Annotated in this window: 54 protein-coding genes (1 of these 54 cut by a window edge); 7 read left to right on the plus strand and 47 right to left on the minus strand. The window is 71.4% G+C overall.

The genetic code is table 11. The annotated features are described in order from the left end of the window. From carB to pyrR, 6 genes are all read right to left on the minus strand, one after another. Positions 1-1,682, minus strand: a 1,682-nt coding sequence (gene carB, locus AB0A69_RS30625; protein ID WP_361428787.1) for a carbamoyl-phosphate synthase large subunit, incomplete at its 3' end; no start/stop codon positions are given. Further along, on the minus strand, positions 1,675-2,817 hold the full coding sequence (gene carA / locus AB0A69_RS30630; RefSeq protein ID WP_361428789.1) for a glutamine-hydrolyzing carbamoyl-phosphate synthase small subunit: 1,143 nt from the start codon (positions 2,815-2,817) through the stop codon (positions 1,675-1,677). The genes carB and carA, both read right to left, overlap by 8 nt. Further along, positions 2,814-3,428, minus strand: coding sequence for a hypothetical protein (locus AB0A69_RS30635; protein ID WP_361428791.1), 615 nt, complete (start codon positions 3,426-3,428; stop codon positions 2,814-2,816). The genes carA and AB0A69_RS30635 overlap by 4 nt, the downstream gene beginning before the upstream one ends. Next, positions 3,425-4,711 (minus strand): dihydroorotase, encoded by a 1,287-nt coding sequence (locus tag AB0A69_RS30640; protein WP_361428793.1) that lies wholly within the window; start codon positions 4,709-4,711, stop codon positions 3,425-3,427. The genes AB0A69_RS30635 and AB0A69_RS30640 overlap by 4 nt, the downstream gene beginning before the upstream one ends. 5 nt (positions 4,712-4,716) lie before the next feature. Further along, a complete protein-coding gene (locus tag AB0A69_RS30645) occupies positions 4,717-5,697 on the minus strand; it encodes an aspartate carbamoyltransferase catalytic subunit (RefSeq protein ID WP_361428795.1) in 981 nt (326 codons plus the stop codon). 126 nt (positions 5,698-5,823) lie between these two features. After that, positions 5,824-6,405 carry a bifunctional pyr operon transcriptional regulator/uracil phosphoribosyltransferase PyrR gene (pyrR, locus tag AB0A69_RS30650; RefSeq protein WP_361428797.1) on the minus strand — a complete coding sequence of 194 codons (582 nt, stop codon included), beginning with the start codon at positions 6,403-6,405 and terminating at the stop codon, positions 5,824-5,826. Between the two features lie 198 nt (positions 6,406-6,603). Between pyrR and bldD the strand changes: the two genes are divergently transcribed. After that, the gene (bldD, locus tag AB0A69_RS30655) at positions 6,604-7,104 is read left to right on the plus strand and encodes a transcriptional regulator BldD (RefSeq protein ID WP_064068023.1); all 501 of its coding nucleotides are present in this window, start codon (positions 6,604-6,606) and stop codon (positions 7,102-7,104) included. Positions 7,105-7,325: 221 nt separating this feature from the next. Here the strand turns inward: bldD and nusB are convergent, their stop codons facing one another. The 15 genes from nusB to AB0A69_RS30730 form a co-directional block, all read right to left on the minus strand. Then, the gene (nusB, locus tag AB0A69_RS30660; protein WP_361428799.1) at positions 7,326-7,757 is read right to left on the minus strand and encodes a transcription antitermination factor NusB; all 432 of its coding nucleotides are present in this window, start codon (positions 7,755-7,757) and stop codon (positions 7,326-7,328) included. Positions 7,758-7,759: 2 nt separating this feature from the next. After that, entirely contained in the window at positions 7,760-8,326 is a 567-nt protein-coding gene (gene efp / locus AB0A69_RS30665) for an elongation factor P (protein ID WP_361428801.1), read from the minus strand. A 78-nt stretch (positions 8,327-8,404) separates the two neighbouring features. Further along, positions 8,405-9,511: an aminopeptidase P family protein gene (locus AB0A69_RS30670; protein ID WP_361428804.1), complete on the minus strand. Its 1,107-nt coding sequence runs from the start codon at positions 9,509-9,511 to the stop codon at positions 8,405-8,407. Between the two features lie 109 nt (positions 9,512-9,620). Next, positions 9,621-10,514: a Pro-rich N-terminal domain-containing protein gene (locus AB0A69_RS30675; RefSeq protein WP_361428806.1), complete on the minus strand. Its 894-nt coding sequence runs from the start codon at positions 10,512-10,514 to the stop codon at positions 9,621-9,623. A 117-nt stretch (positions 10,515-10,631) separates the two neighbouring features. Next, entirely contained in the window at positions 10,632-11,075 is a 444-nt protein-coding gene (gene aroQ, locus AB0A69_RS30680; RefSeq protein ID WP_361428808.1) for a type II 3-dehydroquinate dehydratase, read from the minus strand. Next, positions 11,072-12,166: a 3-dehydroquinate synthase gene (gene aroB, locus AB0A69_RS30685; protein ID WP_361428810.1), complete on the minus strand. Its 1,095-nt coding sequence runs from the start codon at positions 12,164-12,166 to the stop codon at positions 11,072-11,074. The genes aroQ and aroB overlap by 4 nt, the downstream gene beginning before the upstream one ends. Then, the gene (locus AB0A69_RS30690; protein ID WP_361428812.1) at positions 12,163-12,678 is read right to left on the minus strand and encodes a shikimate kinase; all 516 of its coding nucleotides are present in this window, start codon (positions 12,676-12,678) and stop codon (positions 12,163-12,165) included. The genes aroB and AB0A69_RS30690 overlap by 4 nt, the downstream gene beginning before the upstream one ends. Next, a complete protein-coding gene (aroC, locus tag AB0A69_RS30695) occupies positions 12,675-13,859 on the minus strand; it encodes a chorismate synthase (protein WP_361428813.1) in 1,185 nt (394 codons plus the stop codon). Before aroC ends, AB0A69_RS30690 begins: the two co-directional genes overlap by 4 nt. Positions 13,860-13,997: 138 nt before the next feature. Next, positions 13,998-14,159 carry a hypothetical protein gene (locus AB0A69_RS30700; RefSeq protein WP_361428815.1) on the minus strand — a complete coding sequence of 54 codons (162 nt, stop codon included), beginning with the start codon at positions 14,157-14,159 and terminating at the stop codon, positions 13,998-14,000. Positions 14,160-14,167: 8 nt separating this feature from the next. Further along, on the minus strand, positions 14,168-15,010 hold the full coding sequence (locus tag AB0A69_RS30705; protein WP_361428817.1) for a shikimate dehydrogenase: 843 nt from the start codon (positions 15,008-15,010) through the stop codon (positions 14,168-14,170). Then, complete coding sequence (mltG, locus tag AB0A69_RS30710; RefSeq protein WP_361428819.1) at positions 14,988-16,712, minus strand: endolytic transglycosylase MltG; 1,725 nt, start codon at positions 16,710-16,712, stop codon at positions 14,988-14,990. Before mltG ends, AB0A69_RS30705 begins: the two co-directional genes overlap by 23 nt. Positions 16,713-16,811: 99 nt before the next feature. Then, positions 16,812-17,276 carry a Holliday junction resolvase RuvX gene (ruvX, locus tag AB0A69_RS30715; RefSeq protein ID WP_361428821.1) on the minus strand — a complete coding sequence of 155 codons (465 nt, stop codon included), beginning with the start codon at positions 17,274-17,276 and terminating at the stop codon, positions 16,812-16,814. Continuing rightward, on the minus strand, positions 17,276-19,942 hold the full coding sequence (gene alaS / locus AB0A69_RS30720; RefSeq protein ID WP_361428823.1) for an alanine--tRNA ligase: 2,667 nt from the start codon (positions 19,940-19,942) through the stop codon (positions 17,276-17,278). The genes ruvX and alaS overlap by 1 nt, the downstream gene beginning before the upstream one ends. Beyond that, entirely contained in the window at positions 19,942-20,307 is a 366-nt protein-coding gene (locus AB0A69_RS30725) for a DUF6167 family protein (RefSeq protein ID WP_361428825.1), read from the minus strand. Before AB0A69_RS30725 ends, alaS begins: the two co-directional genes overlap by 1 nt. 7 nt (positions 20,308-20,314) lie before the next feature. Beyond that, positions 20,315-20,752, minus strand: coding sequence for a DUF948 domain-containing protein (locus tag AB0A69_RS30730; protein WP_361428827.1), 438 nt, complete (start codon positions 20,750-20,752; stop codon positions 20,315-20,317). A gap of 174 nt (positions 20,753-20,926) precedes the next feature. On the opposite strand from AB0A69_RS30730, the gene AB0A69_RS30735 reads away from it, so the two are divergent. Further along, positions 20,927-23,050 (plus strand): AAA family ATPase, encoded by a 2,124-nt coding sequence (locus AB0A69_RS30735; protein ID WP_361428829.1) that lies wholly within the window; start codon positions 20,927-20,929, stop codon positions 23,048-23,050. 131 nt (positions 23,051-23,181) lie between these two features. Here the strand turns inward: AB0A69_RS30735 and rpsD are convergent, their stop codons facing one another. Next, positions 23,182-23,796 carry a 30S ribosomal protein S4 gene (gene rpsD, locus AB0A69_RS30740; RefSeq protein WP_361428831.1) on the minus strand — a complete coding sequence of 205 codons (615 nt, stop codon included), beginning with the start codon at positions 23,794-23,796 and terminating at the stop codon, positions 23,182-23,184. 194 nt (positions 23,797-23,990) lie between these two features. On the opposite strand from rpsD, the gene AB0A69_RS30745 reads away from it, so the two are divergent. Continuing rightward, entirely contained in the window at positions 23,991-24,698 is a 708-nt protein-coding gene (locus AB0A69_RS30745) for a DUF2470 domain-containing protein (protein ID WP_361428833.1), read from the plus strand. Between the two features lie 14 nt (positions 24,699-24,712). Here the strand turns inward: AB0A69_RS30745 and AB0A69_RS30750 are convergent, their stop codons facing one another. The 4 genes from AB0A69_RS30750 to AB0A69_RS30765 form a co-directional block, all read right to left on the minus strand. Beyond that, a complete protein-coding gene (locus AB0A69_RS30750) occupies positions 24,713-26,071 on the minus strand; it encodes a replication-associated recombination protein A (protein ID WP_361428835.1) in 1,359 nt (452 codons plus the stop codon). A 55-nt stretch (positions 26,072-26,126) separates the two neighbouring features. Further along, positions 26,127-26,753, minus strand: a complete 627-nt coding sequence (locus AB0A69_RS30755; RefSeq protein ID WP_361428837.1) for a vitamin K epoxide reductase family protein — start codon at positions 26,751-26,753, stop codon at positions 26,127-26,129. 139 nt (positions 26,754-26,892) lie between these two features. Then, positions 26,893-28,155: a histidine--tRNA ligase gene (hisS, locus tag AB0A69_RS30760; RefSeq protein WP_361428839.1), complete on the minus strand. Its 1,263-nt coding sequence runs from the start codon at positions 28,153-28,155 to the stop codon at positions 26,893-26,895. 13 nt (positions 28,156-28,168) lie between these two features. Beyond that, positions 28,169-28,876, minus strand: coding sequence for an MBL fold metallo-hydrolase (locus AB0A69_RS30765; protein WP_361428841.1), 708 nt, complete (start codon positions 28,874-28,876; stop codon positions 28,169-28,171). A 156-nt stretch (positions 28,877-29,032) separates the two neighbouring features. Between AB0A69_RS30765 and AB0A69_RS30770 the strand changes: the two genes are divergently transcribed. Beyond that, positions 29,033-29,809: a peptidylprolyl isomerase gene (locus tag AB0A69_RS30770; protein ID WP_361428843.1), complete on the plus strand. Its 777-nt coding sequence runs from the start codon at positions 29,033-29,035 to the stop codon at positions 29,807-29,809. A gap of 212 nt (positions 29,810-30,021) precedes the next feature. Continuing rightward, positions 30,022-31,251: a DUF349 domain-containing protein gene (locus AB0A69_RS30775; RefSeq protein ID WP_361428845.1), complete on the plus strand. Its 1,230-nt coding sequence runs from the start codon at positions 30,022-30,024 to the stop codon at positions 31,249-31,251. 63 nt (positions 31,252-31,314) lie between these two features. On the opposite strand, the gene AB0A69_RS30780 is transcribed toward AB0A69_RS30775, so the two are convergent. From AB0A69_RS30780 to pgsA, 18 genes are all read right to left on the minus strand, one after another. Further along, positions 31,315-33,795 (minus strand): RelA/SpoT family protein, encoded by a 2,481-nt coding sequence (locus AB0A69_RS30780; RefSeq protein WP_361428848.1) that lies wholly within the window; start codon positions 33,793-33,795, stop codon positions 31,315-31,317. Positions 33,796-34,023: 228 nt separating this feature from the next. Continuing rightward, the gene (locus AB0A69_RS30785; RefSeq protein ID WP_361428850.1) at positions 34,024-34,569 is read right to left on the minus strand and encodes an adenine phosphoribosyltransferase; all 546 of its coding nucleotides are present in this window, start codon (positions 34,567-34,569) and stop codon (positions 34,024-34,026) included. Beyond that, positions 34,566-35,681 carry a protein translocase subunit SecF gene (gene secF / locus AB0A69_RS30790; protein WP_361428852.1) on the minus strand — a complete coding sequence of 372 codons (1,116 nt, stop codon included), beginning with the start codon at positions 35,679-35,681 and terminating at the stop codon, positions 34,566-34,568. The genes AB0A69_RS30785 and secF overlap by 4 nt, the downstream gene beginning before the upstream one ends. A 1-nt stretch (position 35,682) precedes the next feature. Continuing rightward, positions 35,683-37,443, minus strand: coding sequence for a protein translocase subunit SecD (gene secD / locus AB0A69_RS30795; RefSeq protein WP_361428854.1), 1,761 nt, complete (start codon positions 37,441-37,443; stop codon positions 35,683-35,685). Positions 37,444-37,595: 152 nt separating this feature from the next. Further along, the gene (gene yajC, locus AB0A69_RS30800) at positions 37,596-38,081 is read right to left on the minus strand and encodes a preprotein translocase subunit YajC (protein WP_361428856.1); all 486 of its coding nucleotides are present in this window, start codon (positions 38,079-38,081) and stop codon (positions 37,596-37,598) included. A gap of 176 nt (positions 38,082-38,257) precedes the next feature. After that, positions 38,258-39,346, minus strand: a complete 1,089-nt coding sequence (ruvB, locus tag AB0A69_RS30805) for a Holliday junction branch migration DNA helicase RuvB (RefSeq protein ID WP_361428858.1) — start codon at positions 39,344-39,346, stop codon at positions 38,258-38,260. A 20-nt stretch (positions 39,347-39,366) separates the two neighbouring features. Beyond that, complete coding sequence (ruvA, locus tag AB0A69_RS30810; protein ID WP_361428860.1) at positions 39,367-39,978, minus strand: Holliday junction branch migration protein RuvA; 612 nt, start codon at positions 39,976-39,978, stop codon at positions 39,367-39,369. After that, positions 39,975-40,514, minus strand: coding sequence for a crossover junction endodeoxyribonuclease RuvC (gene ruvC / locus AB0A69_RS30815; RefSeq protein WP_361428862.1), 540 nt, complete (start codon positions 40,512-40,514; stop codon positions 39,975-39,977). Before ruvC ends, ruvA begins: the two co-directional genes overlap by 4 nt. A gap of 109 nt (positions 40,515-40,623) precedes the next feature. Beyond that, on the minus strand, positions 40,624-41,376 hold the full coding sequence (locus AB0A69_RS30820; RefSeq protein ID WP_351823323.1) for a YebC/PmpR family DNA-binding transcriptional regulator: 753 nt from the start codon (positions 41,374-41,376) through the stop codon (positions 40,624-40,626). A gap of 62 nt (positions 41,377-41,438) precedes the next feature. Beyond that, a complete protein-coding gene (pdxT, locus tag AB0A69_RS30825; protein WP_361428864.1) occupies positions 41,439-42,032 on the minus strand; it encodes a pyridoxal 5'-phosphate synthase glutaminase subunit PdxT in 594 nt (197 codons plus the stop codon). A 13-nt stretch (positions 42,033-42,045) separates the two neighbouring features. After that, positions 42,046-42,960, minus strand: coding sequence for a pyridoxal 5'-phosphate synthase lyase subunit PdxS (pdxS, locus tag AB0A69_RS30830; protein ID WP_355365623.1), 915 nt, complete (start codon positions 42,958-42,960; stop codon positions 42,046-42,048). Positions 42,961-43,078: 118 nt separating this feature from the next. Further along, entirely contained in the window at positions 43,079-43,618 is a 540-nt protein-coding gene (locus AB0A69_RS30835; protein ID WP_361428867.1) for a hypothetical protein, read from the minus strand. Between the two features lie 11 nt (positions 43,619-43,629). Beyond that, positions 43,630-44,343 (minus strand): N-acyl homoserine lactonase family protein, encoded by a 714-nt coding sequence (locus AB0A69_RS30840; protein WP_361428869.1) that lies wholly within the window; start codon positions 44,341-44,343, stop codon positions 43,630-43,632. Between the two features lie 13 nt (positions 44,344-44,356). Next, positions 44,357-45,124, minus strand: coding sequence for a class I SAM-dependent methyltransferase (locus tag AB0A69_RS30845; RefSeq protein WP_361428871.1), 768 nt, complete (start codon positions 45,122-45,124; stop codon positions 44,357-44,359). A 241-nt stretch (positions 45,125-45,365) separates the two neighbouring features. After that, complete coding sequence (locus AB0A69_RS30850) at positions 45,366-46,079, minus strand: methyltransferase domain-containing protein (RefSeq protein ID WP_361428873.1); 714 nt, start codon at positions 46,077-46,079, stop codon at positions 45,366-45,368. Between the two features lie 58 nt (positions 46,080-46,137). After that, positions 46,138-47,301 (minus strand): glycosyltransferase family 4 protein, encoded by a 1,164-nt coding sequence (locus AB0A69_RS30855; protein WP_361428875.1) that lies wholly within the window; start codon positions 47,299-47,301, stop codon positions 46,138-46,140. Next, positions 47,298-48,239, minus strand: coding sequence for a phosphatidylinositol mannoside acyltransferase (locus tag AB0A69_RS30860; protein ID WP_361428877.1), 942 nt, complete (start codon positions 48,237-48,239; stop codon positions 47,298-47,300). Before AB0A69_RS30860 ends, AB0A69_RS30855 begins: the two co-directional genes overlap by 4 nt. Beyond that, entirely contained in the window at positions 48,236-48,895 is a 660-nt protein-coding gene (pgsA, locus tag AB0A69_RS30865; RefSeq protein WP_361428879.1) for a phosphatidylinositol phosphate synthase, read from the minus strand. Before pgsA ends, AB0A69_RS30860 begins: the two co-directional genes overlap by 4 nt. Positions 48,896-49,193: 298 nt before the next feature. Between pgsA and AB0A69_RS30870 the strand changes: the two genes are divergently transcribed. Together AB0A69_RS30870 and AB0A69_RS30875 are read left to right on the plus strand one after the other, a co-directional pair. Then, a complete protein-coding gene (locus AB0A69_RS30870) occupies positions 49,194-51,395 on the plus strand; it encodes an elongation factor G-like protein EF-G2 (RefSeq protein ID WP_361428881.1) in 2,202 nt (733 codons plus the stop codon). A 224-nt stretch (positions 51,396-51,619) separates the two neighbouring features. Continuing rightward, a complete protein-coding gene (locus AB0A69_RS30875; RefSeq protein WP_361428883.1) occupies positions 51,620-53,266 on the plus strand; it encodes a hypothetical protein in 1,647 nt (548 codons plus the stop codon). Here AB0A69_RS30875 and AB0A69_RS30880 read toward each other — a convergent pair whose 3' ends face one another. The 3 genes from AB0A69_RS30880 to AB0A69_RS30890 all read right to left on the minus strand — a co-directional run. Continuing rightward, positions 53,267-53,833, minus strand: a complete 567-nt coding sequence (locus tag AB0A69_RS30880) for an HIT domain-containing protein (RefSeq protein WP_361428885.1) — start codon at positions 53,831-53,833, stop codon at positions 53,267-53,269. Positions 53,834-53,904: 71 nt separating this feature from the next. Further along, the gene (thrS, locus tag AB0A69_RS30885; RefSeq protein ID WP_361428887.1) at positions 53,905-55,887 is read right to left on the minus strand and encodes a threonine--tRNA ligase; all 1,983 of its coding nucleotides are present in this window, start codon (positions 55,885-55,887) and stop codon (positions 53,905-53,907) included. Between the two features lie 113 nt (positions 55,888-56,000). Continuing rightward, positions 56,001-56,563: the 3' portion of a hypothetical protein gene (locus tag AB0A69_RS30890; RefSeq protein WP_361428922.1), read on the minus strand. Its footprint extends 700 nt past the window's final position; only the last 563 of its 1,263 coding nucleotides appear in the window; its start codon lies off the right edge, out of view — the gene reads right to left on this strand; the stop codon is at positions 56,001-56,003.

Here is a 56,563-nt window from a genome sequence, read left to right on the forward strand (position 1 = left end):
ACCGCCGGCTTCTCACGCGGCGCGACCTCACTCTCCTCGTCGTACGAGGAGTAGAAGTACGGCGTCTTCGCCGCGAACTCCGCCGCACACGTGTCAACCGTCTTGTAGACCGGGCGCACGCCAAGGGCCTGGCGGACCTCGCGGACGACGTCCTCCCGCAGCCCGCGGATCTCGGCGATCTGGACGTCGGAGAAGCCGTGGCGCTTGGCCTCGGCGAGGAGGTCGGCGTCCAGGCGGTCGGCGGCGGCCAGCTCGTCGGCGATCTCCTTGATCAGGAAGAGCTGGTCGACGAACCACGGGTCGATCTTCGTCGCCTCGAAGACCTCCTCCGGAGTCGCACCCGCCCGGATCGCCTGCATGACGGTGTTGATCCGGCCGTCCGTCGGGCGGACCGCCTCACGCAGCAGCTCGGCCTTGTCCCCGACCGGGCCGGTGAAGGTGAACTGGCTGCCCTTCTTCTCCAGCGAGCGCAGCGCCTTCTGCAGCGCCTCGGTGAAGTTACGGCCGATCGCCATCGCCTCACCGACCGACTTCATCGTCGTGGTCAGCGTGGAGTCGGCCGAGGGGAACTTCTCGAACGCGAAGCGCGGCGCCTTGACGACGACATAGTCGAGCGTCGGCTCGAAGGACGCGGGCGTCTTCTCCGTGATGTCGTTCGGGATCTCGTCCAGCGTGTAGCCCACCGCCAGCTTCGCCGCGATCTTCGCGATCGGGAAGCCGGTCGCCTTCGAGGCGAGCGCGGAGGAGCGCGAGACGCGCGGGTTCATCTCGATGACGATGACCCGGCCGTCGACGGGGTTGACCGCGAACTGGATGTTGCAGCCGCCGGTGTCCACGCCGACCTCGCGGATGATCGCGATACCGACATCACGCAGGATCTGGTATTCGCGGTCGGTCAGCGTCATCGCCGGGGCGACCGTGATCGAGTCACCGGTGTGCACACCCATCGGGTCGAAGTTCTCGATGGAGCAGACGACCACGACGTTGTCGTGCTTGTCGCGCATCAGCTCCAGCTCGTACTCCTTCCAGCCGAGGATCGACTCCTCCAGGAGCACCTCGGTGGTCGGCGACAGCGTCAGGCCCTGACCCGCGATGCGGCGCAGCTCCTCCTCGTCGTGGGCGAAGCCGGAACCGGCGCCGCCCATGGTGAAGGAGGGACGGACGACGACGGGGTAGCCGCCGAGCGTCTCGACGCCCTTGAGGACGTCGTCCATGGAGTGGCAGATCACCGAACGGGCGGACTCACCGTGGCCGATCTTGGCGCGGACGGCCTCGACAACGCCCTTGAACAGGTCGCGGTCCTCGCCCTTGTGGATGGCCTCCACGTTGGCGCCGATGAGCTCGACGCCGTACTTCTCCAGCACACCCTGCTCGTGCATGGAGATGGCGGTGTTGAGCGCGGTCTGGCCGCCGAGGGTGGGCAGGAGCGCGTCGGGACGTTCCTTGGCGATGATCTTTTCGACGAACTCGGGGGTGATCGGCTCGACGTACGTGGCGTCGGCGATCTCCGGGTCGGTCATGATCGTCGCCGGGTTGGAGTTCACCAGGATGACCCGCAGGCCCTCGGACTTCAGGACACGGCACGCCTGGGTGCCGGAGTAGTCGAACTCGGCGGCCTGGCCGATGACGATCGGGCCGGAGCCGATGACCAGGACGGACTGGATATCGGTGCGCTTAGGCACGCTCGGCCTCCATCAGGGATACGAAGCGGTCGAAGAGGTACGCGGCGTCGTGCGGGCCGGCGGCCGCCTCGGGGTGGTACTGGACGCTGAAGGCCGGCTGGTCGAGCAGCTGCAGGCCCTCCACCACGTTGTCGTTCAGACACACGTGGGAGACCTCGGCCCGGCCGAAGGGGGTGTCGGACGGCTTGTCGAGCGGCGCGTCCACGGCGAAGCCGTGGTTGTGCGCGGTCACCTCGACCTTGCCGGTCGTACGGTCCTGCACGGGCTGGTTGATGCCGCGGTGGCCGTACTTCAGCTTGTACGTGCCGAAACCGAGCGCGCGGCCCAGGATCTGGTTGCCGAAGCAGATGCCGAACAGCGGCGTCCGGCGCTCCAGGACGGCCTGCATGAGGGCGACGGGGTGGTCGGCGGTGGCCGGGTCGCCGGGGCCGTTGGAGAAGAACACGCCGTCGGGGGCGACCGCGTACACGTCCTCGGCGGTGGCGGTCGCGGGCAGCACATGCACCTCGATGCCACGCTCGGCCATCCGGTGCGGAGTCATGCCCTTGATGCCCAGGTCGATCGCGGCCACCGTGAACTTCTTCTCACCGATCGCCGGGACGACATACGGCTCGCTGGTGGCGACCTCCGCCGACAGGTTCGCGCCCTTCATCTGCGGCTGCGCCTGCACCCTGGCCAGCATCTCCGCGTCGCCGCCGATCGCGTCACCGGAGAAGATCCCGACGCGCATCGCGCCGCGCTCACGCAGGTGGCGCGTCAGGGCGCGGGTGTCGATGCCGCTGATACCGACGACGCCCTGGGCGGCCAGCTCCTCGTCCAGCGTGCGCGTGGCGCGCCAGCTCGACGGAATACGGGCAGGGTCGCGGACCACGTAGCCGGAGACCCAGATCTTCTTCGACTCGGGGTCCTCGTCATTCACACCGGTGTTGCCGACGTGCGGCGCGGTCATCACCACGACCTGCCGGTGATACGACGGGTCGGTCAAGGTCTCCTGGTAACCGGTCATGCCGGTGGAGAAGACGGCCTCGCCGAAAGTCTCCCCCACGGCCCCATAGGCACGGCCGCGGAACGTGCGGCCGTCCTCCAGGACGAGTACGGCGGGAGTCTTGGCAGCTCCCCTGGTGGAGGTGGTCATCGTGCGGTGCCTTCCGTCGTGGTGATCATGGAGTTCAGGGTGTCGACCCAGGTGATGTGCTCAGCCGCGCGGTCCGAGCGGAAGCCGGAGTCGATCAGCTTCTCGCCGTGCGCCCAGGTGACGATCAGCAGGCCGCCCTCGGCGAGGACCTTGCCCGCGATGCCCTTGTCGAGCCGGGCCTCGCGCAGCTGCTCCGCCGGGACGAAGAAGTCGCGCGCCCCGGGGCGTACGACCTCCAGGCCTGCGTCGGTGAGCGTCAGCTCGACGCGGCTCCGGGTGCCCAGGCCGTGGGCGACGATGCGGTCGAGCCACTGCCCCGCGGTGGTGGAGCCGTGGTAGCGGCCGCTGAGTGTGAGCAGGGGCGGCTTGCCGCCTCCGTTGAGGGTGGTGGTGGGAGACGGGTGGGTCAGTGTCGCGGTGCCGGGGGTTTCCGGCATTCCCGGCAGGTCCGGGAGGTCCGACTGGAGGGCGCCGCGCCACTTCCAGCCCTGGCGCATCAGCCAGTAGACGAAGGCCACGAAGAGGAGCAGTCCGGCGACCCAGCCGAGCCGGGCGGCCCAGTCGGTCACTTCTGCGGATTTCTGCTCCGCGGCCAGTTCGAAGAGTGTCACGCCAGCTTCCCGTCCATGAGCGTCGCCCGGCCCCGCAGGAAGGTGTGGGTGACACGGCCCGGCAGCTCGCGGCCCTCGTAGGGCGTGTTGCGGCTGCGGGAGGCGAAGCCCGCGGGGTCCACGGCTCCACGGTATGCCGGATCGACCAGCGTGAGGTTGGCGGGCTCACCAGCCGAGACGGGGCGGCCGTGGCCGGTGGCGCGACCGATCCGCGCGGGCTTGAAGGACATGCGGTCGGCGACGCCGGCCCAGTCGAGCAGCCCGGTCTCGACCATCGTGTGCTGGACGACGGAGAGCGCGGTCTCCAGGCCGACCATGCCCATGGCGGCCGCGGCCCACTCGCAGTCCTTGTCCTCGTGCGGGTGCGGGGCGTGGTCGGTGGCGACGATGTCGATCGTGCCGTCGGCGAGCGCCTCGCGCAGCGCCATCACGTCGCGCTCCGTACGCAGCGGCGGGTTGACCTTGTAGACGGGGTTGTACGTGCGGACCAGCTCGTCCGTCAGGAGGAGGTGGTGCGGGGTGACCTCGGCGGTGACGTCGATGCCGCGGGACTTGGCCCAGCGGACGATCTCGACGGACCCGGCGGTCGACAGGTGGCAGATGTGCACGCGCGAGCCAACGTGCTCGGCGAGGAGCACGTCGCGAGCGATGATCGACTCCTCGGCGACGGCCGGCCAGCCGCCGAGACCGAGCTCCGCGGAGACGACGCCCTCGTTCATCTGGGCGCCCTCGGTGAGGCGGGGCTCCTGGGCGTGCTGGGCGATGACGCCGCCGAAGGCCTTCACGTACTCCAGGGCGCGGCGCATGATCACGGCGTCGTCGACACACTTGCCGTCGTCGGAGAAGACGGTGACGCCGGCGGCGGACTCGTGCATGGCGCCCAGCTCGGCGAGCTTCTTGCCCTCCAGGCCGACGGTGACGGCGCCGATGGGCTGCACGTCGCAGTAGCCGTGCTCCTGGCCGAGCCGGTAGACCTGCTCGACGACACCGGCGGTGTCGGCGACCGGGAAGGTGTTGGCCATGGCGAACACGGACGTGTAGCCGCCGGAGGCGGCGGCGCGGGTGCCGGTGAGGACGGTCTCGGAGTCCTCGCGGCCCGGCTCGCGCAGGTGGGTGTGGAGGTCCACCAGGCCGGGCAGCAGGATCCGCCCCTCGGCCTCGACGACGGTCGCGCCGTCGGCGCTCAGCCCGCTGCCGACCTCCGCGATGGTCTCGCCGTTGATCAGGACGTCCTGGGCCTCGCCGCCCAGCACCTTCGCACCACGGATCAGGATCTTGCTCATGGGTCTTACTTCTCCTCGGTACGGGTGGACTGGGCGACGGCGGACTCGTTGCCGCCGAGCAGCAGGTAGAGGACGGCCATGCGGATGGAGACGCCGTTGGCGACCTGCTCGACGACCGTGCAGCGGTCGGAGTCGGCGACCTCGGCGGTGATCTCCATGCCGCGGACCATGGGTCCGGGGTGCATGACGATGGCGTGCTCCGGCATCTTCGCCATGCGGTCGCCGTCCAGGCCGTAGCGGCGGGAGTACTCGCGCTCGGTGGGGAAGAACGCGGCGTTCATGCGCTCGCGCTGGACGCGCAGCATCATCACGGCGTCGGACTTCGGCAGGGTGCTGTCGAGGTCGTACGACACCTCACAGGGCCAGGTCTCGACGCCCACGGGCACGAGCGTGGGCGGGGCGACGAGGGTGACCTCGGCGCCGAGGGTGTGCAGCAGGTCGACGTTGGAGCGGGCGACCCGGCTGTGCAGGACGTCGCCGACGATCGTGATGCGCTTGCCGGCCAGGTCCTTGCCCAGGCCCGCGTCCCGGCCGACCAGGCGGCGGCGCATGGTGAAGGCGTCGAGCAGCGCCTGCGTGGGGTGCTGGTGGGTGCCGTCGCCGGCGTTGATGACGGCGGCGTCGATCCAGCCGGAGGTGGCCAGGCGGTACGGGGCGCCGGAGGCGCCGTGCCGGATGACGACGGCGTCGACGCCCATGGCCTCCAGGGTCTGCGCGGTGTCCTTGAGGGACTCGCCCTTGGAGACCGAGGAGCCCTTGGCGCTGAAGTTGATGACGTCGGCGGAGAGGCGCTTCTCGGCGGCCTCGAAGGAGATGCGGGTGCGGGTGGAGTCCTCGAAGAAGAGGTTGACCACGGTCCGGCCGCGCAGGGTGGGCAGCTTCTTGATCGGCCGGTCGGCGACCCGGGCCATCTCCTCGGCGGTGTCGAGGATGTGGACGGCGTCGTCGCGGGTGAGGTCGGCGGCCGAGATGAGGTGGCGCATCATCGGGGGTGTTTCTCCGGGTTCGTGGAGTTTCGTGGGCCGAGGCGAGCCCTGCTGCGGGGCCCTGGAGACGTGCGGGGGCGCAGCGAGGGCGCGCGCCGTACGAAGGGGGCGTACGGGACGCGCGTGCTACTGCTCGTCGGCGGCCGGGGCGGTCTCGCGGACGCCGAGCAGCACGGCGTCGCGGCCGTCCTCCTCGGCGAGCTGGACCTTGACCGTCTCCCGCAGCGACGTCGGGAGGTTCTTGCCGACGTAGTCGGCGCGGATGGGGAGCTCGCGGTGTCCGCGGTCGACGAGGACGGCGAGCTGGACGGCGCGGGGGCGGCCGAGGTCGCCGAGCGCGTCGAGGGCGGCGCGGATGGTGCGGCCGGAGAAGAGCACGTCGTCGACGAGGACGACCAGGCGGCCGTCGATGCCGTCACCGGGGATCTCGGTGCGGGCGAGCGCACGCGCCGGGCGCATGCGCAGGTCGTCGCGGTACATGGTGATGTCGAGGGAGCCGACCGGCACCGTGCGTCCGGTGATCTGGTCGAGTTTGTCGGCGAGACGGCGGGCGAGGAACACGCCGCGCGTGGGAATGCCGAGGAGGACCACGTCGTCGGCGCCCTTGGCACGTTCGACGATCTCGTGGGCGATACGGGTCAGAACCCGGGCGATGTCGGGGCCCTCGAGGACGGGGCGCGCGGCATCGGACTGCTGAATGGCGTCCATACGAAACGGACCTCCTTCTCCGCCTCACGGGACGGACCTTAAAGGACGTCGGAATTGCGCCATCCACGGTACCAGCCTCCGGGGAGTGCTCCCGCCCCCACCCCGTGAAGACGGTCGGTATGGACCATTCGGCTTGACGCAGCCAAGTAACGCTGCGTAACCTCACAGTGAGTTACCACTCTTCGTCCCGGGAGCTATATGTCCAGCGAATACGCAAAACAGCTCGGGGCCAAGCTCCGTGCCATCCGCACCCAGCAGGGCCTCTCCCTCCACGGGGTGGAGGAGAAGTCCCAGGGCCGCTGGAAGGCCGTCGTGGTCGGTTCGTACGAGCGCGGCGACCGCGCCGTGACCGTACAGCGCCTCGCCGAGCTGGCCGACTTCTATGGCGTCCCGGTGCAGGAGCTGCTGCCGGGCACCACGCCGGGCGGGGCCGCCGAGCCGCCGCCGAAGCTGGTCCTGGACCTGGAGCGCCTGGCGCACGTCCCCGCCGAGAAGGCGGGCCCGCTGCAGCGCTACGCCGCGACGATCCAGTCGCAGCGTGGTGACTACAACGGCAAGGTGCTCTCCATCCGCCAGGACGACCTGCGCACGCTCGCGGTGATCTACGACCAGTCGCCCTCGGTCCTCACCGAGCAGCTCATCAGCTGGGGCGTGCTGGACGCGGACGCGCGGCGGGCCGTCGCCCACGAAGAGGCCTGAGCCGGCCCTCTCCTCGTACGTACACGTCCGATACGTCCGTACGCGTCCGTACACAGCAGAAACGTTGCCGCCGGGGGCGGCGGGACCTTGCGGGGTTCCTGCCGCACCTGGCGGCTTTCGTATGCGCACGTGCCGCCCGCACGCCGGGGGGGGCGGGTACGCCGAAGGGCCCGCGGCGCTTTGCGGCGCTGCGGGCCCTTCGTACGGGCTGGGGCCAGGGATCAGGCGGCCCGGCGGAGGCTGGGCTTCAGGTCCTTGAAGCGGCCCAGGAGGCCGTTGACGAACGACGGGGAGTCATCGGTGGAGAACTCCTTGGCGAGCTGCACCGCCTCGTCGATCACCACGGCGTCCGGGGTGCCGTCCACCCACACCAGTTCGTACGTACCGAGGCGCAGGATGTTCCGGTCGACGACCGGCATGCGGTCGAGCGTCCAGCCCTCGGCGTAGGTGGAGATCAGCTCGTCGATGCGGGCGGCGTACGGCGCGTACCCCTCGACCAGCTCCATCGTGAACTCGCTGACCGGCGGCTGCCGGTCGTCCGACCGGGCGTGCCGGATCCAGTCCGCGAGGACCTCCTGCACGGACACGCCGCGCTGGTCGGCCTCGAAGAGGATCTGGAAGGCCCGCTTGCGGGCCTTGTTGCGGGCAGCCACGGTTAGCTGTTCACCCGGCCGAGGTAGTCGCTGGTGCGGGTGTCGACCTTGATCTTCTCACCGGTGGTGATGAAGAGCGGGACCTGGATCTGGTGACCGGTCTCCAGGATGGCGGGCTTGGTGCCACCGGTGGAGCGGTCGCCCTGGACGCCCGGCTCCGTCTCCTTGATGGTGAGCTCGACGGCGGCGGGGAGCTCGACGTACAGCACCTCGCCCTCGTGGGTGGCGACGGTGGCGGTGAAGCCCTCGATCAGGAAGTTGGCGGCGTCGCCGACGGCCTTGCGGTCGACGTGCAGCTGGTCGTAGGTCTGCATGTCCATGAAGACGAAGTGCTCGCCGTCCATGTACGAGAACTGCATGTCGCGGCGGTCGACGGTGGCCGTCTCGACCTTCACACCGGCGTTGAAGGTCTTGTCGACGATCTTGCCGGAGAGCACGTTCTTGAGCTTGGTGCGCACGAAGGCCGGGCCCTTGCCGGGCTTGACGTGCTGGAACTCGACGACGGACCACAGCTGGTCGTTGTCGAGCTTGAGCACCATGCCGTTCTTGAGGTCGTTCGTGGTGGCCACGGTTGCGGAATCTCCTGGACTGACGCTGGTGGACGACCGAGGCGTGGTGCGTTGCGCGCCCGTTTTAGGGTGCGAGCCCTAGAGCGCGAGCAGCTCCTTGGTCGTGATGGTGAGTAGCTCGGGTCCGCCGTCCGCCTCCTGGCGCACGACGAGCGTGTCATCGATCCGGACCCCGCCCCGGCCCGGGAGGTGGACCCCCGGTTCGACGGTGACCGGCACACAAGCGTCCAGTTTACCCATGGCGGCGGGTGCCAGCTGCGGGTCCTCCTCGATTTCGAGCCCGACTCCGTGTCCGAGGAAGGGCGCGACGGCGTCGCCGTACCCCGCCGCGTCCAGGATCTGGCGGGCGGCCCGGTCCACGTCGCGGTACGCGGTGCCGGGGGCGAGGGTCTCCCGGGCGGCCCGCTGAGCGGCGAAGACGAGGTCGTACAGCTCGATCTGCCAGTCGGCGGGCGAGGTGCCGATGACGAAGGTGCGGCCGATCTCGCAGCGGTAGCCGCGGTAGTTCGCGCCGAGGCAGACGGAGAGGAAATCGCCCTCCTCGACGCGCCGGTCCGAGGGGCGGTGGCCGCCGCGGCCCGCGTGGGGGCCGGTGGCCACGGAGGTCGGGAAGGCGGGACCGTCGGCGCCGTGGTCGACGAGGCGGCGCTCCAGTTCGAGGGCGAGGTGGCGCTCGGTGCGCCCGACGAGGATCGACTCCAGGAGCTCGCCGAGGGCCTGGTCGGTGATCTCGGCGGCGATCCGGAGGCAGGTGATCTCGTCCTCGTCCTTGACGATACGTTCCTGCTCGATGGCGCGGCCGAGATCGACGAGGCGCAGACGGGGCGCGACGGAGCCCATGGCGCGGTAGCGGGTGACGCTGAGGTGGTGCTCCTCGACGGCGAGCGTCTCCGCGCCCGCCTTGCCCGCGAAGTCGCAGGCGGCGACGGCCGGGTCGCCGCCGGAGGCCTGGAGCACGACCTGGCGCAGTTCCTCGTCGATGCGCCCCTCGGCCGGGTCGCCGGTGGGCGGCCGGGGGCACACCAGCACGTCGTCGTCGGCGCCGACCAGCAGGACGGCGCCGGGGGGCGAGCCGCCCGCGAGGTAGCGGACGTTCGCGGGACGGGAGACCAGAGCCGCCGCTGTGCCGGCCGCCGCGCACCGGTCGCGCAGCCGCCCGCGGCGGGCCGCATACACCTGTGACATGTCACGAGCCTACGAGCGCGAAGCCGAGGAGGCAGTTCGAGCAGGTCCGGACGGGGTGCGGCGACCGGGCGGGACGGGCGTACGCGGGTGGCCGCGGGCGGCCGCGGGTTCAGTACGCCGGGGGGCTGGCTATCGAGCGGGCCAGGATGTCGTCCAGGACGCGGGCCGTGGTCTCGACGTCGTACGTGGAGTTGTCGATGATCGGCAGGCCGGAGCCGTACCACCCGGCCATCCGGCCGTGGATGCCCGCGACCTCCTCGTCCGAGAGGCGCCGGTTGCCGGTGCGCTCGGCGTTGCGCTCCAGGACGATCTCCAGGCCCGGCAGGAGGACGACGGGCAGCAGGCCGGGGCCGACGTGGCGCTTCCAGCCGCCGAGGCCTACGACGGGGCGGTCGGGGAAGACGGCGTCGTCGAGGATGCAGGAGATGCCGTTGGCGAGGAAGTTGCGCGCGGCGAAGCCGCAGGTGCGGCGGGCGAGGCGGTACTGGGCCTCGGACTGGTCGTTCCAGCCGTCCTGGGGGTCGGCGAAGCCCGCGCAGACCCATTCGCGTACGTCGTCGAGGCTGATGTGCGCCGTGGGGACCTGGCGGTTCCTGGCCCAGTGGCGGGCCACCGTCGTCTTGCCCGCACCTGCCGGGCCGATGAGGAGGACGGCGAGCGTGGCGTTGCCGGTGCCGTGGCCGGTGTGCGGCGGGGTGGGGACGGCCACCGGGCCACCGGGCGGCAGCTGGATGTGACCGGTGGCGTCACGCGGAGGCGCGGCCTGCGGCGGCGCGGCGGGCGAGGGCCCGGCGTGCGACGGCACGGCAGGGGGCGGTCCGGCATGGGGCGGTCCGGCCTGCGGTGCGGGCGCGGTCCAGCCCGGGGCGGGCGGGGTGTGCGGGATGGGCGGTGGCCCCGGTGGGGTGGGGGCCTGGGGGTGCTGGTGCTGGCTCATCCATGCGGCGGCTGCGTGCCCCGGCTGGTGGGGCGGCGGCAGCGGAGCCCCCACTGCGTGCTGCATCCGGTGCCACTCCATCTCGTCCGATCGGCGCTGGTCGGGCGGCCGTTGGGGCCTCCCGTTACCGAACCGTACCCTCCCCGGCCGCCACTATGGGAACGGCCGGGGAGCGCGTGGCCGTCAGGCCGTCAGTTCCTCGGCGAGCGCGCGCAGGGCGAGGCGGTAGGACCCGATTCCGAAGCCGGCGACGGTGCCGCTGGCCACGGCGGCCACCACGGAGGTGTGGCGGAACTCCTCGCGGGTGTACGGGTTGGAGATGTGCACCTCGATGAGCGGGGCGGTGCGCTGCGCGGCCGCGTCCCGCATGCCGTACGAGTAGTGCGTGAAGGCGCCGGGGTTGAGGACGACCGGGAGGGAGCCGTCGGCCGCCTCGTGGAGCCAGCGGATCATCTCGCCCTCGTCGTTCGTCTCGCGTACGTCCACGTCGAAGCCCAGCTCCTTGCCCAGGGTCTGGCAGGCGGAGACGAGCCCGGCGTAGGAGGTGGAGCCGTAGACGTCCGGTTCGCGTGAGCCGAGCCGGCCGAGGTTCGGGCCGTTGAGGACGAGGACCCGGCGGGCGGTCATGCGGAGACCTCTCCGTACGCGGCGACCAGGATGGCCGGATCCGGGCCTTCGAGGACCGTCGGCTTGGCGAGGCCGTCGAGCACGATGAAGCGCAGCAGGTCGCCGCGGGACTTCTTGTCGACCTTCATGGTCTCCAGCAGCTTGGGCCACTGGTCGCCGCGGTAGGTGAGGGGCAGGCCGACGGCCTCCAGGACCGTGCGGTGCCGGTCGGCGGTGGCGTCGTCCAGGCGGCCGGCGAGGCGGCCGAGCTCGGCGGCGAAGACCATGCCGACGGAGACGGCGGCGCCGTGGCGCCACTTGTAGCGCTCGTTCTTCTCGATGGCGTGCGCGAGGGTGTGGCCGTAGTTGAGGATCTCGCGCAGGCCCGACTCCTTGAGGTCGGACGAGACGACGTCGGCCTTGACACGGATGGAGCGCTCGATGAGCTCCGCGGTGTGCGGGCCTTCGGGCGTGCGGGCGGCGGCCGGGTCGGCCTCGATCAGGTCGAGGATGACGGGGTCGGCGATGAAGCCGGCCTTGATGATCTCGGCCAGGCCGCTGACGTAGTCGTGGACCGGGAGCGAGTCGAGCGCGGCGAGGTCGCACAGCACACCCGCGGGCGGGTGGAAGGCGCCGACGAGGTTCTTGCCCTCGGCGGTGTTGATGCCGGTCTTGCCGCCGACGGCCGCGTCGACCATCGCGAGGACCGTGGTGGGGACGGCGATCCAGCGGACGCCGCGCAGCCAAGTCGCCGCGACGAACCCGGCGAGGTCGGTGGTGGCGCCGCCGCCCACGCCGACGATGACGTCGGTGCGGGTGAAGCCGGTCTGGCCGAGCGCCTTCCAGCAGTAGGCGGCGACCTCGGCGGTCTTGGCCTCCTCGGCGTTCGGCACCTGGATGGCGACCGCCTCGTACCCCTGCTCGGCGAGGTCGGCGCGCAGGGCTTCGCCGGTCTCGGCGAGCGCCTCGGGGTGGATGACGGCGACGCGCTTGGCCCTGGGGCCGATGAGGCCGGGGAGTTCGCCGAGCAGCTGCCGGCCCACCAGTACCTCGTACGGGTCGGTGCCGGCGGTGCCTGCGACCTGGATGCGGGTCACTGCGTGGTCAGTCACTTCTGAAGCTCCAGTGCGTCGAGGACCGCCTGGGCGACCTCGTCGGGGGTCTTGTCGTCCGTGGCCACGACGACCCGGGCGACCTCGGTGTACAGGTGCCGCCGGGCCTCCATCAGCTCGCGCCACTGGCGGCGCGGGTTGACGGCGAGCAGCGGGCGTGCGGTGTTGAGGCCGACGCGGCGGACCGCTTCCTCGACGTCCATGGAGAGATAGACGACCGGGAGCCCGGAGAGGAGCTCGCGGATTCCGGCGTCGAGGATGGCGCCGCCGCCGAGGGCGAGGACGCCCGTGTGTTCGGCGACGGCGGCCCGTACGGCCTCGCGCTCCAGCGCGCGGAAGTGCTCCTCGCCGTCCTCGATGAAGATGTCGGAGATCTCTCGGCCCTCGGCGGCGACGATGTCGGCGTCGGTGTCCCGGTAGGACGTGTCGAGCCGCTCGGCGAGCAGCGCGCCCACGGTGGACTTGCCGGAGCCCATCGGTCCGACCAGGACGATCAGGGGGCCGGTGTTCACCGGATGGCCAGGTTGTCGAGGTACGACCGCACGTTGCGGCGGGTCTCGGTCACGCTGTCGCCGCCGAACTTCTCCGCGACCGCGTCCGCGAGGACCAGCGCCACCATCGCCTCCGCGACGATCCCGGCCGCCGGGACGGCGCAGACGTCGGAGCGCTGGTGGTGGGCCTGCGCCGCCTCACCGGTGGCCACGTCGACCGTGGCCAGCGCGCGCGGCACGGTGGCGATCGGCTTCATCGCCGCCCGCACCCGCAGCAGCTCACCCGTGGTCAGGCCGCCCTCCGTACCGCCGGAGCGGCCCGAGGTGCGCTTGATGCCCTCCGGCGTCGAGACGATCTCGTCGTGGGCCTTCGAGCCGGGCACGCGGGCGAGGTCGAAGCCGTCGCCGACCTCGACACCCTTGATGGCCTGGATGCCCATGAGCGCGGCGGCGAGACGGGCGTCGAGGCGGCGGTCCCAGTGGACGTGCGAGCCGAGGCCGACCGGCACGCCGTACGCGAGGACCTCGACCACGCCGCCGAGGGTGTCGCCGTCCTTGTGGGCCTGGTCGATCTCCGCGACCATCGCCTTCGACGCGTCCGCGTCCAGGCACCGCACCGGGTCCGCGTCCAGCTTCTCGACGTCGGCCGGGGTCGGGTACACCCCGTACGGCGCCTTCGCGGCGGCCAGCTCGACCACGTGGCTGACGATCTCGATGCCGGCCGTCTCCTTGAGGTAGGAGCGGGCCACGGCACCGAGGGCGACGCGGGCGGCGGTCTCCCGGGCGGAGGCGCGCTCCAGCACCGGGCGGGCCTCGTCGAAGCCGTACTTCTGCATGCCGGCCAGGTCCGCGTGGCCGGGGCGGGGGCGGGTCAGCGGCGCGTTACGCGCCAGCTCGGCGAGCTCGGCCGGGTCGACCGGGTCGGCCGCCATGACCTTCTCCCACTTCGGCCACTCGGTGTTGCCCACCATGACCGCCACCGGGGAACCCATGGTCAGACCGTGCCGCACACCGCCGAGGAAGGTCACCTCGTCCTGCTCGAACTTCATCCGCGCGCCGCGCCCATAGCCGAGGCGCCGCCGGGCCAGGTGGTCCGCCACCATCTCCGTGGTGATCGGGACACCGGCGGGAAGACCCTCCAGCGTCGCCACCAGTGCGGGGCCGTGCGACTCCCCCGCGGTCAGCCAGCGCAACCTGCTCAACGGTGCTCCTCATGCTCGCGCCTCGACTGCGACGGCGCGACCGGGTGCGCGGCCCTGGCCCGCCTTACCTCGATCCTCCCATGTCCCGGGCCTGGACCGGTCGACCGGTCCAGCAGGCGGACGCCGCTTTGGGCAAGATCAGGTCCGGAACCTGCGCCGGACCTTCACCGCCAGGGCCGCCAGGACGCAGGCCACGACGAGCCCGCAGAAGAGCAGCGTGACCCAGTCGGGCAGCAGGGCGAGGATCCCCCGGGTGATCGCGGCGCCGTTCGACGCGGCCAGCGGCTGCGCGTGGTCCATGTGGTCCATCAGCTCGCGCCGAGGGCCTGCTCCCCCGCGGCCCTCATGGCCGCAAGGGGGGCCGGGGTCAGGCCGGTCATCTGCTCGACCTGGAGCACGGCCTGGTGGACGAGCAGGTCCAGACCGCCCACGACGGCACCGCCGCGCGCCGACCAGGCGGCCGCCAGGGCCGTCGGCCACGGGTCGTACAGCACGTCGAAGAGGGTGCCCGGCCGGTCGGGGACCGCGGCGGCGAGCGCGTCGGTCGTCCCGGCGGGCGTGGTGGCGATGACGAGCGGCGCCCGGAAGGCTTCGGTGGCGTCGCTCCAGGGGGAGGTACGGACGTCGACGCCGAGCCGCTCGCCCCAGACGCGCATCTCGGCGGCGCGGGCCTCGCTGCGTACGTACGCGGTGACGGGCCCGGCGCAGATGCGGGACAGCGCGGCGAGCGCGGAGGAGGCGGTGGCGCCCGCGCCGAGGATCGCGGCGGAGTCGACCCGCTCCACGCCGCGCTCCCGCAGGGCGGCGACCATGCCCGGGATGTCGGTGTTGCCGCCGACGCGGCGGCCGTCGTCGGTGAGGACCACGGTGTTGACGGCCTCCACCGACGCCGCGGTCTCGGTGATCTCGTCGAGGAGCGGTATGACGGCCCGCTTGAGCGGCATGGTCAGCGACAGCCCCGCCCAGGTCTCGTCCATCCTCTCGAAGAACCCGGGGAGCGCGGTCTCGTCCACGTCGTACCGGTCGTACGTCCAGTGGGTGAGGCCGAGCTCCGCGTAGGCGGCCCGGTGGAGGACCGGGGAGAGGGAGTGGGCGATGGGCGATCCGAGGACGGCGGCCCTGCGCGGGTCAGTCCCTGCCCTTGCTGTCATTGAATTTATCCTTCAGTTTCAGGAATTCGTCGTGCGTCTTGGCGAATTCCGTCTTGTTCATGCCGTCGGTCGCGACGAAGTACATCCAGCCTTCCTTCGTCGGATTCATGGCGGCTTCCAGCGCCTCGATGCCGGGATTGCTGATCGGCCCGGGGGTGAGGCCCTTCTGGGTGTAGGTGTTGTACGGGTCCTGGTTGCTGTTGATCTCGGTTTCGCTGATGTCGATGTTGCTCTCGCCCTGGAGGTAGTTGAAGGCGGAGTCGAACTGCAGCAGCTGGTTGGTCTCGGTGTTGGTGGGCTTGAGGCGGTTGTACACGACCTCGCTCATCCTGCGGAAGTCGTCGTCCGTCTTGCCCTCGACCTGGACCAGGCTGGCGACCGTGAGCAGCTCCCAAGGACTCTTCAGACCAAGGGTCTTGGCCTTGCCCTCCAGGTCGGCCTTGATGTACTCGGCCTTGGCGCGGGCGACCATCTTCTTGAGGACGTCCTCCGGCTTGGCGCCCTTCGCGACCGGATAGCTGGCCGGGAAGAGGAACCCTTCCAGCGGGTCCTTGACGTCCCGGTGGCCGGTCGCCCAGGCCGGAAGGCCGAGGTTCTTCGCCTCCGCGGCCGCCACCGCTTCGGTGGTTCCGGCCTTCAGCTGGAGCTTTTTGTCGATCTGCTCGTAGACCCAGGCGTTGCGTCTGCCCTCGGGGATGATGAGGGTGCTCTGGCTCTGCGGATTCAGCATCAGTTCGACGGCGCTCGTCGCCGACATACCCTTCTTGAGGGTGTAGACGCCCGCCTGGATGTTCTTGCCCTTGGGGTGCTTGCTCTGCGCGGAGACGAAAGCGCCCTGGCTCTTCACGACGCCGTTCTTGACGAGGATGCTGCCGATCTCGTACCCGCCGGCGCCCTGCGGGATGGTCACCTGGACGGTCTCGCTGGTGCCCGTGCCCTCGAAGTCGGGGGCCGCGCCGAACTGGCTCTGCCAGAACTGGTAGCCGAAGTACGCGACACCGCCCGCGCCGCCCGCCAGTACGAGGGCGACGACGAGGCAGGCCACGCCGTTGCGGCTCTTGCGCTTCTTCCCCTTCGGGGAGTCCTTGGCGCCCTTGGTGTTCCTTGACCGGCCGCGGCGCTTGCTCCGGGTGGACGCGGGGTCGTCGGCCTCGGGGTCATCGCGGTCGGCGTCATCGCCGTCGCCGTCGCCGTTCGAGAAGAACGGGTGGTTCTCCTCCTCGGGCTCGGGCTCCCGCTCCTCCTCGTACGAGGGCTCCGGGTCGGCCGGCCGCCGCTGGCCCGGGGGCTGCGGCGGCGGGTAGGCCTCGGGGGTGCGGTAGGGGTCCGGGTCGGCACCGCCGTACGGGGCGGCCGGGGCAGGCGGGGCGCCGTACGGCATCGCCGCCTGCTGGCCCGTCTCCCAACCCCCGTCGTACTGCTGACCGTTGAACTGCTGGCCGCCGTACGGCTGCCCGGTGTACGGCTGACCGTCGTACTGGCGTCCGTCGTACTGCTGGGCGCCGTACGCGGCGTGCTCCTGGTACTGGTACTGCTGGTTGCCGTACGGCTGCGCGTGCGGCTCCGGATGCGCCTGCGGCTGCTGGTGCGGCTGGGGGTGTTGCGCGCCGTCGGTCGGCTGACCTCCCCACCCCTGGTCCCCGTACAGCGGGTCCTCGGGGTGCCACGGTTCGGAGCCGGGGCCCCGTCCATATCCAGTCATCGATCCCCAAACGGCCGCGAGGCTTCCGGACATCCGCCTCTACGTAGTACAGCGCTTGTTCGAACGCGCCGTATCGCGCGGAACGTTACCGTATCGCGATCAGATGACCACTTCGACGCTCTCACCGGGCGGATTACCGGATACCCGTTCAGACTCAAGAGCGTTCTGGAGGATGATCACAGCGGCTGCCTGGTCGATCACAGAGCGGCCCTTTTTGGACTTCACGCCCGATGCGCGGAGTCCCTGGGTGGCCGTCACTGTGGTCATCCTCTCGTCCACCAGCCGCACCGGCACGGGCGCGACCGAGCGGGCGAGCACCTGGGCGAAGGCCCGGACCTTGGCCGCCGCCGGGCCCTCGCCCCCACTGAGGGAGCGAGGGAGCCCGACGACGATCTCGATCGGTTCGTACTCCTCGGCGATCTGCCGCAGCCGCCGGTGCGCGGCCGGGACGTCCCGTCCCGGCACGGTCTCCACCGGCGTCGCGAGGACCCCGTCGGGGTCGCACGAGGCGACCCCGATCCGGGCGTCCCCGACGTCTATCGCGAGGCGACGGCCGCGTCGCATCAGGCCGTTTCCGCGACGAGCCGCTCGACGGCCTCGACGGCCTCGCCGATCGCCTCGACGTTCTGGCCACCGCCCTGGGCGACGTCCGGCTTGCCGCCACCGCCGCCGCCGAGGGTCTTGGCGGCCGTACGGACCAGCTCGCCGGCCTTCAGACCGCGCTCGCGGGCGGCCTCGTTGGTGGCGATGACCGTCAGCGGGCGGCCGTTGGCGGTGGTGAACAGGGCGACCACGGCCGGGCGGTCACCCGGGATGCGGCCGCGGACGTCGAGGACCAGCTTGCGCAGGTCGTCGGCGGACGTGCCGTCCGGCACCTGGCCGGTCACCACGGCCACGCCGCGGACGTCCTTGGCGCCCTGGGCGAGCCCGGCGGCGGCCTGGAGGACCTTCTCCGCGCGGAACTTCTCGATCTCCTTCTCGGCGTCCTTCAGCTTGCCGAGCATGGCGGAGATCTTGTCCGGCAGCTCCTCGGGGCGGCCCTTGACCAGCTCCTGGAGCTGGGCGACGACCGTGTGCTCCTTGGCGAGGAAGTGGTACGCGTCGACGCCGACGAGGGCCTCGATGCGGCGCACGCCCGAGCCGATCGACGACTCGCCGAGCAGCTTCACCAGACCCAGCTGGGCGGTGTTGTGGACGTGCGTGCCGCCGCACAGCTCCTTGGAGAAGTCGCCGATGGTGACGACGCGGACCTTCTCGCCGTACTTCTCGCCGAACTCGGCGATGGCGCCCTGGCGCTTGGCCTCGTCGATCGGCATGACCTCGGCGTGCACGTCGAGCTCGCGGGCGAGGACCTCGTTGATCTTCTGCTCGACGTCGGTCATGACGGCCTGCGGCACGGCGGACGGCGAACCGAAGTCGAACCGGAACCGGCCGGGCTGGTTCTCCGAACCGGCCTGGGCGGCCGTCGGGCCGAGGGCGTCGCGCAGCGCCTGGTGGGTGAGGTGGGTGGCGCTGTGGGCGCGGGCGATGGCCCGGCGGCGCTTGACGTCGATCGTGGCGTACGCCGTGGAGCCCACGGTCACCTCGCCGACCTGCACCGATCCCTTGTGGACCGAGACGCCCGGGACCGGCTGCTGAACGTCGCGCACCTCGATGACGGCACCGCTGTGCAGCCGGATGCGGCCGGTGTCGGCGATCTGGCCGCCGCCCTCGGCGTAGAAGGGGGTGCGGTCGAGGACGACCTCGACCTCGTCGCCCTCGGTGGCGGCGGGCGAGGACACACCGTTGACGAGCAGGCCGACGACGGTCGTCTCGCCCTCGGTGTTGGTGTAGCCCACGAACTCGGTGGCGCCGGCGGTGTCGGCGATCGCGCGGTAGGCGGAGACGTCGGCGTGGCCGGTCTTCTTGGCCTGGGCGTCGGCCTTGGCGCGCTCCCGCTGCTCCTTCATCAGGCGGCGGAAGCCCTCCTCGTCCACGGAGAGGCCCTGCTCGGCGGCCATCTCCAGGGTGAGGTCGATCGGGAAGCCCCAGGTGTCGTGGAGCAGGAACGCCTTGTCGCCGGAGAGGACCGTGCCACCGGCGGCCTTGGTCTCGGTCACGGCCGTGTCGAGGATGTTGGTGCCGCCCTTGAGGGCCTTGAGGAACGCGGCCTCCTCGGCGAGCGCGACGGTCTCGATGCGCTTGCGGTCGGTCTCCAGCTCCGGGTACTGCTCGCCCATCGTGCGGATGACGGTGTCCACGAGCTCGCCGACGACCGGGCCCGAGGCGCCCAGCAGGCGCATGTTGCGGACGGCGCGGCGCATGATGCGGCGCAGCACGTAGCCGCGGCCTTCGTTGCCGGGGGTGACGCCGTCGCCGATGAGCATCACGGAGGTGCGCATGTGGTCGGCGACCACACGGAGGGAGACGTCGCTCTCCTGGGCCTGGCCGTAGCGCACACCGGTCAGCTCGGTGGCCTTGTCGATGACGACCTTCAGGGTGTCGGTCTCGTACATGTTCCGTACGCCCTGGAGGATCATCGCCAGGCGCTCCATGCCGAGGCCCGTGTCGATGTTCTTCGACGGGAGGTCGCCGAGGATGGGGTAGTCCTTGCCCCGGCCCTCGCCGCGCTCGTACTGCATGAAGACGAGGTTCCAGATCTCGACGTACCGCTCGTCGTTGACGGCCGGGCCGCCCTCGACGCCGAACTCCGGGCCGCGGTCGTAGTTGATCTCGGAGCAGGGGCCGCAGGGGCCCGGGACGCCCATGTCCCAGAAGTTGTCCTTCTTGCCCAGGCGCTGGATCCGCTCGGCGGGGACGCCGACGACGTCGCGCCAGATCTGCTCGGCCTCGTCGTCGTCCTGGTAGACGGTGATCCAGAGCTTCTCCGGGTCGAGGCCGTAGCCGCCGTGCTCGACGGAGCTGGTCAGCAGCTCCCAGGCGAGCTTGATGGCGCCTTCCTTGAAGTAGTCGCCGAAGGAGAAGTTGCCGCACATCTGGAAGAACGTGCCGTGCCGGGTGGTCTTGCCGACCTCTTCGATGTCCGGCGTCCGCACGCACTTCTGGACGCTGGCGGCGCGCGGGAACGGCGGCTTGACCTCACCCAGGAAGTACGGCTTGAACGGGACCATGCCCGCGGGGACGAGGAGCAGAGTCGGGTCGTCCGCGATGAGCGACGCCGAAGGGACGACGGTGTGCCCGCGCTCCTCGAAGAAGCTCAGCCAGCGACGGCGGATTTCAGCCGACTCCATCAGTGGTCCTCATTCCGGTTGTACGAGTGGTGGTGGGGATACGGGTGGTGCGGGTCGCGCCGGTCCGGGTCCGGGCGCCGCGCGCCGGGGTCCAGCGCCGCCGCCCGGCGCGGGGCCGGGAGGGCGTGGTCGTCGACCGGCGCCTGGAGGCCCAGTGCCTCGCCCAGCTCGGCCTCGCGCTGGAGCATGCCCGCGCGGACGTCGAGCGCGAAGTCCTTGAGCCGGTGGCCGGTCTCGATCGCCTTGTCGGCGGCCTGCGCGGCGAGGCTCTCGGGGGTCAGCTGCTTGAGCCTGCGGTTGACCTTGGTGGTGGCCCACACGCCGGCTGCTGCGCCCGCGGTGAACCAGAAAGCACGGCGGAACATCCCTGCGTCAGCCCTTTCGGTTCTTCCTGCTGCTCCGGGCCGACGGCACCGTACGGCCGACGACGACCGTGCGCCGGGGCTGCTCGGCCGGCTTGTCGTTCTTGTTCCGGCTCATGGCCCGGCGTACGCCGTAGCCGAACGCAGCGACCTTGACCAGCGGTCCGCCGAACGTCGAGGCGACCGTCGTGGAGAGTGCGGACGCGTTGGAGGTGACCTCCTGGACGTCCGTCGCGATGGCGTCGACCCGGTCGAGCTGGGTCTGCGCGGCGCGCACGGTCGCGGAGGCGTCGGCCAGTAGCGGGACCGCCTGCTCCGTCACCTCTGCCACGAGCCGGGTGGTCGCCTTCAGCGTCTGGGCCAGCCTCACCAGCACCACGGCCAGGAAGGAGACCAGGATCGCCCAGAAGACGGCCACCAGAATCCCGGCAACCTCTCCACCGGTCACTGCGCACCGCTCTCTCAATGGATGCTTCGAAAGTCGTTATCCGAGCCTATCGCGCCCGCCCGCGCTCCCCGAACCGCATTACCCGTGGTCCGGGCGGCCGAGGGGAACGAGCCCCTTCGGAGCCATTACGTCCGTTTGTACGGAGTGCACCTGGCTCGGTACCCTCCGTGTTTCATGCGACGCAGCAACCTTCCGGCAGAGCTGAACCGGTTCGTCGGGCGTGAGGGCGAACTCGACGAGCTGCGACGGCTCCTGGCGGAGTTCCGGCTCGTGACGGTGGTGGGCGTCGGCGGGGTGGGAAAGTCCCGGCTGGCGCTGCGCGTCGCGGCGACCGTGGCCGGGGAACCCGCCGACGTCGTTGCCGACGGTCGCGGCGACGGGCGCGGCGGCGGCGTGGCGAAACGCTCCTGCGACGAGGTCCGGCTGGCCGGGCTCGCCACCCTGCGGGACGCGGGGCTGCTGGAACACGCGCTGATGGAGGCGCTCGGCCTGACCGACCACACCCGCCGGCCGCCGCGCGAGGTGCTGGTGGAGCACCTCGCCGAGCGGCGGCTGCTGCTCGTCCTGGACGGCTTCGAGCACCTCGTGGAGGGGTGCGCCGCGCTCGTACGGGAACTGCTGTGCCGGGCGCCGGGGCTGACCGTGCTGGCCGCCGGGCGCAGGCCGCTGCGGATCGACGGCGAGGCGGTGCTGCCGCTGGCGCCGATGTCCGACGCCGACGCGGTGCGGCTGTTCCTCGACCGGGCCGCGGCGGCCGTGCCCGGCTTCCGGGCCGCCGACCCCGGCGCCGTACGGGAGTTGTGCCGCCGCCTGGACGGGATCCCGCTGGCGCTGGAGCTGGCGGCGGGGCGGCTGCCGGCGCTCGGCCTGGAGGGCCTGCTGCACCGGTTGGACGACCGGTTCCGGCTGCTGACCTGCGGGGCCAGAGGCGAGCTCGCGCGCCACCGCACGCTGCGGACCGCCATCGGCTGGAGCCATGAGCTGTGCACGCCGGAGGAGCGGCTGCTGTGGGCGCGGCTGTCGGTCTTCGCCGGACCGTTCGACCTGGACGCCGTCGAGTACGTGTGCGCCGGCCCGCAACTGCCCGCCGAGCGGGTGCTGGACGTGCTCGGGGAACTGCTGGCCCAGTCCGTGGTGGTGCGCGAGGACACGGCGGCGGGCGTGCGGTACCGGATGCTCGACACGGTCCGGGCGTACGGCGCCGAGTGGCTGGCCGCGCTCGGCGACGAGGAGCGGTTGCGACGGCGGCACCGCGACTGGTACCTGGGCCTGGCCGCCTGGTGCGAGCTGGACTGGTTCGGCCCGCGCCAGGCCGAGGTCGCGGCCTGCACCGACAGCGCCCTGCCCGATCTGCGCGCCGCGCTGGAGCTGTGCCTGGAGGAGCCGGGCGAAGCGCACCTGGCGCAGCACCTCGCCGGGACGCTGTGGTTCTACTGGGTGGGCTGCGGGCGGCTCGCGGAGGGCCGGCACTGGCTGGACCGGGCCGTGGCGCTGGAGTCCCGCCACGGCGAGGCACGGCTGAAGGCGCTGTGGGTGCTGGGGTACGTCGCGATCCTCCAGGGCGACAACACGGCGGCGATGGCGGCGCTGTACACCTGCGAGGCGGACGCGGCGCGTTCGGGCAGCGCGCTGGCGGCCGCGTACGCCACCCACCGGATGGGCTGTCTGGCGCTGGTCTCGGACGACATGCCGCACGCCGCGGAGCTGCTGGGGCGGGCGCAGGACGCCTACCGGGCGCTGGGCGAGCTCAACAGCCAGGTGCTGATGGGCCAGGTCGAGCTGGCCATGGCGAAGGTGTTCCTGGGCGACCTCGACGGTGCGGTGGCGCTGTGCCGGGAGGTCCGCGAGGTCTGCGAGGAGCGCGGCGAGCGGTGGACCCGGGCGTACGCGCTGTACGTCCTGGCCTACGCGGCCTGGACGCGCGGCGAGCACGGCGAGGCGCGCGGCCTGCTCGGCGAGTGCATCACCATCGACCACGCGTTCCACGACCTGGTCGGCCTGGTGTTGGCGATGGAGCTGCTCGCCCTGGTGACGGCGAGCGAGGGCGATCCGGCGGAGGCCGCGGTGCTCCAGGGCGCGGCCGCGCCGATGTGGGAGGCGGTCGGTCTGCCCCTGTTCGGCTCCGGCTACTTCGGCGCGCCCCGCGCCCTGTGCGAACAGCGGGCGACCGAGCTGCTGGGCGCGGAGCGGTACCGCGGGTACGAGGCGGAGGGACGGGCCCTGCCCCTGGAGGCGGCGGTGGCGCGGGCGCTGGCGGGCGGACCGGAGGCGCGGGCGCGTTCGGCGCCACCGGCCTGAGGGCGGCGGGGCCGCGGAACGCGCCGGCTTGAGGGCGGCGGGGACGCGGAACGCGGCCCGGAAACGCGGAGAGCCCGCCGCCTTCCCAACGGGAGGCGGCGGGCTCGAAGCCGGTGAGGGCTACGCCTGCGTCAGCGGGCGTAGTACTCGACGACCAGCTGCTCGTCGCAGATGACCGGGATTTCCTTGCGGTTCGGCTCGCGGTCCAGGCGGAAGGCCAGGGCCTTCAGGTTGACCTGGAGGTAGCGCGGGGTCTCACCCTCGGGGGCGAAGCCACCCTCGCGGGCGACCTGGAACAGCGTCTTGCTGCGGCTGCGCTCGCGGACCATGACGACGTCGTCGGGGCGCACGCGGAAGGACGGCTTGTCGACCTTGCCGCCGTTGACCTCGATGTGGCCGTGGACGACCATCTGGCGGGCCTGGTAGATGGTGCGGGCGATGCCCGAACGCAGGACCAGGGCGTCGAGGCGGCGCTCGAGCTCGACGACCAGCGCCTCGCCCGTCTTGCCCTCGGCCTTCTTGGCGCGGTCGTAGGCGCGCGCCATCTGGCGCTCGCTGATGTCGTACTGGGCGCGCAGACGCTGCTTCTCGAGCAGACGGACCTTGTAGTCCGAGTTCTGCTTGCGGCCACGGCCGTGCTCACCCGGCGGGTAGGGGCGAGCCTCGAAGTACTTGACGGCCTTCGGCGTCAGCGCGATACCGAGCGCACGGGACTTCTTGACCTTGGGACGCGACTGGTTAGGCACGTTCTCCAGACCTCCGATATAGGTTAGGTTAGGCTTACCTTAATCAAGGAGATCGCATGTCGAGCCCTGGGAACACCACGCGCATCACAGACTGCAGCACAAAGAGCGACGCTCCTGCCTCGCAGAGCGTCGATGTGACGGAGGTCCGATCAGCTCATGGTCAGCCGCGTCCCAGCGGGCTTGAAATCGCCCGGATGCCGTCAGCAGCCGAGCGCACACGAACTCTCGTACAGAGTACATGCTCCGCGGTACTGATCGCGCCCGGGACCGACGGCGCCCGCCCCGAGCAGCTGGTGCCCGACGCGCGGACCGTCGGCACCGAGGGCGAGGTCTTCCTGCTGTACCCCGCGGACTCCCCGGCCGTACGGGCCGCGACGCACGCGCAGGACGACGAACTGCCCGCCGTGCTGGAGCTGACCGACGTCGCCCCGGTCGCCGTCCCGGACCGGATCCGTGGCCGCGCCTGGGTCTCCGGCTGGCTGACCTGCGCGCCCGGCATCGCCGCCCCCGGCCACATGATGCTGCGCCTGGAGGTCGGCGAGGTGTACGTCGACGACCTGTGGGGCGACGCGATGGTCGGTTCCGAGGACTTCGCGGCCGCCCGGCCCGACCCCCTCACCGCGTACGAGACCGAGCTGCTCCAGCACCTCGCCGCCACCCACGACGACCACGTCCAGGCCCTGAGCACCCTGCTCGAACGCGACGACGCGCAGGGCGCCCAGCAGGCGCAGGAGGTGGAGCGTGTGGTGCCGCTCGCGCTGGACCGGTTCGGGCTGCGGGTGCGGTGCCGGGACACGGCCGGGCGTTGCTTCGACGCGCGCTTCGACTTCCCCGCGCCCGTGCGCGACGTCAACGGGCTGCGGCGGGCCATGCACACCCTCTTCCAGGCCGCGCGGAGCTGACACCCGGGCGCCGACTACGCGGTGCCTTCGCCCCGCAGTCGCTCGCGCACCTTCTCCACCACGTCCGCGTACCGCGCCTCCGCGCCGTACCGCGTGGGTTCGTAGTACCGCTTGCCGTGGATCGCGTCCGGCGCGTACTGCTGGGCGGCGATACCGCCCGGGACGTCGTGGGGGTAGACGTATCCCTGGGCGTGGCCCAGCTTGGCCGCGCCCTTGTAGTGGCCGTCGCGCAGATGGGGCGGGACCGGTCCCGCCAGCCCGTTCCGTACGTCCTCCCGGGCGGCGGAGATCGCCGTCGTCGCGGCGTTCGACTTCGGGGCGAGGGCGAGTGCGATCGTGGCGTGGCTCAGGGTGAGGGCCGCCTCCGGGAAGCCGATCATGGCCACCGCCTGGGCCGCCGCGACCGCGAGGGGCAGGGCGGTCGGGTCCGCGAGCCCGATGTCCTCACTCGCGGAGATCATGAGCCGGCGGGCGATGAACCGCGGGTCCTCCCCCGCCTCGATCATCCGCGCCAGGTAGTGCAGCGCCGCGTCCACGTCCGAACCGCGGATCGACTTGATCAGCGCGCTCGCCACGTCGTAGTGCTGGTCGCCGTCCCGGTCGTACGTCACCGCCGCCCGGTCGACCGTCTCCTCCAGGGTGGAGAGGGTGATCTCCGGCTCCCCCTTGGCCATCGCCGCTCCGGCGGCCGCCTCCAGCGCGGTCAGCGCCCGGCGGGCGTCGCCGCCCGCGATCCGCAGCAGATGCGCCCGGGCGTCCTCGGGCAGGGTGACCGCGCCGCCCAGACCGCGCTCGTCGGTGAGCGCGCGCTCCAGCAGGCCGCCGATGTCGTCGTCGGTGAGCGGCTCCAGGGTGAGCAGGAGCGAGCGGGAGAGCAGCGGGGAGATCACCGAGAAGTACGGGTTCTCGGTGGTGGCGGCGATGAGGGTGACCCAGCGGTTCTCCACGGCGGGCAGGAGCGAGTCCTGCTGGGCCTTGCTGAAGCGGTGGATCTCGTCGAGGAAGAGGACGGTCTCCTTGCCGAAGCCACCGGTGGCGCGGCGGGCGCCGTCGATGACCGCGCGGACCTCCTTGACGCCGGCCGTGATCGCGGAGAGCTCCACGAAGCGCTTGTTGGTCGCCTTGGAGACGACGTACGCCAGGGTGGTCTTGCCCGTGCCCGGCGGACCCCACAGGATCACGGACGAGGCGCCCGCCGGGCCGCCGGAGCCCTCGCCCACCAGGCGGCGCAGCGGGGATCCGGGCTTGAGCAGATGCTGCTGGCCGACGACCTCGTCCAGGGTGCGCGGGCGCATCCGGACGGCCAGGGGTCGGCCGGCCGGGTCCTTCTCCTGGCGGTCTTCGGCTGCGGCGGTAAAGAGGTCGGGCTCCACATCCAGAAGCCTATGTCAGCCCACTGACACTCCCGGCCGGGCCGCTCGGCTCACGTCAGCTGGTCCAGAAGTCCCACCAGCGCGTCAGGACCAGCATCCCGATGATCCCGATGTGGACGGCCGGCAGGACCCAGGTGAACTCGTCGAAGAAACCGCGCAGCGCGCGGGGCGCGGGCAGCAGCCCGTTGCGGACGTTGTGCGAGGTCACGTACCAGAACATGACGATGGTCGCGACCCACGCCAGCGAGCACCACAGGCACAGCGCGTTGATCTCGTACAGCGACTGGTACATCAGCCACATGCAGAAGCCGACGCCGAAGAGCGTGCCCGCGTTCAGCCCCAGCCAGTACCAGCGGCGGTAGCGGGCACCGGCGAGCAGGGCGACGCCGATGGCGATCACCATGGCGTACGTGACCAGGCCGAGCATCGGGTTCGGGAAGCCGAAGGCCGACGCCTGCTCGCTCTTCATGATGTTGCCGCAGGAGACGACCGGGTTCAGGCTGCAGCCCGGCTGGAAGGTCGGGTCCTCCAGCAGCTTGAACTTGTCCAGCGTGATCACCCACGCCGCGAGGAGTCCCGCCGCCCCCGTGACCACCAGCATCCACGCGAACGCCCGGCCCGCCCCCGTACCCGTGCCCGTCCGGGAATCCGGGGACCCGTCGTGAACCGTCGCAGTCGTCATATCGCCGTTCCATCGTTCGGAGGCTGGTGGGCAGGGTCATTTTGCCGCACGCGGGCCACCGTCCGCCGTTCGGTGGACATAAGGAAGGCGGGGACCGGTCACCGGTCCCCGCCTCCGCTCACCGGACGTGCCGGGCGGGTCAGGCGTAGCGGGCCTGGAGGACCTCGACGACCGAGTCCAGCGCGACCGCCTCCTGCTCGCCGGACTCCATGTCCTTGAGCTGGACCACGCCGTCGGCCAGGTCGCGCTCGCCGGCGACCAGCGTGTACCGGGCGCCCGACCTGTTGGCCATCTTCATGGCGCCCTTCAGGCCTCGGCCGCCGTACGCGAAGTCGGTCGCGACCCCGGCCCGGCGCAGCTCGGTGACGATGCCGAACAGGGTCCGGCGCGCCTCGTCGCCCAGCGGCACGGCGTAGACGCTGGTGGTGGCCGGCAGGTCGAGCGTGATGCCCTCCGCCTCCAGGGCGAGGACCGTGCGGTCGACGCCGAGCGCCCAGCCGACGGACGGCAGGGCGGGACCGCCGATCATCTCGGAGAGGCCGTCGTAGCGGCCGCCGCCGCCGACCGCCGACTGGGAGCCGAGGCCGTCGTGGACGAACTCGAAGGTGGTGCGCGTGTAGTAGTCCAGGCCGCGCACCAGCCTCTCGTCGTCCTCGAAGGCGACGCCCGCCGCCGTCAGCAGCTCGCGCACCTGCTCGTGGTACGCCTTGCACGCGTCGCACAGGTAGTCGCGCAGCAGCGGGGCGCCGACCAGCTGCTTCTGGACCTCGGCGCGCTTGTCGTCGAGGACGCGCAGCGGGTTGATCTCCACGCGGCGGCGGGTGTCCTCGTCGAGGTCGAGGTCGCGCAGGAAGCCCTGGAGGGCCTCGCGGTAGACCGGGCGGCACTCCTTGTCGCCGAGCGAGTTCAGCAGGATGCGGAACTCACGCAGGCCCAGCGAGCGGTACGCCTGGTCGGCGAGGATGATCAGCTCGGCGTCGAGCGCCGGGTCCTCGGCGCCGATCGCCTCGGCGCCGACCTGCGAGAAGTGGCGGTAGCGGCCTGCCTGAGGCTTCTCATAGCGGTAGTACGAGCCCGAGTACCAAAGCTTGACGGGGAGGTTGCCCTGCTTGTGCAGGTTGGCCTCCAGCGCCGCGCGCAGCACGGACGCGGTGCCTTCGGGGCGCAGGGCCAGCTTGTCGCCGCCCTTGGTCTCGAAGGCGTACATCTCCTTGGTGACGATGTCGGTGGACTCGCCGACACCGCGCGCGAACAGCTCGACGTTCTCGAAGCCGGGGGTCTCGACGTACCCGTAGCCGGAGTTCTTCAGCGGCGCGGCGATGGCCTCGCGGACCGCCAGGTACGTCGCGGAGTCCGGCGGAAGCAGGTCGTACGTGCCCTTGGGGGCCTGGAAAGTACTCACGGAAGGTCTCTCGTCACATTCCTCGTCGGGGAGCGGGGCCCGCTCCCTGGCCGGCCGCCACCTCCCGCAGATACGGGTTGGTGGCGCGCTCGCGGCCGATGGTCGTCTGGGGGCCGTGGCCGGACAGCACCACGGTCGAGTCGTCGAGCGGCAGGCACACGCGGGCCAGCGACGCGAGCATCTCGTCCATGTCACCGCCCGGCAGGTCGGTGCGTCCGATGGAGCCGGCGAACAGCAGGTCGCCCGAGAAGAAGACCGGCGGGATGTCCGCCGCCTCGGGCATGCCGAAGGTCACCGACCCCTTGGTATGGCCGGGCGCGTGCGACACGGTCAGCTCCAGACCCGCCAGGCTCAGCTTCGCCCCGTCGGTGAGCTCGTGGACGTCGTCCGGCTCCCCCACCGTCAGCTCCCCCATCAGCGGCATCCCGATGGAGCGGCCGAGGGCCTTCTCCGGGTCGCTCATCATGTACCGGTCGGCGGGGTGGATCCACGCGGGTACGTCATGGGCGCCGCAGACCGGGACGACAGAGGCGACGTGGTCGATGTGGCCGTGGGTCAGCACGACGGCGACGGGCTTCAGCCGATGCTTCTTGAGCGTCTCCTCGACTCCCTGGGCGGCCTGGTGGCCCGGGTCGATGATCACGCACTCCTCGCCGGCGGCGGGGGCGACCAGGTAGCAATTGGTCCCCCAGGCCCCGGCGGGGAACCCGGCAATGAGCACGATCGTCCTTAAAAAGTCGTCCGGCGGAAGAATGCAGCAGATCAGAGCCTACCGGCGCTGCTCATTCCACAGCCAACCCGTATACGGTACGGGCACGCTCCGCCAGGACAGGTGGGAACGGACGGACGACCGACGACCGACAAGGAGAAACACCCGGTGGTCAGCAGCGATCAGCGGCGGCGCCAGCTCGCCAGGGAGAAGTACGAGCGGCAGATGAAGCGCCGTGAGGAGGCCCGCAAGAAGGCCAAGCGCCGCAACACGGTCATCATCGCCTCGGTCGTCGCGGTGCTGGTGGTCGGTGCCGGGGCGTACACCACCTTCCGCTCCGAGTCCGCCGCGGACGCGAAGAAGCCGGTCGACCTCCCGTCGCCGTCGGCGAGCGAGAGCTCCGCGCCGGAGCCGAAGATGGCCATCGACGCCAAGGCGAAGTACACGATGGCGCTCACCACGAACCACGGCGACGTCAAGATCGCCATGGACGCGGCGAAGACCCCGCGCACGGTGAACTCGTTCAAGCACCTCGCGGACAAGAAGTACTTCGACGGCACCACGTGCCACCGCCTCACCACCCAGGGCATCTTCGTGCTCCAGTGCGGCGACCCGAAGGGCGACGGCACGGGCGGCCCGGGCTACACCATCCCGGACGAGAACCTGACCGCGCTGGGCAAGGCGGGCGCGGACGGCACGGTGACCTTCCCCGCCGGGACGGTCGCGATGGCCAACACCATGCAGCCGAACACCGGCGGCAGCCAGTTCTTCCTGGTCTACAAGGACACCAAGCTGCCCCCGCAGTTCACCCCCTTCGGCACGATGGACGCGGCCGGCCTGAAGGCCGTCCAGGAGATCGCCGAGGGCGGCGTCGAAGGCGGCACCACGGACGGCGCGCCGAAGAAGGCCGTGACCATCGAGAAGGCCACCGTCGGCAAGGCGTGAGGCCCGTCGCCCCCGCCCGGGGCGGAGTGACGCGTGAACTGCCGAATTTCGGTCGCGCTGAGTGCGGACAGCCGGGCGGCCGGTCGCCTAGATTGGCGTTGTGCAGCGCGACCTCGACTGTCGCGTTGTGGAGGGCGGGCGAGGCCCGTCAGGGAACTGTGGACGATGCCCGGGGGTGACCGCCCTCGTCGGCATCATGTGGAGGAGGCGCTGTGAGCAGCGACCCGTGGGGCCGCGTCGACGAGACGGGCACCGTGTACGTGCGTACAGCCGACGGCGAGCAGGTCGTCGGATCGTGGCAGGCCGGTTCTCCCGAGGAGGCGCTGGCCTACTTCGAGCGCAAGTACGAGGGCTTGGTGGTCGAAATCGGCCTCCTCGAGAAGCGGGTGAAGACCACCGATCTGTCGGCCAAGGACGCGATGGCCGCGATCGACCACATCCGTCAGCAGGTGGACGAGCACCACGCCGTGGGTGACCTCGACGCGCTGCGCAAGCGGCTGGACCAGCTGGTCGAGACGGTCGAGGCGCGGCGCGAGCAGCGCAAGGCCCAGAAGGCCAAGCAGACCGATGAGGCCCGCAAGGCCAAGGAGGCGCTGGTCGTCGAGGCCGAGGAGCTGGCCCAGAGCGAGCAGTGGCGGGCCGCGGGCGAGCGGCTGCGCGCGCTGGTGGACATCTGGAAGGGCCTGCCCCGGCTCGACCGGAAGTCCGACGACGAGCTGTGGCACCGCTTCTCGCACGCCCGGTCGGCGTTCTCCAAGCGGCGCAAGGCGCACTTCGCGTCGCTGGACGCGCAGCGCGAGGAGGCCCGCAAGGTCAAGGAGAAGCTGGTCGCCGAGGCGGAGGCGCTCTCCGGCTCCACGGACTGGGGTGTCACGGCCGCCCGCTACCGCGAGCTGATGGCGGAGTGGAAGGCGGCGGGCCGCGCCCAGCGCGAGCACGAGGACGAGCTGTGGAACCGTTTCCGCGGCGCCCAGGACGTCTTCTTCGCGGCGCGCAGCGAGGTCTTCGCGGAGCGTGACGCCGAGCAGGCCGAGAACCTCAAGCTGAAGGAGGAGCTCGCCGGCGAGGCCGAGAAGCTGGTGCCGGTGACGGACCTGAAGGCGGCCCGCGCGGCCTTCCGGGCCATCAACGAGCGCTGGGAGGCCATCGGCCACGTACCGCGTGACGCCCGCCCGAAGGTCGAGGGCCGGATGCACGCCGTGGAGCGGGCGATCCAGGAGGCCGAGGAGGCCGAGTGGCGGCGTACGAACCCGGAGGCACGCGCGCGTGCGGCGGGTCTGACGGGGCAGCTCCAGGACGCGGTCGACAAGCTGAAGAAGCAGATCGACGCGGCCCGGGCGGCGGGCAACGATGCCAAGGCCGACAAGCTGGCGCGTGAGCTGGAGGGCCGGCAGGCGCTGCTGGACCAGGCGCTGAAGGGCCTGCAGGAGTTCGGCGGCTGACACCCGCTATCGCGTAACGGAAGATGGCCCCGACCGTGGTCGGGGCCATCTTCCGTTATGTCATCACGGTCGGCGGGCCGAGGTCACGCGGTACACGTCGTACACGCCCTCCACGCCGCGCACCGCCTTCAGGACGTGGCCCAGGTGCTTGGGATCGCCCATCTCGAAGGTGAAGCGGGAGGTGGCGACGCGGTCGCGGGAGGTCTGGACGGCCGCCGACAGGATGTTGACGTGCTGGTCGGACAGCACCCGGGTGACGTCCGACAGGAGCCGGGAGCGGTCCAGCGCCTCGACCTGGATGGCGACCAGGAAGACGGACGACTGGGTCGGCGCCCACTCGACGTCGAGGATCCGCTCGGGCTGCTGCGAGAGCGAGTCGACGTTGACGCAGTCGGCGCGGTGAACCGATACGCCGCTGCCGCGGGTGACGAAGCCGATGATCGGGTCGCCCGGCACCGGCGTACAGCAGCGGGCCAGCTTGACCCAGACGTCCTCGACGCCCTTGACCACGACGCCCGGGTCGGCCTTGGTGCGGCGCTTGCCGCGGCCGCGGCTGGGCGGCGCCGACTCGGCGATGTCCTCGCTGGCGGCCTCCTCGCCGCCGAGCGCCTGCACCAGCTTCTGGACGATGGACTGGGCGGTGACGTGGCCCTCGCCGATCGCCGCGTACAGCGAGGAGATGTCGCTGTAGCGCATCTCGTGCGCGAGTGTGACCAGCGAGTCGCCGGTGAGGATGCGCTGGATCGGCAGGTTCTGCTTGCGCATGGCGCGCGCGATGGCGTCCTTGCCCTGCTCGATCGCCTCGTCGCGGCGCTCCTTGGAGAACCAGGCGCGGATCTTGTTCCTGGCCCGGGGCGACTTGACGAAGCCCAGCCAGTCGCGGGAGGGTCCGGCGCCGGCGGCCTTGGAGGTGAAGACCTCCACCAGGTCGCCGTTGTCGAGGGTGGATTCCAACGGGACGAGCCGTCCGTTGACCCGCGCTCCTATGGTGCGGTGGCCGACCTCGGTGTGGACGGCGTACGCGAAGTCGACCGGCGTCGCCCCGGCGGGCAGCGCTATGACGTCACCCTTCGGGGTGAAGACGAAGACCTCGTTGCGGGAGAGGTCGAAACGCAGGGACTCCAGGAACTCGCTGGGGTCCTCGGTCTCCTTCTGCCAGTCGAGCAGCTGGCGCAGCCACGCCATGTCGTTGATGTGGTCGTCCTTGCCGGCCTTCTTCGGTACGTCGGTGCGCACCTTGGAGGCGCCGGCGACGGCCTCCTGCTTGTACTTCCAGTGGGCGGCGATGCCGTACTCGGCGCGGCGGTGCATGTCGAAGGTACGGATCTGCAGCTCGACGGGCTTGCCGTTGGGGCCGATGACCGTCGTGTGGAGCGACTGGTACATGTTGAACTTCGGCATCGCGATGTAGTCCTTGAACCGGCCGGGGACCGGGTTCCATCGCGCGTGGACGGTGCCGAGGGCGGCGTAGCAGTCGCGGACCGTGTCGACGAGGACGCGGATGCCCACCAGGTCGTAGATCTCCGCGAAGTCACGGCCGCGGACGATCATCTTCTGGTAGACGCTGTAGTAGTGCTTCGGGCGGCCGGTGACGGTGGCCTTGATGCGGGCGGCGCGCAGGTCGGACTGGACCTCGTCGATGACGGTGGCGAGGTACTCGTCGCGCTTGGGGGCGCGCTCGGCGACGAGGCGGACGATCTCGTCGTACATCTTGGGGTAGAGGATCGCGAAGGCGAGGTCCTCGAGCTCCCACTTGATGGTGTTCATGCCCAGGCGGTGGGCGAGCGGCGCGTAGATCTCCAGGGTCTCGCGCGCCTTCTTCTCCTGCTTCTCCCGCTTGAGGTAGCGCATGGTGCGCATGTTGTGCAGGCGGTCGGCGAGCTTGATGACCAGGACGCGCGGGTCCTTGGCCATGGCGACGACCATCTTGCGGACGGTCTCGGCCTGCGCGGCCTCGCCGAACTTGACCTTGTCGAGCTTGGTGACGCCGTCGACGAGGAGGGCGACCTGGTCACCGAAGTCCTTGCGCAGCTGCTCCAGGCCGTACTCGGTGTCCTCGACGGTGTCGTGGAGGAGGCCCGCCATCAGCGTCGCGGGGTCCATGCCGAGCTCGGCGAGGATGGTGGTGACGGCGAGCGGGTGCGTGATGTACGGGTCGCCGCTCTTGCGCTTCTGGCCGCGGTGCCAGCGCTCGGCGACCTGGTAGGCGCGCTCGATCTGGCGGAGCGTCGACGTCTCGATCTTCGGGTCGTTGCTGCGGACTATGCGCAGCAGGGGCTCCAGGACCGGGTTGTACGGCGACGAGCGCTGCACGCCGAGCCGGGCGAGGCGGGCCCGGACGCGGTTGGAGGAGCCGCCGGAGCGGGCGGCGGCGGGCGTGGTGGGCTTCGGGGCCGGGCCGGAGGGGCGCTGCGGGGTGGCCGGGGGCCTGGGCGCGCCCTCCGCGGGCTCGTTCCGGTTCTGGGGCGTGGCTGGGGTCGCCGCGGCCTGGTCGGCCCGCTGGTCGGGTTTCGCGGCGGAGAGTGGCTGGGCCTCGTCTGGCAAGAGCGCTCCTCGTGCGGGTCCCGGGTCCCCCGGTCGAGCCCGGACACCCATGGTATCGACCCGGGCGGCCGGGTGCTTCACGCGGTTGGGGGCGGGTGCGGGACCGTCACAGGTACGGGCCGCGGGTACAGGCGGCGGGTACGGGCCGCGGGTACAGGCGGCGGGTACGACGACGGGCGCCGCGGGGGTGTTCCCCGGGCGCCCGTCGTACGTGCCTGCCTCGCGCGGTCAGAGCGCGATGAGCGCCTCCAGCGGCGCGCCGCCCAGGGCGGGCTCCAGGCGGGCCCGGCCGCCCAGGAAGCCGAGCTCCATGAGGACCGCGACGCCCGCGACCTCCGCGCCGGCCCGCCGGATGAGCTCCAGCGCGGCCTCGGCGGTGCCGCCGGTGGCGAGGACGTCGTCGATGACCATCACGCGGTCACCGGGGAGGAGGTCCTCGGCGTGCACCTCGATCTCGGCGGAGCCGTACTCCAGGTCGTACGCCTGGCTCAGCGTGGCCCCGGGCAGCTTGCCCGCCTTGCGGACGGGGATGAAGCCCAGCTGCGCGGTGACGGCGACCGGCGCGGCGAGGATGAAGCCGCGCGCCTCCAGGCCGACGATCTTGGTGGCGCCGCTGCGGACGCAGAGCTCGGCCAGCGCGCCGGTGAGGGCGTGGAACGCCTTCGGGTCGGCGAGCAGCGGGGTGATGTCCTTGAAGACCACGCCCGGCTTGGGGTAGTCCGGGACGTCCCGGATGCGGCTGAGCAGGAGTTCCCGCGTGCTGCTGTCGGTCATCGCCTCTTCCCCCGGCCGCGGGTCGGCTGACGGCGCTGGCCGACGACGGCCCCGGCGGGCGTCGCGTCGTCGCCGCCCTGGTCCGCGCCGTCCTGCGGCTCATCGCCGCCGTCCGTGGCGTCGGTGGAGGAGGACTCGCTCTTGGCGGCGGCGGCCCGCTTGGCCAGGACGCGCTTCTTCAGCGCCTTCATCTGCGGGTCGCGCTCCTTGAGGTCGGCGACCAGCGGCGTGGCGATGAAGATCGAGGAGTACGCGCCGGCGGCGAGGCCGACGAAGAGCGACAGCGAGATGTCGTTCAGCATGCCGGCGCCCAGGAAGCCGCCGCCGATGAAGAGCAGGCCCGCGACCGGCAGCAGCGCCACCACGGTGGTGTTGATGGAGCGCACCAGCGTGCTGTTGAGGCTGCGGTTGGCGATCTCGCTGTACGTCCAGCGCGTCTGCTTGGTGATGTCCTTCGACGCCTCCTTGAGACCGTCGAAGACGACGACGGTGTCGTAGAGGGAGTAACCGAGGATCGTGAGCAGACCGATCACGGTGCCGGGCGTGACCTCGAAGCCGACCAGGGCGTAGATGCCGACCGTGATGGTGAGGTCGTGGATCAGGGCGATCAGCGCGGCGAGCGCCATGCGCCACTCGAAGGCGATCGCGAGGTAGATCACCACGAGGATCATGAAGACGCCGAGGCCCGTCCAGGCCTTGTTGGCGATCTGCTCGCCCCAGCTCGGGCCGACCTGCTGGGCGTTGAGCTGGTCCTCGGGGACCTTCAGGTCGTCGGCGAGCGCCGTGGCGATCTTGTCGGCCTTGGCCGTGTCCACGTCGCTGATCTGGATGCGCAGGCCGCCGTTGCCCAGCTCCTGGACGATCGGGGTGTGGCCGGAGACCTCCGCGGTGGCGTCCCTGGCCTCGGCGACGGACACCGAGGTCTTGGGGGTGGTGATGACCACGCCGCCCTTGAACTCGATGCCCATGTTGAGGCCCTGGATCAGCAGTCCGGCGATGGCCGTGATGGTGATCAGGATGGAGACGCCGTACCAGAGCATCCGCTTGCCGACGAAGTCGTAACCGACCTCACCGCGGTACAGGCGGGCGCCGAGGGTGCCGAGTCGTGACATCTCACGCCTCCTTCGGGTCGATGGTCGCGGAGGCGGAACGGCGCGAGCGGCGCAGCGGAGGCTTGACTCCGAGGCGCTTGGGGTCCAGTCCCGACCACGCGTGGCCGCTGCCGAAGAACTTCGTCCGGGCGAACAGCGTCATCAGCGGCTTGGTGAAGAGGAACACGACGACGACGTCGAGGAGGGTCGTCAGGCCGAGCGTGAACGCGAAGCCCTGCACCTTGCCGACGGTCACGATGAACAGCACCGCGGCGGCGAGGAACGACACGAAGTCGGAGACGAGGATGGTGCGCCGGGCGCGCGGCCAGGCCCGCTCGACGGCCGGGCGGAGCGTGCGGCCCTCGCGGATCTCGTCACGGATGCGTTCGAAGTACACGATGAAGGAGTCCGCGGTGATACCGATCGCGACGATGGCGCCGCAGACGGCCGGCAGGTTCAGCGCGAAGCCGATGGCCGGGCCGAGGAGCGCCATCAGCGCGTAGGTGAGGACTGCGGAGGCGACGAGGCTGAGGAGCGCGATGAGCGCCAGGCCCCGGTAGTACACCACCAGGTAGATCACGACGAGCGCAAGGCCGATGGCACCGGCGATCAGGCCGGCCATGAGCTGCTCGCCACCGAGCGCCGGGCTGACGGTGTCGACGCTCTCCTCCTCGAAGGAGAGCGGGAGCGCGCCGTAGGACAGGATGTTGGCCAGGTCGGTGGCGGTGTCCTGGTTGAAGCTGCCGGTGATCTCGGCGCTGCCGCCGCCGATGACGCTGTTGACGGACGGGGCGGAGACCACCTGGCCGTCGAGCATGATCGCGAACTGGTTCTGCGGCGGGGCCTGCGAGGCGAGCTTGCCGGTGGTGGCGGCGAACTTCTTGGCGCCCTTGTCGGTGAAGCCGAGCTGGACGATCCAGATGCCGCGGCTCGGGTCGAGGACGCCCTTGGCCTCGTCGACGTCCGTGCCCTCGACCTCGGACGGGCCGAGGATGTACTTGGCGTCGCCCTCGCTGCCACAGGCGACGGTGGGCTTGGCCGGGTCGGCGTTGCGCGCCGGGTTGGGCACTTCCTTCTTCTCGCCCTTGGGGCGGCAGTCCAGCGCGGCGAACTGCGCTTCCAGGCCGGCGGCGCCCGCGTCGGCGGAGCCGGACGGCTTCGGGCTGCCGGTGGGGCTGCCGGACGGGGCCGGCTTGCCGGAGGGGGTCGCCGACGGCGAGGGGGCCTTCTTCAGGGCGTCCGGGACGGCGCGGCCCTGAGTGGTGGCGCTGGGCGAGGGGGTCGCCTTGCCGCTGGGCGTGGCCTTGCCGCTGGGGCTGGCGCTGGGGCTCGGGGAGCCGCTCGCGGCGGGCGGCTCCTCGATGGGGCCGCTGCCGGCGGCGGTGAGCACCGGCCGGAAGTACAGCTGGGCGGTGGTGCCGACCTGCTCGCGGGCCTGCTTGGAGTCCGTCGCCTTGGGGATGTTGACGATGATGTGCCGCTCGCCCTGCTGCTGGACCTCCGCCTCCGAGACACCCAGACCGTTGACGCGGCGTTCGATGATGCCGATCGCGGTCTGCATGTTGGTGTTGTTGATGGAGTCCGGCTTGCCGGGCTGGTTCTCCGCCCTGAGCGTGATGCTCGTGCCGCCGGCGAGGTCGATGCCCAGGCGCGGGGTGAGGTCACCCGACGCGAACATCCCGCCGATCAGGGCGCCCATGACGATCAGGATCAGGGCCAGGGCACGCCCTGGCCTGCCCTGGCCCCCCGTCGCCTGCCCTCTGCCCTTCTTGGGTGCTGCCACCTTCTCGTTTCTCCCTGTCCAACCGCCACGCGCCGGGTGAGCGTCGAGGCGGCCACGAAGTGGTGTGGGGATTCCCCCGCGTGTGTCGGCACGGACGCGCGGACCGCGGTACGCCGCTGCGCGGCGTCACGCGGTCCCGGATGATGCCAGCCTTACTTCGCGTCGGTGTCGCCGTCGCTCTTGTCGTCGGTCTTGGCGTCCTTGGCGTCCTTGGTGGCGTCGATCGCCTCGGGAGCGGTCCCGGCGTCGTCGGCCGCGTCCTTCTTGCCGAGGTCGATCTTGTCACCCTCGGTGAGCGAGGAGATGTCGTCCGGGACGACGGCATCGTCGGTCTCGGCGTCGGTCTCGGTGCCGGTGTCGCCGTGGACGATGCGGTTGTACTCCTCGTCCTCGAGGACGGCGCCGATCGCGTTCTTCGCGTAGACGGCGTGGACGCCCGGGGCGACCTCGAGGAGGACCGTGTCCTCGCCGACCTCCTTGACGGTGGCGTACATCCCCCCGATCGTCCGCACGCCGGAGCCGGGCTGCATCTGGTTGCGCATCGCCGCTGCCTGCTGCTGCTTCTTCTTGGCGGAGCGGGTCATCAGGAACATGGCCCCGATGAGGACGATGAACGGGAGAAGGGTCACGATATCCACGGGACGACAAATCCTTCGCACGGTCGCGGTCGGCGTCGGGGTCGGCCGCGGCCTGGTCTTCGGGGGTGGGTACGCCGACCGAAGGGTCGGCATCGGCGGAGTCTAGGCGAGTCCGCATCATTGGAACAACGCCCAGCATGGCACCGTGGTTCCGGGCCCGGCGAGTGACCTCGCCGTCACGCCCCGAACAGCCCCTGTTGTCCGCTTCCCGGCCCGTGGGCCTGCGGCGGTACGAGCCCGAGGTGGGCCCACGCGGCGGGCGTCGCGACCCGCCCCCTGGGCGTACGGGCCAGCAGCCCCTCCCGTACGAGGAAGGGCTCGGCGACCTCCTCGACGGTCTCGCGCTCCTCGCCCACGGCGACGGCGAGCGTGGACAGACCGACCGGGCCGCCGCCGAAGAGCTTGAGGAGCGCCTGCAGCACCGCCCGGTCGAGCCGGTCGAGGCCGCGGCCGTCCACCTCGTACACCGCGAGCGCGGTGGCGGCGATCTCGCGGGTGATCACGCCGTCGGCCTTGACCTGGGCGTAGTCGCGGACGCGGCGCAGCAGGCGGTTGGCGATGCGGGGCGTGCCGCGGGAGCGGCCGGCGATCTCGGCGGCGCCGTCCGCCTCGATCTCGACGTCGAGGAGCCGGGCGGAGCGGTGGACGACCCGCTCCAGCTCGCTCGGGGCGTAGAACTCCATGTGGGCGGTGAAGCCGAAGCGGTCGCGCAGCGGGGGCGGCAGCAGTCCGGCCCGGGTGGTGGCGCCGACCAGAGTGAAGGGCGGCAGCTCCAGCGGGATGGCGGTGGCGCCGGGGCCCTTGCCGACGATGACGTCGACGCGGAAGTCCTCCATCGCCATGTAGAGCATCTCCTCGGCGGGCCGGGACATCCGGTGGATCTCGTCGAGGAAGAGGACCTCGCCCTCCTGGAGGGAGGAGAGGATCGCGGCGAGGTCGCCGGCGTGCTGGATGGCGGGGCCGGAGGTGATGCGGATGGGGGCGCCCATCTCGGCGGCGATGATCATGGAGAGGGTGGTCTTGCCGAGACCGGGGGCGCCGGAGAGCAGCACGTGGTCGGCGGTGGCCCCGCGCGCGAGGGCCGCCTTGAGCACCAGGTCCAGCTGCTCGCGCACCCGCTCCTGGCCCACGAACTCGTCCAGCGACTTGGGGCGCAGGGCGGCCTCGACGGCCTGGTCCTCGCCGTCGGCGGCCGCGCCGACCAGCCGCTCGGCGGGGGCGGTCGCGGGGTCGTCGGCCGGGGGTGCGGTGTCGTCCCAGTTCACAGTTCGAATGCCTCGTGGGGTCAGCGGGTGCGGTTGAGGGTCTGGAGCGCGGCCTTGAGGAGCTGGCCGATCTGCGGCTCGCCGCCGGCCGCCTCGGCCTGCGGGGTGACGGCCGCGACCGCCTCGTCGGCCTCGCGCGTGGCGTAGCCGAGGCCGATCAGGGCGGCGTGCAGCTGGTCGCTCCAGGAGCGGGTGGCCGTCGCGGCGCGGGCGGCGGGTACGGAGCCGAGGGGCTCGCCGAGCCGGTCCTTGAGCTCCAGCAGCAGCTTCTGGGCGCCCTTCTTGCCGATGCCGGGGACGGCGGTGAGCGCCTTCTCGTCGCCGGAGGCGACCGCGGCGCGCAGTGCGTCGGGGCTGTGCACGGCGAGCATGGCCTGGGCGAGGCGCGGGCCGACGCCGCTGGCGGTCTGGAGCAGCTCGAAGACCTGGCGCTCGTCGTCGTCGGCGAAGCCGTACAGGGTGAGGGAGTCCTCCCGGACGACCAATGAGGTGGCGAGGCGGGCTTCCTGACCGACCTTCAGGCCGGCGATGGTGTTCGGCGCGCACTGGACGGCCATGCCGACGCCGCCGACCTCGATCACGGCGGTGGTCGGGGCGAGCGCGGCGACGGGGCCGCTCACGAAGGCGATCATGCGGTACGGCCTTTCACGGTCATGGCCCGGTGGGCGGCGACGGCTTGCTGGAGCCGGTTCTGGGCGGGGGCCCGCCAGATGTGGCAGATGGCGAGGGCGAGGGCGTCGGCGGCGTCGGCCGGTTTCGGCGGGGCGTCGAGCCGCAGGAGGCGGGTCACCATGGCGCCGACCTGCGCCTTGTCGGCGCGGCCGCTGCCGGTGACGGCGGCCTTGACCTCGCTGGGGGTGTGCAGGGCGACGGGCAGTCCGCGGCGTGAGGCGCACAGGATGGCGACGGCGCTGGCCTGGGCCGTGCCCATGACCGTACGGACGTTGTGCTGGCTGAAGACGCGCTCCACGGCGACCATTTCGGGGCGGTGCTCGTCGAGCCACTCCTCTATGCCGCGCTCGATGGCGACCAGCCGGTGACCGGTCTCCGCGTCGGCCGGTGTGCGCACGACACCGACGCCGAGCATCGTCAGCGGACGGCCGGCGACGCCTTCGACGACACCGACGCCGCACCGCGTCAGCCCTGGGTCCACCCCGAGAACACGCACGCCACCCCTCCTTCGTCAATCTGTTTGTGCAGGCTATCGGGTGGCACTGACAACGCGACGGGCCGACGGGTGTGTCCCGTCGGCCCGTTCGCGTGCGTGCGTGCGTCGGTCAGGCGTCGACCTTCGCCATGACGTCGTCGGAGACGTCGAAGTTGGCGAAGACGTTCTGCACGTCGTCGCTGTCCTCCAGCGCGTCGATCAGCTTGAAGATCTTGCGCGCGCCCTCCTCGTCGAGCTCGACCTGCATGGTCGGGACGAAGTTGGCGTCGGCCGAGTCGTAGTCGATGCCGGCCTCCTGGAGGGCGGTGCGGACCGCGACCAGGTCGGTGGCCTCGCTGATGACCTCGAAGCTCTCACCGAGGTCGTTGACTTCCTCGGCACCCGCGTCCAGGACCGCGCCGAGCACGTCGTCCTCGGTCAGCTCGCCCTTGGGGACGATGACGACGCCCTTGCGGTTGAACAGGTACGACACCGAGCCCGGGTCGGCCATCGAGCCGCCGTTGCGGGTCATGGCGACGCGGACGTCCGAGGCGGCGCGGTTGCGGTTGTCGGTGAGGCACTCGATGAGCACCGCGACGCCGTTCGGGCCGTAACCCTCGTACATGATCGTCTCGTAGTCGGCGCCACCGGCCTCCAGGCCGGCGCCGCGCTTGACCGCGGAGTCGATGTTCTTGTTCGGGACGGAGCTCTTCTTCGCCTTCTGGATGGCGTCGTAGAGCGTGGGGTTGCCGTCCGGGTCGCCGCCGCCGGTGCGGGCGGCGACCTCGATGTTCTTGATCAGCTTCGCGAAGAGCTTGCCGCGCTTGGCGTCGATCACGGCCTTCTTGTGCTTCGTCGTAGCCCATTTAGAGTGGCCGGACATCTGCCTGTCTCCTTCGCGTAACCCATTTCAGAACGAACCCCAGAGATCCTACCGGGACGGGATCAGCGCGTGGCGCGCACCATCTCCACGAACAGGGCGTGGACGCGGTGGTCGCCGGTCAGTTCCGGGTGGAACGACGTGGCGAGCGCGTTGCCCTGCCGTACGGCGACGATGTGGCCGTCGTGCTCGGCGATGACCTCGGCCTGGGCGCCGACCGACTCGACCCAGGGGGCGCGGATGAAGACGCCCTCCACGGGCCCGCCGTCGACGCCGGCGACCTCGACGCCCGCCTCGAAGGACTCGTTCTGCCGCCCGAAGGCGTTGCGCCGCACGATCATGTCGATGCCGCCGAGGGTCTCCTGGCCCGAGCGCGGGTCGAGGATCTTGTCGGCGAGCATGATCAGGCCGGCGCAGGTGCCGTAGACGGGCATGCCCGCCTTGATGCGCTCACGCAGGGGCTCCATGAGCCCGAAGAGCACGGCCAGCTTGGAGATGGTGGTGGACTCGCCGCCGGGGATGACCAGGCCGTCGACCTCGGCGAGCTCTTCGGGGCGCCGGACCGGCCTGGCCACGGCGTCCGCCGCGGCCAGGGCGATCAGGTGCTCCCGTACGTCGCCCTGGAGGGCCAGGACACCGATAACGGGGGTGTTGCTCATGGTGTTGTACGCCTTACCAGCCGCGGTTCGCGTAGCGCTCGGCCTCGGGGAGGGTGTCGCAGTTGATGCCGACCATGGCCTCGCCCAGGTTGCGGGAGGCGTCGGCGATGATCTTCGGGTCGTCGTAGAAGGTGGTGGCCTTCACGATGGCGGCGGCGCGCTTGGCCGGGTCGCCCGACTTGAAGATGCCGGAGCCGACGAAGACGCCCTCGGCGCCGAGCTGGCGCATCAGCGCGGCGTCGGCGGGGGTGGCGACGCCACCGGCGGAGAACAGCACGACCGGCAGCTTGCCGAGCTCGGCGACCTCCTTGACGAGCTCGTACGGGGCGCGCAGCTCCTTGGCGGCGGCGAACAGCTCGTTGTTGTCGAAGCCGCGCAGCTTGGCGATCTCGTTCTTGATCTGGCGCAGGTGGCGGACGGCCTCGACGACGTTGCCGGTGCCGGCCTCGCCCTTGGAGCGGATCATGGCCGCGCCCTCGGCGATGCGGCGCAGGGCCTCACCGAGGTTGGTGGCGCCACAGACGAAGGGGGTGGTGAAGGCCCACTTGTCGGAGTGGTTGACCTCGTCGGCCGGGGTGAGGACCTCGGACTCGTCGATGTAGTCGACACCGAGGGACTGCAGGACCTGGGCCTCGACGAAGTGGCCGATGCGGGACTTGGCCATGACCGGGATGGAGACCGCGTCGATGATCTCCTCGATCATGTTCGGGTCGGACATCCGGGCCACGCCGCCGTCCTTGCGGATGTCGGCGGGGACCCGCTCCAGGGCCATGACCGCGACGGCGCCGGCGTCCTCGGCGATCTTCGCCTGCTCGGCGTTGACCACGTCCATGATCACGCCGCCCTTGAGCTGCTCGGCCATGCCGCGCTTCACGCGGGCGGTGCCGGTCTCGGGGGACTGCGGGGTGGTGGGGAGCGTGCTGGACACGAGGGACCTCACTCGAAAGAACAGGGGGTTTTCGACAACAGTGAGGAAACCCGCCCCGGCCAGTCCACATCAAGGGCCAATAGTGAGCCGGTGGCTCGTTTTCACGTCGGTGACCTGGTTACGGCCGGTCCGCGAGTGCCACGGGGGGCTCGTCGTCCATCTCGAACGCCATCGGGAACGGCGCGTGGCCCGCCAGCCGGAACCAGCGCACCGTGCGGTGCCTGCGCAGCGCCCGCGCCGCCCGTACGGCGTCGTTGTGGAACCGCCGGGCCATCGGCACCCGCCGCACCGCCGCCGCGAGCTCCAGTGCCGCCTCCTCGCCGCCGGGTGCGTCCCGCACCACCTCGACCTGCTCCGGCTCGCCGAACACGGCGCGCAGCGCCTGGCTCAGCTCGCTCTCGGCGACCTCGCGGTGCTCCTCCTCGGCCTGCCGGGCCGCGTGCGCCGCCTCGTACAACACGATCGACGCCGCCGGGTCCAGCACCTTGGAGGTGGCCAGCTCCTGGGCGACGGAGGCGCGCCGTACGAGCTGGGCGTCGAGCGCGGCGCGGGCGGCGTCGATCCGGGCGTGCAGCCGGTCGAGCCGGCCCGCGGTCCAGCTCAGGTAGAGACCGATCGCGACCAGGCCGACGACGATCCAGATGAGGGTTTCGATCACGGGCGCACAGGCTACCGGGGCGCCGGCATGCGCCCTTCCCACACCGAGCGGTCGTGCGCGAAGAGGACGCGGCTCGGCTCGAACTCCGCGAGCCGGTCCAGCCAGGGCCGGTAGCGGCCCTCGAACTCCTCGGCCCCCTCGGCGCGGGCGCGGCGGGCCATCTCGTCGGACGCGAACTCCGAGGCGAAGTCGTACGCCTGCCCCGCCAGCACCGTGGTGCCCTCGCGTCCGGAGACGACCAGGGACTGGTGCCCGGCCGTGTGCCCGGGCGTCGGGACGACCCGGACTCCCGGCCATACCTCGGCCTCGCCGTCGAGCTCCTCGTAGCGGGCGCCGGGGAAGTCGACGAGCGCGTCGATGGTGTAGTCGCCGGCGCGGGCGGTGGCGAGCTCACCGCGCTGGACGAGAACGGGACGGCCCGCGAGGAGCGGGTTCCCCCCGCAGTGGTCGAAGTGGAGGTGGCAGTTCACGACGAGGTCGATGTCGTCCGTGCTCACACCTCTCGCCGCGAGCGCGGCGCCGAGGTCCTTGCGGCGCGGCCGGTAGTGCGCCTCGGCCTCGGGGTCGCCGGAGCCGAGGCCGGTGTCGAAGAGCAGGAGTCCGGCCTCGTGCCGTACGAGGTACGCGAGCACGGGCTCGACGCGCGGGTCCGCGGTGCCCGCCTCGGCGGCGGGGCGGATGAAGTGCCCGAGGTCGAGCCGTTCGATGGCGGTGTGCTGTCCCATGCCCCCATGATCTCTACGCGCCGGCGCGGCGGAAGAGGGCCGTCCACAGGAACGGCTCGCCGAAGCGCGGTGACTCCGGTGCCTCGTCGCGCATGCGGCGCAGCTCGATCTCGGTCAGACCGGCGAAGACGCGACGCAGCGCGTCGGGTGTGTAGGCGAGGCCGCCCCGGAGACCGCCCTCGCGATTCTCACGGCTGCGCCGGTAGAAGGCGGTGTCGGGCAGCTCCGAGCCCATGCCGCCGGGGCCGGCCGCGAAGCACGCCAGGCCGAAGCGGCCCCCGGGCGCGAGGACCCGGTCCAGGAGGGCGAGGTAGCTCACGCGGCGGTGGGGCGGCAGGTGGTGGAAGCAGCCGGAGTCGTACACCAGGTCGTACGGGCCGCCGGGCCGCTGTGCGGTCCAGTCGGCGTCGAAGGCGTCTCCGCAGTGGAAGCGGACCTTCGCCCCCGCCTCGCGGGCCCGCTCCTCGGCCCAGGCGACGGCGGCCGGGGACAGGTCCACGGCGTCCACCTCGCACCCGAGAGAGGCGAGGTAGAGCGCATTGCGTCCGGGCCCGCAGCCCAGGTCCAGGACGCGGGCGCCCGGCGCGAGCAGCCCGCGCTCGACGTACGAGACGAGGTTCTCGTCCGGCTTGGAGACGAAGAACGGCACCGGCCGGGACCGGTCCGCGTAGAACCCGTCCCACCAGGCCGCCGCCCCGTCCGTCCACCGGTCGGCCTCCGGCGCGAAGAGCCCGTCCAGGAGCGCCATGACGTCGTCCACCGTGCGTATGTCCCGGTCCATCCGGTCCCCCTCCCACGTGGTCTCGATCCTAGGCCGGAACACGCCAAAACCCCAGGTCACCAGGGGCGTGGCGGACCCGTGGAGGGCCTCGCAGCGGGCTATCCCCAGGCGACCCGGCCCTGCCCCCCGGCGCCCGTACCACCGCCCTCCCGGGCCCCGCCGAAGCCCGGGAAAGGGCCTTTACGGACGGCTCCGGAGCGGCTTTTTCACCAACGGCCGCCCGTGCCTCGCCTTCGCCGCCTCAGACCCGCGCCACCACCGCGTACCGCTCGTCCGCCACCGGGCCGCCCCACAGCTCCGGGACCCCGCTGAGCGGCTCGACGTCCAGGTCGCTGACGAGTGGACGCACCACCGAGGCCAGCTCCTCCGCGCTCACGCCCCCGTTCCACGGCAGGTCCTCGGCACCCGGTACGTAGGCGGTGGGTCCCGCCTCGCGCCAGCGGCCCTCGACCAGCAGGAGCCGGCCGCCCGGACGGAGTCGGTCCACCCAGGCGCGCAGCGCCGCCCCGGGGTCGGGCAGCGTCCATATCAGGTGCCGTGAGACGAGCATGTCGAAGCGGTCCTCGCCCGTGGGCGGCGCGGCCGCGTCGCCGACGAGGAAGCGCGCGGCGAGCCCGGCGGCCGCCGCCTTGGCCCGCGCCTGCTCGACCATGCGCGGCGCGAGGTCCACGCCGGTCACGCGGTGCCCCGCCGAGGCGAGCAGCACCGAGAGCGAGCCGGTGCCGCAGCCCACGTCCAGCACGTCGGACGGCTCGGCGGGCGCCCACCGCAGCACGCGGTCCCGCCAGGCGGCACGGGTCGGCGCCGCCCGCAGGCCGTGATCGGGTTCGTCGTCGAACGTCGCCGCGGCGGCGTCCCAGTAGCCCGTGATGGCAGAGGCGAGCTCGGTCGCTCCGGTCGCGTCGGTGGAGGCGGTCGCTTCGGTCGCCTCGGCCGCTTCGGTCGCTTCGGTCATGGAAGTGATCGTCGCAGGCACCACTGACAATGCCCGGCGCGATCCGGAAGACAGGCCCCTAGTCCCGCGCCAGCCCCCACCGCGCCCGCAGGCCCCCCACCCGCTCGTCCGCGGCCACCGAGGCCGCGCCGTCCGTCACCGTCTCGTACACCGCCAGGATGTCCGCGCCCACCGTCGACCAGTCGAAGCGCCGCACATGCGCGCTGCCCCGCTCGTGGAGCTCCTGGCGGCGGGCCGGGTCGCCCAGGAGGCGGATCGCCGCGTCCGCCAGGGCGTCCGCGTCCTCGTTGGCGAACAGCTCGCCCGCCGCGCCCTTGTCCAGCACCTGCGTGAACGCGTCCAGGTCGCTGGCCAGCACCGGCGCGCCCGCCGACATGGCCTCGACCAGGATGATGCCGAAGCTCTCGCCGCCCGTGTTGGGCGCCACGTACACGTCCACGCTGCGCAGCAGCCGCGCCTTGTCCTCGTCGCTGACCATGCCGAGGAACTCCACCCGGCGGCGCATGTCGACCGGGAGCGAGGCCACGGCCTCCTCCTCGTCGCCCCTGCCCGCGACCAGCAACCGGGTCTCCGGCAGGGCCTCCAGGATCCTCGGCAGCGCCTTGATCAGTACCGGCAGGCCCTTGCGCGGCTCGTCGATCCGGCCGATGAAGCCCAGCGTGCCGCCCTGCCACTCCGGCCTGGGGTCGGCCTTGGCGAAGAAGTCGACGTCCACGCCGTTCGGGATGACCACCGCGTCCCCGCCCAGGTGCTCCACCAGCGTCCGGCGGGCGTACTCGCTCACCGCGATCCGCGCGCTGATCTTCTCCAGCGCCGGCTGGAGGATCGGGTACGCCGCGATCATGGCGCGTGAGCGCGGGTTGGACGTGTGGAAGGTCGCCACGATGGGCCCCTGCGCCGCCCAGCACGCCAGCAGCCCCAGCGACGGCGACGCAGGCTCGTGGATGTGGATCACGTCGAAGGTGCCGTCGTGCAGCCAGCGCCGCACGCGCGCCGCCGACAGGAAGCCGAAGTTCAGCCGCGCCACCGAGCCGTTGTACGGCACGGGCACCGCGCGCCCCGCCGAGACCACGTACGGCGGCAGGGGCGTGTCATCGTCGGCGGGGGCCAGCACGGACACCTCGTGCCCGAGCCGGATCAGGTGGTCCGCGAGGTCACGGATGTGGAACTGGACGCCGCCCGGCACGTCCCACGAGTACGGGCATACGATGCCGATCCTCACGACGTCACCCGGCTCCGGTCAGGGCCCTGGCCCCGGCCCCGGTCGTCGTCCAGGTCCGCGAGCCACAGCCGCTGCAGCATGTGCCAGTCCTCCGGGTGTTCGGCGATCCCGGCGGCGAAGGCGTCGGCCAGCGCCTGCGTCATGATCGCGGTCTTCTCCGCCCGCGTCCCCGTCTCGGGCACGTCCACCGGCGGATGGACCCGCGCCTTCATGACCGGCGTGCCGTCGTACCAGAGCGTCGCCGGCAGCAGCAGCGCACCCGTCTGCTGGGCCAGCATCGCGGGCCCGCCCGGCATCCGCGCCGCCTCGCCGAAGAACGTCACCTCGACGCCCGACGCCGACAGGTCCCGGTCCGCCACCAGGCACACCAGCCCGCCCGCGCGCAGCCGCCGCGCCAGGGTCCCGAACGCCGACCCGCCGGTGTGCGGCAGCACCTCCATGCCCAGCGACTCGCGGTACGCCACGAACCGGTCGTACAGCGACTCCGGCTTCAGCCGCTCGGCCACCGTCGTGAACGGCACGCCCAGCGACCGGGTCACCCACACCCCGGCCAGGTCCCAGTTCGCCAGGTGCGGCAGTGCCAGCACCACGCCGCGCCCGGAGGCCAGCCCGTCCGTCAGGCGGTGGACGTCCCGCACCTCGACGCCGTCCGCCACGCGCCGCGCGCTCCACGAGGGCAGCCGGAAGGACTCCATCCAGTAGCGCATGTACGAACGCATCCCGGCCCGGGACAGCTCGGCCAGCCGCTCCGGGGACGCGTCCGGCACCACGCGTGCGAGGTTGGACTCCAGCCGCAGCACGCCCTGGCCGCGCCGCTTCCACGCCGTGTCGGCGATGCGCCGCCCCAGGCCCGCCGCCACCGGCTCGGGCAGCTTCTTCATCGCCGCCCAGCCCAGCCCGTACAGCGCGTCCGTCAGCCGGTCCTTCGCCCCGCTCATGTGGCCTCACTCCCCCGCGCCCCGGCGGCGTCCGCTTCCGCGGCCTCGCGCCGCACCGTCACCACACGCTGCCCCAGCGTCACCGCGCTTCCCACGGCCACCAGCCACAACGCGATCGGCAGCAGCACCTGGACGCCCGGGACGCCGAAGCCGTGCAGTCCGGCGAGACCCGCCGCCACCAGCGAGACGACCAGCCGCTCCGCGCGCTCGACCAGGCCGTTCACCGCCACCGGCAGGCCGATCGACTCGCCCCGCGCCTTGGTGTACGACACGACCTGGCCGCTCGCCAGGCAGAAGATGGCCACGGCACACATCACATTGTCGTCGCCCTTGCCGGCGTACCACAGGGCGAAGCCACCGAAGATGGCCCCGTCCGCGACCCGGTCCAGCGTCGAGTCCAGGAAGGCGCCCCAGCGGCTGGAGATCCCCGCCTGGCGGGCCATGTTCCCGTCCACCAGGTCGGAGAACACGAACAGCGTGATGACGATCGTGCCCCAGAAGAACTCGCCCCGCGGGAAGAAGACCAGCGCCCCGGCCACCACCCCCGCCGTGCCGATGAGCGTGACGGCGTCGGGGCTCACTCCGCGGCGGAGCAGAAACGCGGCGAACGGTGTGAGAACACGCGTGAAAAACGCACGCGCGTACTTGTTCAGCATGGCCTTCCCGAGGGTCGGTGAGCCGCGCGGCCCCATCGGCCACCGGCTGGCCCATCGTAGCCAGCACCGCCCCGCCCACACCCCGGGGCACCACGCACCCCACGTGGCATCGGCGAATACCCGATACCCGACGCACGCGTATGTCTGTCGTATGGACGCGGCCTGACCGGAGTGGAAAGCTCGAAAGACCACCGCGGGCACCGCCGGAGCTGCCCCGCTTGAGGATCGCTCCCCCGCGCCCGCGCCCCCCACCTCCACCGTGCACGCACCGTGCACCGGCGATCAGGAGGAAGAAACCATGGGCGACAAGGCGAACACCCACCCAGGAGCCGCCGGCAGGGCTCTTACGGCCGACCAGCCCGCATCGGTACGGAATGTGGTGCTGGTCGGCCACAGCGGATCCGGTAAGACCACCCTCGTCGAGGCCCTCGCGCTGACCGCCGGCGCGGTCAACCGGGCAGGACGGGTCGAGGACGGCGCCACGGTCTCCGACTACGACGAGATCGAGCACCGTCAGCAACGCTCCGTACAGCTCTCCCTCGTCCCCGTCGGCTGGGACGGCTACAAGATCAACCTGCTCGACACCCCCGGTTACGCCGACTTCGTCGGGGAACTGCGGGCCGGCCTGCGCGCCGCGGACGCGGCCCTCTTCGTCGTATCGGCGGCCCAGGAGGCCGACGCCGTCGCCGGCTCCACCCGGATGGTGTGGGAGGAGTGCGCGGCCGTCGGCATGCCCCGCGCCATCGTCGTCACGCACCTCGACACCGCGCGCACCGACTTCGAGCGGCTCACCCAGGTCCTCGCCGACATCTTCGGCGGCGACGACCCCGACGCCATCCTCCCCCTCTACCTGCCCGTACTCGGCCCCGAGGCACCCGACGGGCACGCCCCCGCCACCGGACTGGTCGGCCTGCTGACCCAGAAGATCTTCGACTACTCCTCCGGCGAACGGAGGGAGAACCCACCCGACGACACCCAGCGCGACCTCATCGCCGAGGCCCGCAACCGGCTGATCGAGGGCATCATCGCCGAGAGCGAGGACGAGACCCTCATGGACCGCTACCTCGGCGGCGAGGAGATCGACCTCAAGACCCTCATCGAGGACCTGGAGAAGGCCGTCGCACGCGGCACCTTCCACCCCGTCCTCGCCGCCGCCCCCGCCGCCCCCGGCGGCAAGCAGGGCCTCGGCACCGTCGAACTGCTGGAACTGATCACCCGCGGCTTCCCCACACCCCTGGAACGCGAGGCGCCCGCCGTCACCACCCCGGACGGCCGCCCGCGCCCGGCGATCACCTGCGACCCCGACGGGCCGCTGGTGGCCGAGGTCGTCAAGACGGCGTCCGACCCGTACGTCGGCCGGATCTCGCTGGTACGCGTCTTCTCCGGGACCCTGCGCCCCGACGAGACCGTCCACGTCTCCGGGCACGGCCTCGCCGACCGCGGCCACGAGGACCACGACGTCGACGAGCGCGTCGGCGCCCTGTCCGCGCCCTTCGGCAAGCAGCAGCGGCAGATGAACCACTGCATCGCCGGCGACCTGTGCTGCGTGGGCAAACTGGTCCGCGCCGAGACCGGGGACACGCTCTCCGCCAAGGACGACCCGCTCCTCATGGAGCCCTGGACGATGCCCGAGCCGCTGCTGCCGCTCGCCATCCAGGCCCACAGCAAGGCGGACGAGGACAGGCTCTCCCAGGGCCTCGCGCGCCTCGCCGCCGAAGACCCCACCATGCGCCTCGAACAGAACCAGGACACCGGTCAGGTCGTCCTGTGGTGCCTCGGTGAGGCCCACATGGACGTCGCCCTGGAACGGCTGCGCACCCGCTACGGCGTCCAGGTCGACGCCGTACCCCACAAGGTGGCCCTCCGCGAGACCTTCGCCGACAGGTCGGCGGGGCGCGGACGGCACGTCAAACAGTCCGGTGGACACGGCCAGTACGCCATCTGCGAGATCGAGGTGGAACCGCTGCCCCAGGGTTCCGGCATCGAGTTCGTCGACAAGGTGGTCGGCGGCGCGGTGCCCCGCCAGTTCATCCCGTCCGTCGAGAAGGGCGTACGGGCCCAGGCCGCGAAGGGCGTCGCCGCCGGGCACCCGCTCGTCGACGTACGCATCACCCTCCTCGACGGCAAGGCGCACTCGGTGGACTCCTCCGACGCCGCCTTCCAGACCGCCGGCGCCCTGGCCCTGCGCGAAGCCGCCGCCGACGCCCGGATCAACCTCCTCGAACCCGTCGCCGAACTCCAGGTCCTCGTCCCCGACGAGTACGTCGGCCCGGTCATGAGCGACCTCTCCGGCCGCCGGGGCCGCGTCGTCGGCACCGAACAGGCCGGACCCGGGCGGACCCTCGTCCGCGCCGAGGTGCCCGAGCTGGAGATCGGACGGTACGCCGTCGACCTCCGCTCCATCTCCCACGGCACGGGCCGGTTCGACCGGACGTACGCGCGCCACGAGCCCATGCCCGCGCACGTCGCGGAGAAGGTCCGCGAAAAGTCCGCAAGCTGACCCGAATCCATCCGAATCCATCCCGAATCGATCAGCCGCCCACCGCAACCGTCCTGAGGACCACCCGCGGTGGGCGGCATTCGGCCGTCTCCGGACACCGGACCGTACGCCCCGATAGGCTGTACTGCTCGGCTCAGGGCGGCCACCAGGTGTGCCGGGCACGGTCGTTGGGAAGGCCGCAGAGCGGACAGCTGTGAGAGGTGGGGGCGGCGGCAGTGACGACGATGGACAGTTTCAGCCCCGGGGCGCAGGTCCCGATCCAGGGCTCGGCCGGACAGATGGCGGCGACGCACGCGCTCGCCTCCGCCGCCTACCGCGACGACAAGATGGAGAAGATCCTCGACGCCAACAACGAATGGCACGAGTCGACGGTGAAGAAGGGCAAGTTCTCCCTCTTCGCACCCAACCTCGGTGAGGCCTTCTCCCGCGCCGTACAGGTCCGGATGCTGGGCGGCGCCCGCAAGCCGCTGATCCAGTCCTTCGGCGCCGAACCCCAGACGGTCGTCGAGCACTGCCTGGCCGCCACCAACATCCGCAGGCGGCGCGACAAGCTCCTCACCCTGATCACCGTCTTCTTCGGCGTCGTCTTCCTGCCCGGCATGCTCGCCTGGATGACGGTCTTCCAGGTGCGCAGCGCCCTCGCCAAGACCTCCGCCGACAAGAAGGGCTCCGGCGCCCTGGGCACCGGCCTCCTCGTCGGCATGGGCATCCTCGCCGTCCTCTTCCTGCTCCGGCTGCCCTTCACCGGCTTGCTGGGGCTCTACCTCCGCATCATGGTCGTCGCCCCGGTCGTCGGCTGGTTCCTCGCCAAACGCGTCTGCGAGCGCACCGCCAAGGACCTGCGCGCCCGCTGGGACTCCCTCCTCAGCGGCGGTGGCGGCATCGGCCCCAAGATCCCCGAAGCCGTACCCCAGGACCCCAACGAGACCGCCGCCGAAGAGCTGCGCCAGTCCCTGGAGAAGCTCACCGCCGAGCAGCGCTCCAACGTCGTCTTCTACGCAGGCCCCAAGGGCATACTCGGCATGGGCACGCGCTGGGGCAGCTGGCACCTCGCCGAGGAGCTGATCCCCAAGGAGGGCAAGGAGATCCACGCCTTCCGCACCTGGGACGTGATCCGCCCCATCCATGACCAGCTCAAGATGCTCGAACGCGGCACTCTCAAGACCGGCTTCCCCACCCCGTCGGTCAGCCACTGGATCGTCTCCCCCGTCGGCGAGGGCGCCAAGGAGGTCGCGCGGCCCGAGGGCGAGGACGTCGTCGCGTACCAGGTCAAGCCGCACGAGATACAGCGCATCTGCAACGAGAACCAGTTCGGCAAGGGCAACCGCCACTACCTCGGCGTGCAGTTCGTCCTCTGGGACGGCCAGCTGGTGCTCACCATGATGGTCACCGTGACCGCCCTGCTGCACACGCTCCGCATCGAGGTCACCGGCCACGCCCTCGGCCCCGTGCACTCGCTCTTCACCACGAAGCCGGAGGCGCCGAAGAAGGAGGTCTCCAAGACCATCCGGTTCTGGGAGACCAAGGAGGTGCTGCTGCCGCTGATCACCAACGACGAAGTCGTACGGCTGGCCGTCCGCGCCCCGCTGACCTGGTTCCCGCCGGTCCTCGACTTCCTCGGCGGCAAGCTCGTCCTGCCCGAGCCCTTCGGCCTGCGGCACGCCTGGGCCGCCCAGCCCTGGCGCCACCGCTTCATGGCCGACGACGCCATCCGCGCGGCCACGCCCGTACTGCGGGCGGTACACGCCGCGACCATCAAGATGCTCGACGATCACGGCGTGGACACGGAGCGCTTCACCAACCGCTCGATGGTGCTCAGCGGGTTCGTCCAGGACCCGATGCCGAAGAAGGCGGACGTGTACGACGCCTGACTAAGCGGTCGTCGTCGGCCAGGCGTCGGCGAGCATCCGGCGGGTGTCCGCGAGGAGTTGCGGCAGCACCTTGGTGTGGCCGACGACCGGCATGAAGTTGGTGTCGCCGCCCCAGCGCGGCACGATGTGCTGGTGCAGATGGGCGGCGATCCCGGCGCCGGCGGCGCTGCCCTGGTTCATGCCGATGTTGAACCCGTGCGCACCGGAGGCGGTGCGCAGGGCGGTCATCGCCTGCTTGGTGAGCACCGCGAGCTCGGCGGTCTCGGCGTCGTCGAGCTCGGTGTAGTCGGCGACGTGCCGGAAGGGGACGACCATGAGGTGCCCGCCGTTGTACGGGTAGAGGTTCAGCACCGCGTACACCTTCTCGCCCCGCGTGACGATCAGCCCGTCCTCGTCGGACTTCGCCGGGATGGTGCAGAACGGGCAGCCGTCGTCGGCCCCGGGGCCGGTGGGCTTGTTCTCGCCCTGGATGTACGCCATCCGGTGGGGCGTCCACAGGCGCTGGAACGCGTCAGGCGTCCCGACTCCGATCTGCTGCTCCGGCTCAGTCGTCATGCGAGCCAGCATATTCGCTGGCGTACGGGCGGATGCGGCGAGGGGCGGACCCGTCCGGGACCGCCCCTCGCCTCACCTCCGGGTCAGACCTGGACGCGGCGCTCCACGACGTCGAGGAGCTTGGCGATGGCCTCGTCCTTCGGGATGCCGTTCTCCTGCGAACCGTCGCGGTAGCGGAAGGAGACGGTGCCGGCGTTCATGTCGTCGTCGCCGACGATGACCATGAACGGGACCTTCTGCTTCTGCGCGTTTCGGATCTTCTTCTGCATCCGGTCCGAGGAGGCGTCCACCTCGACCCGCAGGCCCTTCTTCTTCGCCTCGGCGGCGAACTCCTGCAGGTACGGCACGTGCGCGTCACCGACCGGGATGCCGACCGCCTGGACCGGAGCCAGCCAGGCCGGGAAGGCGCCCGCGTAATGCTCCAGCAGCACGGCGAAGAACCGCTCGATCGAACCGAACAGGGCGCGGTGGATCATGACCGGCCGCTGCTTGGAGCCGTCGGCCGCCGTGTACTCCAGGTTGAACCGCTTCGGCTGCTGGAAGTCGACCTGGATGGTCGACATCTGCCAGGAACGGCCGATGGCGTCCCGCGCCTGGACCGAGATCTTCGGGCCGTAGTACGCCGCGCCGCCCGGGTCCGGGACCAGCGGCAGGCCCTGCTTCTCGGCCGCCTGGCGCAGCGCCTCGGTGGCCTCCTCCCACTCCTCGTCCTCGCCGATGAACTTGTCGGACTCGGGGTCGCGGGTGGAGAGCTCCAGCTCGAAGTCGGTCAGGCCGTAGTCGCGCAGCAGGTCGAGGACGAAGGTGAGGAGCGAGTCGAGCTCCTGCGGCATCTGCTCCTTGGTGCAGTAGATGTGCGAGTCGTCCTGGGTGAAGCCGCGGGCGCGGGTCAGGCCGTGCACCACGCCGGACTTCTCGTACCGGTAGACCGTGCCGAACTCGAACAGTCGCAGGGGCAGCTCGCGGTAGGACCGGCCGCGCGCCCGGAAGATCAGGTTGTGCATGGGGCAGTTCATCGCCTTCAGGCGGTAGTTCTGCCCGTCGAACTCCAGCGGCGGGAACATCGCGTCCGCGTAGTTCGGCAGGTGCCCGGAGGTCTCGAAGAGCTGCTCCTTCGAGATGTGCGGCGTGTTGACGAACTCGTAGTCGGCGTCCTCGTGGCGCTTGCGCGAGTACGCCTCCATCTCGCGGCGGACGATGCCGCCCCGGGGGTGGAAGACGGCCAGGCCGGAGCCCAGTTCCTCCGGGATGGAGAAGAGGTCCAGCTCGGCACCCAGCTTGCGGTGGTCGCGCTTCTCGGCCTCGACCAGGAAGTCGAGGTACGCCTTCAGCTCGTCCTTGGACGGCCACGCGGTGCCGTAGATGCGCTGGAGCTGCGGGTTCTTCTCGCTGCCGCGCCAGTAGGCGGCAGCCGAGCGCATCAGCTTGAACGCCGGGATATTGCGGGTGGTGGGCAGGTGCGGGCCGCGGCAGAGATCCTTCCAGCACAGCTCGCCGGTCTTGGCGTCGAGGTTGTCGTAGATCGTCAGCTCGCCGCCGCCCACCTCGGCGTCGGCGCCCTCGGCGGCCTGCGCGGCGTTGCCCTTGAGGCCGATGAGCTCCAGCTTGTACGGCTCGTTCGCCAGCTCCTCGCGGGCGGCCTCATCGGTGGTGACCCGGCGCGAGAACTTCTGGCCTCGCTTCTGGATCTCCTGCATGCGCTTCTCGATGCGCTTGATGTCCTCGGGGGTGAACGGCTCCGCGACGTCGAAGTCGTAGTAGAACCCGTCCTTCACCGGCGGGCCGATGCCCAGCTTCGCCTCAGGGAAGAGCTCCTGCACGGCCTGCGCCATGACGTGCGCGGTGGAGTGCCGGAGGATGTTCAGGCCGTCCTCGGAGGAGATCTCGACCGGCTCGACGGTCTCGCCGTCGCGGACCTCGTACGCGAGGTCCTTCAGCTCACCCGCAACGCGCGCCGCGACGATGGTGCGCTCGCCGGCGAAGAGGTCGGCGGCGGTAGTGCCCGTCGTCACCACGCGCTCTTCCCGCTCGGAATCGCGTTGGATGATCACACGGACGTCTGACACCGGTCTCTCCTGACTGAAGGGGGAAGCACTGCGTTGCATTGCATTGCAATGCATTACCGCATGGTACCGAGCCGCCCGACCCACCCGCGAAACGGTTTCCCGGAGTCCGGAGGTCAGTCGGCGGACCCGTCCGACTCCCCGAAGAAGCCCAGGTTCTCCTGGAGGGACTTCATCAGCCGGTCCCGCTCCGCCTCGTCGACCTGGACGAGTACGACGTCGGAGGCGTCCGTCAGCCGCCGGAAGCCGCCCCTGCTCTCCAGCCGCCCGGTGACGCGCAGCGGCAGGCCGTGCAGGTGGGCGTGGCCGGCCGTGCGGTACGCGTCCTCGTCCAGGGCCACCCGTACGTGCGGTACCTCCGCCCCGGCGAGCACCCGGAGCCGTACGGTGCCCGGCCCGCGCGGTCCCGACCGGCGGAGGCGTACGACCGCCCCGGTGAGGCGAACGGGCACGGAGGGCTCGTCCTGGAGGTAGCGGGCGCCGGCCTCGCGCAGGGCGGGCAGGTCCCCGGGCGAGAACTCGACCGGTTCGGGGCGGGGCGCGCACCCTTCGGGCGCGCCGGCGGCGGGGGCCCAGGCGAGGGTGATCGCGGCGCCTTCGGCGCCGCGTACGAGGGCGATGAGGGCCTCGGTGAGCTCGCGGCTGGCGCCCGCCTCGACGGCGGCGTCGAAGGCGTCGT

The sequence above is a fragment of the Streptomyces sp. NPDC045431 genome (assembly GCF_040646655.1).
Classification (GTDB): domain Bacteria; phylum Actinomycetota; class Actinomycetes; order Streptomycetales; family Streptomycetaceae; genus Streptomyces.

Excerpts from the sequence above, each read along its gene's own strand:
- AB0A69_RS30670 (WP_361428804.1), bottom strand. The coding sequence starts at position 9,511 with ATGTCACAGGTGTATGCGGCCCGCCGCGGGCGGCTGCGCGACCGGTGC.
- ruvX (WP_361428821.1), bottom strand. The coding sequence starts at position 17,276 with ATGCGACGCGGCCGTCGCCTCGCGATAGACGTCGGGGACGCCCGGATC.
- AB0A69_RS30845 (WP_361428871.1), bottom strand. The coding sequence starts at position 45,124 with ATGGACCGGGACATACGCACGGTGGACGACGTCATGGCGCTCCTGGAC.
- AB0A69_RS30725 (WP_361428825.1), bottom strand. The coding sequence starts at position 20,307 with ATGTTCCGCCGTGCTTTCTGGTTCACCGCGGGCGCAGCAGCCGGCGTG.
- AB0A69_RS30875 (WP_361428883.1), top strand. The coding sequence starts at position 51,620 with ATGGACAGTTTCAGCCCCGGGGCGCAGGTCCCGATCCAGGGCTCGGCC.
- AB0A69_RS30870 (WP_361428881.1), top strand. The coding sequence starts at position 49,194 with ATGGGCGACAAGGCGAACACCCACCCAGGAGCCGCCGGCAGGGCTCTT.
- AB0A69_RS30880 (WP_361428885.1), bottom strand. The coding sequence starts at position 53,833 with ATGCTGGCTCGCATGACGACTGAGCCGGAGCAGCAGATCGGAGTCGGG.
- AB0A69_RS30820 (WP_351823323.1), bottom strand. The coding sequence starts at position 41,376 with ATGTCCGGCCACTCTAAATGGGCTACGACGAAGCACAAGAAGGCCGTG.
- pgsA (WP_361428879.1), bottom strand. The coding sequence starts at position 48,895 with ATGCTGAACAAGTACGCGCGTGCGTTTTTCACGCGTGTTCTCACACCG.
- pdxT (WP_361428864.1), bottom strand. The coding sequence starts at position 42,032 with ATGAGCAACACCCCCGTTATCGGTGTCCTGGCCCTCCAGGGCGACGTA.
- AB0A69_RS30850 (WP_361428873.1), bottom strand. The coding sequence starts at position 46,079 with ATGACCGAAGCGACCGAAGCGGCCGAGGCGACCGAAGCGACCGCCTCC.
- AB0A69_RS30735 (WP_361428829.1), top strand. The coding sequence starts at position 20,927 with ATGCGACGCAGCAACCTTCCGGCAGAGCTGAACCGGTTCGTCGGGCGT.
- AB0A69_RS30700 (WP_361428815.1), bottom strand. The coding sequence starts at position 14,159 with ATGGACCACGCGCAGCCGCTGGCCGCGTCGAACGGCGCCGCGATCACC.
- aroQ (WP_361428808.1), bottom strand. The coding sequence starts at position 11,075 with ATGACCGCCCGCCGGGTCCTCGTCCTCAACGGCCCGAACCTCGGCCGG.
- carA (WP_361428789.1), bottom strand. The coding sequence starts at position 2,817 with ATGACCACCTCCACCAGGGGAGCTGCCAAGACTCCCGCCGTACTCGTC.
- AB0A69_RS30645 (WP_361428795.1), bottom strand. The coding sequence starts at position 5,697 with ATGATGCGCCACCTCATCTCGGCCGCCGACCTCACCCGCGACGACGCC.
- AB0A69_RS30785 (WP_361428850.1), bottom strand. The coding sequence starts at position 34,569 with ATGACCGACAGCAGCACGCGGGAACTCCTGCTCAGCCGCATCCGGGAC.
- AB0A69_RS30705 (WP_361428817.1), bottom strand. The coding sequence starts at position 15,010 with ATGACAGCAAGGGCAGGGACTGACCCGCGCAGGGCCGCCGTCCTCGGA.
- ruvA (WP_361428860.1), bottom strand. The coding sequence starts at position 39,978 with ATGATCGCCTTCGTGAGCGGCCCCGTCGCCGCGCTCGCCCCGACCACC.
- AB0A69_RS30840 (WP_361428869.1), bottom strand. The coding sequence starts at position 44,343 with ATGGGACAGCACACCGCCATCGAACGGCTCGACCTCGGGCACTTCATC.
- bldD (WP_064068023.1), top strand. The coding sequence starts at position 6,604 with ATGTCCAGCGAATACGCAAAACAGCTCGGGGCCAAGCTCCGTGCCATC.
- secF (WP_361428852.1), bottom strand. The coding sequence starts at position 35,681 with ATGTCACGACTCGGCACCCTCGGCGCCCGCCTGTACCGCGGTGAGGTC.
- AB0A69_RS30675 (WP_361428806.1), bottom strand. The coding sequence starts at position 10,514 with ATGCAGCACGCAGTGGGGGCTCCGCTGCCGCCGCCCCACCAGCCGGGG.
- AB0A69_RS30755 (WP_361428837.1), bottom strand. The coding sequence starts at position 26,753 with ATGACGACTGCGACGGTTCACGACGGGTCCCCGGATTCCCGGACGGGC.
- mltG (WP_361428819.1), bottom strand. The coding sequence starts at position 16,712 with ATGACTGGATATGGACGGGGCCCCGGCTCCGAACCGTGGCACCCCGAG.
- AB0A69_RS30640 (WP_361428793.1), bottom strand. The coding sequence starts at position 4,711 with ATGAGCAAGATCCTGATCCGTGGTGCGAAGGTGCTGGGCGGCGAGGCC.
- AB0A69_RS30860 (WP_361428877.1), bottom strand. The coding sequence starts at position 48,239 with ATGAGCGGGGCGAAGGACCGGCTGACGGACGCGCTGTACGGGCTGGGC.
- AB0A69_RS30745 (WP_361428833.1), top strand. The coding sequence starts at position 23,991 with ATGCCGTCAGCAGCCGAGCGCACACGAACTCTCGTACAGAGTACATGC.
- pyrR (WP_361428797.1), bottom strand. The coding sequence starts at position 6,405 with ATGGACGCCATTCAGCAGTCCGATGCCGCGCGCCCCGTCCTCGAGGGC.
- alaS (WP_361428823.1), bottom strand. The coding sequence starts at position 19,942 with ATGGAGTCGGCTGAAATCCGCCGTCGCTGGCTGAGCTTCTTCGAGGAG.